58 protein-coding genes (1 of these 58 running past the window's edge) are annotated in these 57,671 nt (G+C 44.6%); 11 read left to right on the forward strand and 47 right to left on the reverse strand.

The window, feature by feature from the left end; translation table 11 throughout:
- Positions 1 to 203: 203 nt before the first annotated feature.
- From OOJ59_RS24030 to OOJ59_RS24055, 6 genes are all read left to right on the forward strand, one after another.
- Positions 204 to 1,226 carry a ParM/StbA family protein gene (locus tag OOJ59_RS24030; protein ID WP_007372253.1) on the forward strand — a complete coding sequence of 341 codons (1,023 nt, stop codon included), beginning with the start codon at positions 204 to 206 and terminating at the stop codon, positions 1,224 to 1,226.
- Positions 1,227 to 1,240: 14 nt separating this feature from the next.
- Complete coding sequence (locus OOJ59_RS24035) at positions 1,241 to 1,771, forward strand: hypothetical protein (RefSeq protein ID WP_016241570.1); 531 nt, start codon at positions 1,241 to 1,243, stop codon at positions 1,769 to 1,771.
- Between the two features lie 29 nt (positions 1,772 to 1,800).
- The gene (locus tag OOJ59_RS24040; RefSeq protein ID WP_016241571.1) at positions 1,801 to 2,361 is read left to right on the forward strand and encodes a transglycosylase SLT domain-containing protein; all 561 of its coding nucleotides are present in this window, start codon (positions 1,801 to 1,803) and stop codon (positions 2,359 to 2,361) included.
- Positions 2,354 to 2,884 (forward strand): hypothetical protein, encoded by a 531-nt coding sequence (locus tag OOJ59_RS24045; protein WP_016241572.1) that lies wholly within the window; start codon positions 2,354 to 2,356, stop codon positions 2,882 to 2,884. Before OOJ59_RS24040 ends, OOJ59_RS24045 begins: the two co-directional genes overlap by 8 nt.
- Before the next feature lie 2 nt (positions 2,885 to 2,886).
- Positions 2,887 to 3,417 carry a FlhC family transcriptional regulator gene (locus OOJ59_RS24050; protein WP_007372252.1) on the forward strand — a complete coding sequence of 177 codons (531 nt, stop codon included), beginning with the start codon at positions 2,887 to 2,889 and terminating at the stop codon, positions 3,415 to 3,417.
- A 127-nt stretch (positions 3,418 to 3,544) separates the two neighbouring features.
- Positions 3,545 to 4,315, forward strand: coding sequence for a hypothetical protein (locus OOJ59_RS24055; RefSeq protein ID WP_007372251.1), 771 nt, complete (start codon positions 3,545 to 3,547; stop codon positions 4,313 to 4,315).
- A gap of 44 nt (positions 4,316 to 4,359) precedes the next feature.
- Here OOJ59_RS24055 and traN read toward each other — a convergent pair whose 3' ends face one another.
- From traN to OOJ59_RS24160, 21 genes are all read right to left on the reverse strand, one after another.
- A complete protein-coding gene (gene traN, locus OOJ59_RS24060) occupies positions 4,360 to 7,017 on the reverse strand; it encodes a conjugal transfer mating pair stabilization protein TraN (protein ID WP_007372250.1) in 2,658 nt (885 codons plus the stop codon).
- Between the two features lie 435 nt (positions 7,018 to 7,452).
- Complete coding sequence (locus OOJ59_RS24065) at positions 7,453 to 10,971, reverse strand: conjugal transfer protein TraG N-terminal domain-containing protein (RefSeq protein ID WP_007372249.1); 3,519 nt, start codon at positions 10,969 to 10,971, stop codon at positions 7,453 to 7,455.
- Positions 10,972 to 10,985: 14 nt separating this feature from the next.
- The gene (locus tag OOJ59_RS24070) at positions 10,986 to 12,428 is read right to left on the reverse strand and encodes a conjugal transfer protein TraH (RefSeq protein ID WP_009653894.1); all 1,443 of its coding nucleotides are present in this window, start codon (positions 12,426 to 12,428) and stop codon (positions 10,986 to 10,988) included.
- On the reverse strand, positions 12,425 to 13,525 hold the full coding sequence (gene traF / locus OOJ59_RS24075) for a conjugal transfer protein TraF (RefSeq protein WP_007372246.1): 1,101 nt from the start codon (positions 13,523 to 13,525) through the stop codon (positions 12,425 to 12,427). Before traF ends, OOJ59_RS24070 begins: the two co-directional genes overlap by 4 nt.
- Positions 13,503 to 13,841 (reverse strand): hypothetical protein, encoded by a 339-nt coding sequence (locus OOJ59_RS24080; RefSeq protein ID WP_024196083.1) that lies wholly within the window; start codon positions 13,839 to 13,841, stop codon positions 13,503 to 13,505. The genes traF and OOJ59_RS24080 overlap by 23 nt, the downstream gene beginning before the upstream one ends.
- Positions 13,842 to 14,057: 216 nt before the next feature.
- Positions 14,058 to 14,579: a hypothetical protein gene (locus tag OOJ59_RS24085; RefSeq protein ID WP_007372245.1), complete on the reverse strand. Its 522-nt coding sequence runs from the start codon at positions 14,577 to 14,579 to the stop codon at positions 14,058 to 14,060.
- 21 nt (positions 14,580 to 14,600) lie between these two features.
- Positions 14,601 to 14,990 carry a hypothetical protein gene (locus tag OOJ59_RS24090; protein WP_016241575.1) on the reverse strand — a complete coding sequence of 130 codons (390 nt, stop codon included), beginning with the start codon at positions 14,988 to 14,990 and terminating at the stop codon, positions 14,601 to 14,603.
- 24 nt (positions 14,991 to 15,014) lie between these two features.
- Positions 15,015 to 15,275 (reverse strand): hypothetical protein, encoded by a 261-nt coding sequence (locus OOJ59_RS24095; protein ID WP_016241576.1) that lies wholly within the window; start codon positions 15,273 to 15,275, stop codon positions 15,015 to 15,017.
- A gap of 27 nt (positions 15,276 to 15,302) precedes the next feature.
- On the reverse strand, positions 15,303 to 15,524 hold the full coding sequence (locus OOJ59_RS24100; protein WP_007372244.1) for a hypothetical protein: 222 nt from the start codon (positions 15,522 to 15,524) through the stop codon (positions 15,303 to 15,305).
- 33 nt (positions 15,525 to 15,557) lie between these two features.
- A complete protein-coding gene (locus tag OOJ59_RS24105) occupies positions 15,558 to 15,785 on the reverse strand; it encodes a hypothetical protein (RefSeq protein ID WP_016241577.1) in 228 nt (75 codons plus the stop codon).
- 10 nt (positions 15,786 to 15,795) lie between these two features.
- Entirely contained in the window at positions 15,796 to 16,104 is a 309-nt protein-coding gene (locus tag OOJ59_RS24110; RefSeq protein ID WP_016241578.1) for a hypothetical protein, read from the reverse strand.
- A 55-nt stretch (positions 16,105 to 16,159) separates the two neighbouring features.
- Positions 16,160 to 16,660: a hypothetical protein gene (locus OOJ59_RS24115; protein ID WP_016241579.1), complete on the reverse strand. Its 501-nt coding sequence runs from the start codon at positions 16,658 to 16,660 to the stop codon at positions 16,160 to 16,162.
- 63 nt (positions 16,661 to 16,723) lie between these two features.
- The gene (locus OOJ59_RS24120) at positions 16,724 to 18,637 is read right to left on the reverse strand and encodes a VWA domain-containing protein (RefSeq protein ID WP_048242086.1); all 1,914 of its coding nucleotides are present in this window, start codon (positions 18,635 to 18,637) and stop codon (positions 16,724 to 16,726) included.
- A gap of 64 nt (positions 18,638 to 18,701) precedes the next feature.
- Entirely contained in the window at positions 18,702 to 20,057 is a 1,356-nt protein-coding gene (locus OOJ59_RS24125) for a DUF3150 domain-containing protein (RefSeq protein WP_016241580.1), read from the reverse strand.
- A 59-nt stretch (positions 20,058 to 20,116) separates the two neighbouring features.
- Positions 20,117 to 21,196, reverse strand: coding sequence for an AAA family ATPase (locus OOJ59_RS24130; protein WP_007372241.1), 1,080 nt, complete (start codon positions 21,194 to 21,196; stop codon positions 20,117 to 20,119).
- Between the two features lie 59 nt (positions 21,197 to 21,255).
- Positions 21,256 to 21,633: a hypothetical protein gene (locus OOJ59_RS24135; RefSeq protein WP_007372240.1), complete on the reverse strand. Its 378-nt coding sequence runs from the start codon at positions 21,631 to 21,633 to the stop codon at positions 21,256 to 21,258.
- Between the two features lie 371 nt (positions 21,634 to 22,004).
- A complete protein-coding gene (locus OOJ59_RS24140; protein WP_007372239.1) occupies positions 22,005 to 23,114 on the reverse strand; it encodes a lambda-exonuclease family protein in 1,110 nt (369 codons plus the stop codon).
- A gap of 57 nt (positions 23,115 to 23,171) precedes the next feature.
- Entirely contained in the window at positions 23,172 to 24,728 is a 1,557-nt protein-coding gene (locus OOJ59_RS24145; RefSeq protein WP_007372238.1) for a recombinase RecT, read from the reverse strand.
- A gap of 75 nt (positions 24,729 to 24,803) precedes the next feature.
- Positions 24,804 to 25,568, reverse strand: a complete 765-nt coding sequence (locus tag OOJ59_RS24150; RefSeq protein WP_141211306.1) for a single-stranded DNA-binding protein — start codon at positions 25,566 to 25,568, stop codon at positions 24,804 to 24,806.
- Positions 25,569 to 25,934: 366 nt separating this feature from the next.
- On the reverse strand, positions 25,935 to 26,435 hold the full coding sequence (locus OOJ59_RS24155; protein ID WP_016241582.1) for a hypothetical protein: 501 nt from the start codon (positions 26,433 to 26,435) through the stop codon (positions 25,935 to 25,937).
- Positions 26,436 to 26,497: 62 nt separating this feature from the next.
- Positions 26,498 to 27,109, reverse strand: coding sequence for a hypothetical protein (locus tag OOJ59_RS24160; protein ID WP_009653893.1), 612 nt, complete (start codon positions 27,107 to 27,109; stop codon positions 26,498 to 26,500).
- Between the two features lie 437 nt (positions 27,110 to 27,546).
- Between OOJ59_RS24160 and OOJ59_RS24165 the strand changes: the two genes are divergently transcribed.
- Complete coding sequence (locus OOJ59_RS24165) at positions 27,547 to 28,290, forward strand: AcaB family transcriptional regulator (RefSeq protein ID WP_048242087.1); 744 nt, start codon at positions 27,547 to 27,549, stop codon at positions 28,288 to 28,290.
- Positions 28,291 to 28,338: 48 nt separating this feature from the next.
- On the opposite strand, the gene OOJ59_RS24170 is transcribed toward OOJ59_RS24165, so the two are convergent.
- From OOJ59_RS24170 to mobH, 18 genes are all read right to left on the reverse strand, one after another.
- Positions 28,339 to 29,406 carry a TraU family protein gene (locus tag OOJ59_RS24170; RefSeq protein ID WP_007372234.1) on the reverse strand — a complete coding sequence of 356 codons (1,068 nt, stop codon included), beginning with the start codon at positions 29,404 to 29,406 and terminating at the stop codon, positions 28,339 to 28,341.
- A complete protein-coding gene (locus tag OOJ59_RS24175) occupies positions 29,403 to 30,716 on the reverse strand; it encodes a TrbC family F-type conjugative pilus assembly protein (RefSeq protein WP_268063528.1) in 1,314 nt (437 codons plus the stop codon). Before OOJ59_RS24175 ends, OOJ59_RS24170 begins: the two co-directional genes overlap by 4 nt.
- A complete protein-coding gene (gene lepB / locus OOJ59_RS24180; protein ID WP_007372232.1) occupies positions 30,710 to 31,234 on the reverse strand; it encodes a signal peptidase I in 525 nt (174 codons plus the stop codon). Before lepB (OOJ59_RS24180) ends, OOJ59_RS24175 begins: the two co-directional genes overlap by 7 nt.
- Before the next feature lie 10 nt (positions 31,235 to 31,244).
- The gene (locus OOJ59_RS24185; protein ID WP_007372231.1) at positions 31,245 to 31,517 is read right to left on the reverse strand and encodes a hypothetical protein; all 273 of its coding nucleotides are present in this window, start codon (positions 31,515 to 31,517) and stop codon (positions 31,245 to 31,247) included.
- Positions 31,514 to 34,000 carry a type IV secretion system protein TraC gene (gene traC, locus OOJ59_RS24190; protein WP_007372230.1) on the reverse strand — a complete coding sequence of 829 codons (2,487 nt, stop codon included), beginning with the start codon at positions 33,998 to 34,000 and terminating at the stop codon, positions 31,514 to 31,516. The genes OOJ59_RS24185 and traC overlap by 4 nt, the downstream gene beginning before the upstream one ends.
- 27 nt (positions 34,001 to 34,027) lie before the next feature.
- Positions 34,028 to 34,792: a DsbC family protein gene (locus OOJ59_RS24195; protein ID WP_007372229.1), complete on the reverse strand. Its 765-nt coding sequence runs from the start codon at positions 34,790 to 34,792 to the stop codon at positions 34,028 to 34,030.
- 180 nt (positions 34,793 to 34,972) lie between these two features.
- A complete protein-coding gene (locus tag OOJ59_RS24200; protein WP_007372228.1) occupies positions 34,973 to 36,571 on the reverse strand; it encodes a YadA-like family protein in 1,599 nt (532 codons plus the stop codon).
- Between the two features lie 93 nt (positions 36,572 to 36,664).
- Entirely contained in the window at positions 36,665 to 37,231 is a 567-nt protein-coding gene (traV, locus tag OOJ59_RS24205; protein ID WP_016241587.1) for a type IV conjugative transfer system lipoprotein TraV, read from the reverse strand.
- Entirely contained in the window at positions 37,228 to 38,625 is a 1,398-nt protein-coding gene (locus tag OOJ59_RS24210) for a TraB/VirB10 family protein (protein WP_007372227.1), read from the reverse strand. The genes traV and OOJ59_RS24210 overlap by 4 nt, the downstream gene beginning before the upstream one ends.
- Positions 38,626 to 38,629: 4 nt before the next feature.
- Positions 38,630 to 39,748, reverse strand: coding sequence for a TraK domain-containing protein (locus OOJ59_RS24215; protein ID WP_016241588.1), 1,119 nt, complete (start codon positions 39,746 to 39,748; stop codon positions 38,630 to 38,632).
- Between the two features lie 159 nt (positions 39,749 to 39,907).
- A complete protein-coding gene (locus tag OOJ59_RS24220) occupies positions 39,908 to 40,534 on the reverse strand; it encodes a TraE/TraK family type IV conjugative transfer system protein (RefSeq protein WP_007372225.1) in 627 nt (208 codons plus the stop codon).
- Positions 40,531 to 40,815 (reverse strand): type IV conjugative transfer system protein TraL, encoded by a 285-nt coding sequence (gene traL / locus OOJ59_RS24225; protein ID WP_007372224.1) that lies wholly within the window; start codon positions 40,813 to 40,815, stop codon positions 40,531 to 40,533. Before traL ends, OOJ59_RS24220 begins: the two co-directional genes overlap by 4 nt.
- A 49-nt stretch (positions 40,816 to 40,864) precedes the next feature.
- Positions 40,865 to 41,683 (reverse strand): DsbA family protein, encoded by an 819-nt coding sequence (locus OOJ59_RS24230; RefSeq protein ID WP_007372223.1) that lies wholly within the window; start codon positions 41,681 to 41,683, stop codon positions 40,865 to 40,867.
- Positions 41,680 to 41,973, reverse strand: a complete 294-nt coding sequence (locus tag OOJ59_RS24235; protein ID WP_007372222.1) for a hypothetical protein — start codon at positions 41,971 to 41,973, stop codon at positions 41,680 to 41,682. Before OOJ59_RS24235 ends, OOJ59_RS24230 begins: the two co-directional genes overlap by 4 nt.
- 84 nt (positions 41,974 to 42,057) lie before the next feature.
- On the reverse strand, positions 42,058 to 42,708 hold the full coding sequence (locus tag OOJ59_RS24240) for a DUF4400 domain-containing protein (RefSeq protein ID WP_007372221.1): 651 nt from the start codon (positions 42,706 to 42,708) through the stop codon (positions 42,058 to 42,060).
- Positions 42,693 to 43,079 (reverse strand): hypothetical protein, encoded by a 387-nt coding sequence (locus OOJ59_RS24245; protein ID WP_009654243.1) that lies wholly within the window; start codon positions 43,077 to 43,079, stop codon positions 42,693 to 42,695. The genes OOJ59_RS24240 and OOJ59_RS24245 overlap by 16 nt, the downstream gene beginning before the upstream one ends.
- 2 nt (positions 43,080 to 43,081) lie before the next feature.
- Complete coding sequence (gene traD, locus OOJ59_RS24250; RefSeq protein ID WP_048242093.1) at positions 43,082 to 45,058, reverse strand: conjugative transfer system coupling protein TraD; 1,977 nt, start codon at positions 45,056 to 45,058, stop codon at positions 43,082 to 43,084.
- Complete coding sequence (mobH, locus tag OOJ59_RS24255) at positions 45,051 to 47,753, reverse strand: MobH family relaxase (protein WP_007372219.1); 2,703 nt, start codon at positions 47,751 to 47,753, stop codon at positions 45,051 to 45,053. The genes traD and mobH overlap by 8 nt, the downstream gene beginning before the upstream one ends.
- 149 nt (positions 47,754 to 47,902) lie before the next feature.
- On the opposite strand from mobH, the gene OOJ59_RS24260 reads away from it, so the two are divergent.
- Both OOJ59_RS24260 and OOJ59_RS24265 read left to right on the forward strand, forming a co-directional pair.
- On the forward strand, positions 47,903 to 48,472 hold the full coding sequence (locus OOJ59_RS24260) for a hypothetical protein (RefSeq protein WP_016241589.1): 570 nt from the start codon (positions 47,903 to 47,905) through the stop codon (positions 48,470 to 48,472).
- 22 nt (positions 48,473 to 48,494) lie between these two features.
- Positions 48,495 to 49,394, forward strand: a complete 900-nt coding sequence (locus OOJ59_RS24265; RefSeq protein WP_016241590.1) for a DsbA family protein — start codon at positions 48,495 to 48,497, stop codon at positions 49,392 to 49,394.
- Between the two features lie 39 nt (positions 49,395 to 49,433).
- On the opposite strand, the gene OOJ59_RS24270 is transcribed toward OOJ59_RS24265, so the two are convergent.
- Positions 49,434 to 50,909, reverse strand: coding sequence for a UvrD-helicase domain-containing protein (locus tag OOJ59_RS24270; protein WP_007372217.1), 1,476 nt, complete (start codon positions 50,907 to 50,909; stop codon positions 49,434 to 49,436).
- A 175-nt stretch (positions 50,910 to 51,084) separates the two neighbouring features.
- Between OOJ59_RS24270 and OOJ59_RS24275 the strand changes: the two genes are divergently transcribed.
- Entirely contained in the window at positions 51,085 to 51,372 is a 288-nt protein-coding gene (locus OOJ59_RS24275; RefSeq protein WP_007372216.1) for a DUF1294 domain-containing protein, read from the forward strand.
- Positions 51,373 to 51,420: 48 nt separating this feature from the next.
- On the opposite strand, the gene traA is transcribed toward OOJ59_RS24275, so the two are convergent.
- On the reverse strand, positions 51,421 to 51,756 hold the full coding sequence (gene traA / locus OOJ59_RS24280; protein WP_007372215.1) for a TraA family conjugative transfer protein: 336 nt from the start codon (positions 51,754 to 51,756) through the stop codon (positions 51,421 to 51,423).
- 261 nt (positions 51,757 to 52,017) lie between these two features.
- Between traA and OOJ59_RS24285 the strand changes: the two genes are divergently transcribed.
- On the forward strand, positions 52,018 to 52,590 hold the full coding sequence (locus OOJ59_RS24285; RefSeq protein WP_016241591.1) for a phospholipase D family nuclease: 573 nt from the start codon (positions 52,018 to 52,020) through the stop codon (positions 52,588 to 52,590).
- Positions 52,591 to 52,625: 35 nt separating this feature from the next.
- Here OOJ59_RS24285 and OOJ59_RS24290 read toward each other — a convergent pair whose 3' ends face one another.
- From OOJ59_RS24290 to lepB (OOJ59_RS24315), 6 genes are all read right to left on the reverse strand, one after another.
- Complete coding sequence (locus OOJ59_RS24290; protein ID WP_016241592.1) at positions 52,626 to 53,318, reverse strand: hypothetical protein; 693 nt, start codon at positions 53,316 to 53,318, stop codon at positions 52,626 to 52,628.
- A gap of 58 nt (positions 53,319 to 53,376) precedes the next feature.
- Positions 53,377 to 54,705, reverse strand: coding sequence for a hypothetical protein (locus tag OOJ59_RS24295; protein ID WP_007372213.1), 1,329 nt, complete (start codon positions 54,703 to 54,705; stop codon positions 53,377 to 53,379).
- A gap of 232 nt (positions 54,706 to 54,937) precedes the next feature.
- The gene (locus OOJ59_RS24300; RefSeq protein ID WP_016241593.1) at positions 54,938 to 56,032 is read right to left on the reverse strand and encodes a restriction endonuclease; all 1,095 of its coding nucleotides are present in this window, start codon (positions 56,030 to 56,032) and stop codon (positions 54,938 to 54,940) included.
- Positions 56,033 to 56,476: 444 nt separating this feature from the next.
- Positions 56,477 to 56,785, reverse strand: a complete 309-nt coding sequence (locus OOJ59_RS24305) for a hypothetical protein (protein WP_016241595.1) — start codon at positions 56,783 to 56,785, stop codon at positions 56,477 to 56,479.
- A complete protein-coding gene (locus OOJ59_RS24310; protein WP_016241596.1) occupies positions 56,782 to 57,417 on the reverse strand; it encodes a hypothetical protein in 636 nt (211 codons plus the stop codon). Before OOJ59_RS24310 ends, OOJ59_RS24305 begins: the two co-directional genes overlap by 4 nt.
- Positions 57,418 to 57,423: 6 nt before the next feature.
- Positions 57,424 to 57,671 carry the end of a signal peptidase I gene (gene lepB, locus OOJ59_RS24315; protein WP_007372211.1) on the reverse strand. Its footprint extends 481 nt past the window's final position, so the window shows 248 of its 729 coding nt (coding positions 482-729); its start codon lies off the right edge, out of view; the stop codon is at positions 57,424 to 57,426.

The following is a 57,671-nucleotide window of genomic DNA, read 5'->3' on the forward strand; positions in this document are numbered from 1 at the left end:
CGGGTCTGACGGCGCTTAGTGCTGAATTCACTATCGGCGAAGGTGAGTTGATGGCTCATGATGTCCCTCTGGGATGCGCTCCGGATGAATATGATGATCTCATATCAGGAACTTGTTCGCACCTTCCTTAGTGCGAACCCCTTTTTGGCGCTCAAATGTTATCGGAGTGGCAGTAATTCATTTTTAACTTGCAGGGTTAACGAATGAGCAATGACAAATTGGTTGTCTGCGGAATTGATATTGGATACAGCAATGTAAAAATTGCTGTAGGGGATTCAGCGGATGACAAACCCACAGTCAGTATTTATCCGGCCTACGCTACGAATGAGCCAGTAGATGATGTGCGGCTGGTAAAGCGTAGCTGCGAACATGAAGTGTTGGTGTACCCAGGAGGTAAAGAATGGCGGGCTTTTACCGAACGCCCCGATGCGCGTGAGCTGCATGACCGTTACCACATGACAGAAATGTACCTGGCACTATATCTGGCCTCACTGGATAAAATCACTGCTAAAGCAGGCAATGAAATCGACCTGGTAGTAACTGGTTTACCTGTCCGTCTTGCTAATGAAAGTGAACGCGCGAAACTGACTGCGAGGCTCACCGGTACGTTTACTATTGCGCCAGGAAAAACAGTGACTGTTAAAAAATGCCTCGTTCTTCAGCAGGGCGTTGGTGTCATCAATGACATCGTTAACAGACCGGGCCTTATCAGTCAGGAAGAATTAGAGAAGTCGACCATTCTCGTGGTTGACCCTGGCTTCTTCTCGATGGACTACATCGCCTTTAAGAGCGGAAGCAGGGTATCAGGCTCTTCAGGTTCATCATTAAAAGCAACCAGTGCAATTATCGAAAGCATTGTGAACCGCCTTAATGCCGATAACCCGGAAGAGCGAATTGATGATCTACCAGAAATTATTGAAATCGCTCTCCGTAACAATGAGCAGTCTTTCTTTAATGGGTTCCGCCACATTTCCCTACGTCCTCTGCTTGAAGAAGCTATTCCCTCCATCGCCAGTGATGTAGTCAAAGAGTTGCGAAAATCGACAAGGGTTCTCGGGCCAGTCCATATCATTGCAGCTGCCGGTGGTGGGACAAGGTTCTACGAACAGACCATACGAGAAGAATTCCCCCGAGCCAGGATCGTATCGAGCCCGTTGCCTGTTGCCAGTAATGCCATTGGTTTCTGGAACTATGGCGTTGACTTGATGCTTTACGGCGATGATTGAGCAAAGGGGGTTTCATGCAAGTTCGAGTGACGATTAATCCAATACTGTTTCCAGAGCTGATTAATTATCTGGAATCAAAACAGTCTGGCCAGCGCAGCAGTTCACTATTGGCGCTGGCAAACCGAGCATTGCTAGCAGGTGACAGTTTTATACCCGGTATCGTCCGTGAGACTTCAAAAAAACGTAAATCAGAACAGAAGAAATCAGTCCGTGGGCCGAATACAGAAAATGAGACTGGTCTGATGACTAGTCAGAGAGACGGCCACTTACCCAAAGTAAATGAGGACACTGAACCAAAATTTCGTCACGTGGTTAGCAACGATATAGTCAATACAGGCCCGCCATTTTGTGTGGGCAGTGATATTCAAGAGTTCGAAGTTAAAGATGACCAGTTATCGACGGCGAACCTTACCAGTAAGCCTGAGATTGCTGGAAAAATACCGGATCCCAATCCTGGAGATAAATCGGGCGTTGGGGAGACAGGCGACAATCAAGATAGCGGCGTTAATGAAAAGGTTACACCAAGGCGTGTTCGCATAAGTTGATGCCGTTGTAGGGTTTGTGGGGAGGGGAAATGCAGATAGCAACGAAGAGTTTGGTGCTCGCTTTACTATGTGCTGCTTACTGCACGAGTACGAACGCCAGGCTTGTAGATCTTCGTGGCACTTCTTGGGAAAAGCATTCCCAGAAAGAGTGTGGCCTCGATCCGTACCTTCTCTACGCGGTGGCACTCACCGAGAGTAAAAATAATGCAGGAACCAAGGGGTATGTTGTTCCCAGCCCCTGGGCATTGAACAACTATGTTTATGGGTCGTATTACCCGACAAGTTATGAAGATGCAAAGAGAGCGCTAGCCCGCTATCTCTCAGCCACTCCGGTAACAGATATTGGAATCGTTCAAATTAATTTTCGTTGGAACGGACAGTATGTTAACCATCCTGAAGAACTCCTGGATGTCGATACAAACATCCGAATCGGGGCAAAGACTTTGTGTGCAGCCATCAAAGCTAACCCTGGCGATATAGAACTGGCGATAGGTGGATACAACACTCAAAACCCTAAGTTGGAAGGCAAGGCTCGTGAATATGGTCAGCGCGTATTACGCGTATGGAAGAGGCTTATCGAAAATGATTAATCAAAATTTGTATTTTCTACAGACTGCCATCTCAATTATTACCCGTGCGCAATCGTTGTATAAAAGCCCTTTTGAGTTAGCAGAAGGAGACCGGGAATTTTTGATAGAGAAATCTAATCAGGCCAAGCTCGCTTTATCGATGGAGAAGTATGACTTGCCCATCTTTAATATCTGTCATGATCCCGAGCGCAAGATATCTACTGAGGTAGAAAAATTCGTTCGTCATGACTCATACATCCTACGGCTTGCCCTGCTGGTATTCAGTGTTCGTGTTTTCATTAATACGGGGACTGTTGCCCAAACGTTCTACTGGTTTGATAATGAAAAAACCGTACAGCTTGTCGAACGTATGGATGATGCACAAACAATCGATGCAATCATAACCGGCAAAATATATTTTAAACCTATTCGTCCATTTGCCGATTTAGTAGATTGTGACTTCAGTACAGTTATTGGAGCCCCCAACCCAACCTTAGAATTAACAGGTTACTTACAGTCGCGCTATTCTCATTGGAGTAATTGATTATGAAGGCTGCTCTTGTCCGGGATGAAGATAAATTTGCTTTAACACAGAAAATGGTAAAATTAGGATTTCGTAGAAAGATCATTGTGCATTCGCTTAATGCAAGTGACCGTGTTATTGATTTTTTGCGAAAAGAGTTCCATCTGAGTGATGTATCAATCGGACGACTTAAACATTCAGAGACGCTGCTCAATACGACACATAAAAAGGTTGAGGCAACCAATTTTATGAGCATCTATCTGCGTCGTTCGAAAGACCCAAACAACAGTGACAACATCGTTGATGTGGTGAGTGCGTTCGAAATCTACCGGGAACTAAACCTTAAATTCCGCCCGGAAGAAGCCTCGAAAATGATGATTGATGCCAACGAGGCCTGGACTCTTGCTCGTGATTTTCGAGCTGAAGAAATACGTATGGTAAGGTGTTACCGTTGCGATCTTTCATTTATTTCACCGCAGAGTTGTGACCGTCCACGGAAAAAACATATTTGTCCGTTCTGCTCTGATACAGAAGCTGAAAATGAAAGCTCGTAAGTGACTAAGTTAAATTTCATAAAAAAGCCCGTTTTAACGGGCTTTTTTATTGCCTGGATACTTCGTCACGTGAATGAGTCGGGTTAGTATTGAATAACAAACCTACTGGTGTCCCAAGGAAAATAAAATGAAGAAAATCTCTGGTCTTGCTTTGGTATCGCTGATGTTAGTTGGTTGCGCGGCTTCTCAACCACCAGCTATGCCGGTTGACAGCAATCCATCTGATGCTTTGAAATTTGCCCGAGCGATGGATTTACGTCAGATCACCGATGCTGGCGATCAATACCTTATCTATAACGGTTTCGCGTCCAATGGGCAGCTTGTCCCTCTCAAAACCCCGGTTAAGGCTGGTGAAAAAGGTGTAACCAACCTGGGAGGTAATGGAGTGGCCGATGTGGCTGCGGGCTTCGCGACACACACATCTTTCATCCCTGTGCTGTCTGTTTTAACGGCCCAACAGCCTACTGCTATTGTTGATGGCGTGGTGCGTGTCGCGTCATGGAACGGTAAATCTCAGGAAGATAATGAGCGTGAGGTCAATGCGATTTTCTGGAAAACACTAACCCGGATGGATGGATACAAAGTTGGTGGGATGTGTGAGGGGAAAGGCGGTGCTGTTGAAAATGCAGTTCGTCGGAAAGCGACGAACGGTGATTGGGTATCGTATGCTGATATAGCTCCAACGTTGCCGAAACCACCTATCAGCACCAGCGGTCAGGTGACATTCATTATCGGTAATGACTGCTTCAACCTCTATGCAACACGAGCCTCTAACGTAGGTCTGGTTAAAGAAATGAGTAAAGAACTGGGTGCTCAGCGGGCTCTGTTCTTACCAGGCTCTCCTGAACATGAACCAATGGTATTCAGTGACGGTAAGCAATACCTGTTCAGAAAGTAAAAAAAAAGCCCCGACATAAAGTCGGGGCTTCTTATCCTGCAAAGCTATTGAGTTTTCAAAACAGCCTCTGTGCTAGATTTCGCCGCATCAACATCGATACTGTCAACACCGCTCTGGAATCGCTCCAGGGAGTTCTGGCGAGATCCATCTATATTCAATACGTTTCCTTTACCGGTTATCTTATCCAGATTTATTTCCGACGCTTTAGGTAAAAGTTTCGCCTCGTAAAGTGAACCAATCCACTCTGACAAATCGAGTTTGTTAAAATCAATCCGTCCAAATTCTTCTAACGTCAGTGGTCGACAATCCGGGTTCTTTTTATCCCCCCAGCCGATACCTAACATTGGTCTCCCTTGTTCCTGAATGATGCGACCAATCTGAGAATCAAACGTGCAATAACTTGACCGTTTCTCGATACAGACACCCAGAAACTTTGTTTCACACCAGCTGGATATATGCACGGCCAATTTTGTTTCTTTCTTAACGGCAAGCTTAAATTCATCAGGAGTACAAGCCCAGATGATGTTGACCAGTATATTAGCAATCTGGTACGCCATGTAAGCATATCCAACCACGGATATTGCCGAAACAATAGTTGACGACAATTGAACAGATGTAGCCAGGCCAGACGATGTTACGGCTGCGCCACCGCCAGAGGCCGCACTTTCAAATATCAGATTCGTCGCAGCAGGGCCGAAGGTATCAAGAGTCCATTGAGCAACTTGTTTCGTCAGCGCTCCTATAGCCTGATTCATCAAACCGGACAAACCTGCTTCTGTAGCTTGCTGAGCCGCTTCAGTACCTGCCGACCCAACCAGACTGTTGAAAGCGGAAATAGCTGGTCGAGTTATTGTATCGATGGCATTAGTCATAAGTTCGGAACCCATGTCAAAAATACCTTTTCCCTGTTCGAACATACCGGCTTTTACAGAGACAGCATCAGCAATTTTTAGAGTGTAGTAGGACAACTGCAAATACTGAATCCAGCTGACATCTACGGGCTGATCACAACAATCCACCCATCCCCCCATCGCCGATTTACATTGTGCAGACTCACCTTTAAAAAGAGTGCAGGAACGGTTGGTTTCGTCAGTATCATCGCCACACTTCATTTCATTCAATGCGTAAGTTGCGGCCTGAAGAGTTGCAACTGCTTTGTTGAAATCGCCGCTTGGTTCAGCAGAAGGCTGTAGGCAAGACCCATTAAGGCATTGCACAGCGCCAGGACAAGTATAGGTATCGGTGGAGGAGGTATTGGGTACAACGACATCCGTTCCGCAATCCCATACCTCGGTTGCCTGCCAGCACCCATTTTTGTCACCCTCCGCACCTGTTATGCAAGTGGACTTAATGAATTTACATGCAGTGTTTGCATCGTACTGCTTGCAAGTATTGTTAACGCCACCGTCGGTTCCGCAGTTGGAAACTACCGTTGCAGACTTACAGAAAGGTGAGAGACCTCCGATCGGCGGCTTAGCAAGCTGGTTTTCGCAGATACGTGCGCCATTTATGGTTGCGCACCCATTTGCATCAGGAATGACTGTCTCGCGGCAGGTTACCGTGTAATTCTGGCAATACCCGGCGTTGATGGCCTTCAGCAACGTATCGAATTGTTCAGGTTTATCAACAGTCCAGGCGTTATCCGAGATAATTTTGTTTGGGTCAAAGTAAATATAAATGAGAGCATAACCTTCGCCGCTGCCAGTCACTGACACACGGTTTTTGAAATTAAGAACGCCATTTTGGGGGGTATTTCGGATTTGTGCTGTTACATCTACATTAATCGACTGATCCCAGCTTGTTTTTAATTCACAGGCTCCTGATGTCTCTGGCGGGAAGACGTTTAAACCTTTTGGCCCTGCCCAAACCAAACTACCCCTATCTGTACCACCGACATAAATCTGCATGTAATCATCCCATTTAGCCCTGATGATCTTGGCGCTGGTAACTGCCTGGGGATTGTAGACAGTGACGGCCATTGCCTGTTCAAATATTGTGCAGTTGCCGTCCCAGTAGTTATCACCGACAGTCCCGAGCCAGAGTTCGATGCAGTTAGTGCCGCAAGAACCGATGTTCGCCGCGCCACTATAATGCGAGAGCATACCGGCAACGTAAGGATGGTAGAGGGTGAATGTGCCGCTGACACTTGTGGTACGGGTACATTCGCGATAATCAGGGATATGGTTGACGGTGTCCTTATTCGTCATGGTCTTGGTCATAGAACAATCACCAAGATCTTGCATGTACTTATCCTGATTCTCCAGGAAGTCTTTATGGCCATCAAAGATGGAATCATCAGGTTTAATGTTTGCTGTAGTTTTCGTTGAGCCCACCAGCGTTCGGTAAGCTTCGCCGCGCAGTGAATTTTCGGTTTTCAGATTGGCGTTGGTTGTATTGCCCAGTTTTAGCGTGTTGCTGTCATCTCCGTAGGTTCCTTTCAGGCTATCCAGTGAAGTTGATGAACCTTGATTTGGATAAGCAGAGTTCAAATCAACGGCCTGGCCTTTTCCATACTGAACCGTACCATTTGACGTAGCTGAAACTTGCGGCAGTGTTTTATAGAAATTAGTGGCAGATGTAACGTTTTCCTGGGTCGTTGCTGAAAAGGCATACGGCACGTAGGATACAACACCAAGGTGACATAACATCGTTATTGTGCAGAGTGGTCTGTAAAACCATTTTTTGCGGAAAAGGTTTTTCATTCTATGATCACCTTTGTCGTGGTTACTGATTATGAAATCAGAGATCTCGGTAACTAAATTTCGTCAGCCAGCATTTCTATGCGAAGCTACTAAAATGAAGGATTAAGCAGGCAGCGTATTAAACAGACTGGTTTCAGACAATAAAGAAGGACGGCAAAACGAGGGTGTTTTCAGCGTCTTGAATATTACCGACTGGAGGTACTTATGGACATGTTTGGTATTACTGGCCTTATCCCATTATCGGGGCCAAGCGATTCAGATTATGGTGGTGGAAATGGTAAGAGGGGACGTGGAAAAAATGGCAGAACGTTCAAGAGCAAATGTGAGCGTATGTGGGAGTTTTATATTCTGCTCTATTCTTTACTGAGCCTTCCTGTCGTATACATGTTCGTGACCACATAAGAGCCCTGCAAGATTGCAGGGCTTTATTGCGAATCACTTACTCGATGAAATTATCATGTCGTCATTTCCACCACTATGACCTCCATTGTTCTCTTTATTACGTGGATGCACAGGTACATACTCCTGATGCGACTGGGTTGCACGTGCAGGTGGCGGATCACTGAACATTGTACCTCCGTTATTTGAATCACTATGACCACCAGCGCCTTGGGTATTAATGTTTGTTGTCTCAGACCCACCATAGTTTGAGTTCTGGTTTAAACCATTATGACCTTCAGCACCTTGGGCATTAACGGTCATTGTCTCAGCCTCGCCGTATCCCTGGTTGTGGGTTCCCATCGCGTAAGGGACGCCATCACCCACAGCAGAACCTCCATTTGATGCCTGATGCATCCCTCCAAGGTTGTTGGCCATGCCACCGGTGTTGTATTCGTGGGTTTGGCGATCGGTATTCAGTGCAGTAGTAGCCTGTTGAATAATGGAGCCATCATTGGCTGAACGGTCTAAACCGGCATTATCAATACGGGCTGCAATACCACGGGCAAGAGCAGTATTTCCGCCCATAACCGTTCCATTGTCATTTTCACCACCCGTCGCGAGTTGAATACGTGCCATCATGTCACTGCGGGCCTGGGAAAGTTGTTGCTCAGACGCTCCAGCTTTAGTCATGGCGTAGTAGTTCACAATAGAATCTCGCGCCGCTTCGCGGTTTGCATCTCCACCAAGCGGAATTTCCCCAGCGATGGTTCTGGCCTGATCATGTACCTGTTCATATACCGGGCTTTCTTTGAACGCATTACTGACATGAGAAACGAGTTTATTAAAATCGCCAGTAATACCGCCAAGATTATAGTGGTTGTTTTCGAAATCATTTGCGGCGGTGTTACCCGCTTTCGTCATGACTTCACCCTCATTTCCCTTGTGAATTTGCTCAACTGCACCGCTATTCTGTCCCCCGACAGTATTAACCTGGCCTTGCCCATAACCATCAGACGATGACGCATGTGCTTCACCAAGCGCTCCGTAAGATCGGCCTGTTACTGCATTAACGGAGTTGCCAACGTCCGCTGCACCAGCAACTGCGCGGCCACCAGCGCTTTCAGCTCCACCACTCACGCCACGGTATTGCTCAGATGCAGTTGTCGTCAGTACTGGGCTGGAATCAGCGTTAATGAACCCGGCTTTGGCAGCTACTGCACCGGCAACACCAAGTTCACTGGCTGCTTTGAATTGAGCAAAGGTATGCGCGTCTTCGTGAGTCATACCTAAAGAGGTCAGGCTCGCTGCATCACCGGCGATTTTGCTGGACAGTTCCGGGTGCGCCGCGAGGGTTTGAGTCAATGTTGCTTGTGCATCATGATTACGACCAATGGCTGTAGCAAGTTGCGCAGCATTCATTGTCTGGCCCATTGAGGTACTTGAAACGAAGGAGTTTGCTTCCTGGAAGTTCTTTTGTGCGGACTGCATTCTTTGATTTGCCTCAGCAAAAGAACGAGTCGATTGAGAACTCTCACCTTCTTGCGATAAGGACTGGTACATCGCACTTGCTGCGGTATTGACGATGCGTGACTGGGTCGCACTGTCTATTTTGTGCGACGAGGCGCTGTCTGTAGAACCGTACTTAGCACTGTTGTCATTACTCAGGCCACTGCTTTCTGCCTCTGAACGTGACATTCCACCTTTAACACCAACACCAGCACTTGAACTTCCCGCACCGCCACCGACACTCACATCACCTTTGGCGATAGAGACAAGCGCCTGCATATCAGAAATACCTTGTTCTTTAGCCACAGAACTGACAAGGGCACGATCTGAGCTGCTCAGGCTGGCAAATGCTGCATTGGAAGCGTCACTATAAACTTGCGAATGTCCACCAGAATTCATGTTACTGGCCACCTGGCTAATCATTGCTCCAGATTGGGCAGTCAAGGAACTGGATGCTGAATCTAGTTCTTGCTTAGCGCTGGACAGGTTGTGAGTAGCGACCTTTTTCATGTCAATGGCAGGGAGAGTGCCAGAAGACCCACCCATGATAGTTCCTTGTGTTGGGTTAAATTCAACATCGGAACCACGACTGTTTATCGCAGGAGCGTTGGTGACATCAGGTGCGAGAGTTTTAGTATCGGCAGCTGAAGGTGCTGCTGCTGAGCTTGCAAGAGAGTTAAAGGCAACAGAACTGCCCCAGACAATGAATCCACCCAGGGCCGGGATCATCGCGTATAAATTACCAGCAAGACCTATACTTTTTTGAGTCTCAAACAGGAGCTGATAAAGCTGAGCAAAGCTAAGTCCGCCAGAACCCGAACTGACAAGAATTTGGCTTGACGTATCACGGATACTGTTTAACACATACATGTTGACGACCGCTGCGAGGGGAAGCCAAGTCCATGTCCAGATGATAACGAGGAAGTACTTCATCACCAGTCGCAAACCCATAATACCCAGACCGAAAAGGAAGGCCATAAATGGTGCGAGTGCGTATATTATTCCCTGGAAAATCGGCATAAATGAACCCATCCAGCTCAAGAATGATGAACCAGAAGAAGACCATTGGAATGCCTGTTGAGTCATGGTTTGGGCGCGAGTTACAGCAGCAGTACCACGAAATGAGCTTTCGAGTCCGTACATTGGCAGTTCCCTGAAATGAGGGTACATGACCAACATCAATTGGAAATCACGAATATCAGTGCCACTTATGTTGAAGAAATTCAGTACTTCCTGGGCTTTTCCTGAACCTGAGCATGGCGCACCACCGCAAGTGCGCCCGGATGCGGTATAAGAGCTGGCAAAAGCTGAGTCCAGGCTAGAAGCGTTCTGGGTAGCGAGTCCTTTAAGTTTCGTGTACGCGTCAGAACAGGTATAAAGTGAGCCCCCATTTGAAGATTCTTCAGTACTGGTAGACCAGCCGCTACGTACATTGTCGTAAATAACAACCCGCTGGAAGGAATCGTTCGAGGCTAGCCCTGATACACCTTGATTAGAGCGATACATTGAAGCAAAGGTTTTAGACCCACGAATAATATCGTTGCCTACGCAGTTCTTCACATAGTTTGAAACGCTTGCGTCCAGATCACCGTAAGCACCAGTTTGACCCGTCCAGCGCATTGGCGTTTTCAATGTGTCGTATAAAGTGGCCAGAGTGAAAAGGGGATCCAGAGACCCATACTCAGTCATGCTTGGGACAGAAAATGCCTGCTCCATCTTCTCGGTAGTTGCATACCCAACAGTAGACAGTACAGATGCGGCAACGGCTAATCCCGCTGGTACATTATCAACAGCACGAAACTTACCCGTTGTAACATCTTCAATGTTGGTGCGCATCGATACACTGAAAAACAGGTAATACATCACGACGGCCACACACATATGAGAAAGGGATAATGATTTCCCGGCTGATATAGCAGCAGCAAGCACGACACAAATTACACCAATGAGTGCTGAAATCCTAAACAAGGATCCGTAAGTGCCATCATTCAATAACATGGCAACGGAATTGAATATATTATAAATAAATTCAATGTTGCCAACAGTATATACGTTCCATTCACTCATATTAAGTTACCTTGTTAGAGCGAGCCATCAAGAGAACCTTCAGATTCATAATGAACCTGCGGAAGCGTTGTCATATAGTTGCTGAATGATTCAGGTATACGGGCCTCGCCACCATAACGGGATATCATGGCGTTATAGGAGACATACAGATTTTGCCTTGCCTTTTCGATTAGCTCTCCAGCATCCTTATAATAAACTGACGCCGATTTATCATTTTCCTGCTGGAGCCGTGCGCCGGTCGCAGCAGCCGTAAGCATTTCGCTGAGGTAGTTATAAGCAGCTGAATAGGCTATGACAGGAGATAGTTCACGTATATAGGAATAAGATGCGGCTAAATCATGACGTGCAATTTGAGTCGCTTTACTGGTAGCACCAGCTACGTTGTAGTAGTTTGCTTGCCGTAATTTAGCATCCCCAGGGTTTGAACCAGTTCTGGCCGAGCTCAAATATCCGTTATCGATAAAGAAGAGTGTGATATTGGCAGCGAGACCTTTAATTATTTTGGTCTGTTTTTTGGGATTCTCACAAGTACTAGTCTGACCTGAACAAGACCAGAAATCGAAACTATCATCACCATTTATAAAAGAATCCAGGACATTTGAAGTTGCGAGTGGAGCAATCCTAACCACACTCTTTTTAGCTGACCCATCTTTATCTGTACCCAACTGGCTACCGACGATGATGGTGCCGGTCATAGACATAATAAGTTCTTTTTGCTCATCTTCGGAGCCGATGAATTGATTACTAAAGCTACCATTCTGGAGCAAACACCACACAATGTTACCGTAATCGTCACATGCCTTTCTTTTCCCTGCCTCTTGTTTTTGTACGTCGGGTGCTTTACCACCACCCATATTGCCCCACATGGCTTTAAATTGGTCTGAGAGGCCATCAGAGGACAGCTGAGAAGATACAGCAGCCTTTGCACTGTCACCAAATGCAGAGGCAGTGTCGACTAACAACCCCTTCGCTAACTGACACGAATTTGCGGTCAGATCGTTCATCTGCTGGATGATTGCCTGCATTTTCGAAATAGCATTATCCAGAACGGCATCCATAGCGTTCAGGGCCAACTGGAAAGCTAGACCGGCAGCATTAGAAGCAATATTACGTAGCATCTGGACGAACTGATCAGCGTTGATGAACGAGAATGACCCGCCGAAAAGGTCTATCCCTCCACATCCTCCCGACGCAGAAGGGAGACTAATACTAATAGGTGTCAATGTACGGAGCTTATTACGTAGAACAAATCCGCCACCGGTATATCCATCACGTGTAACGCTCTGATAATCACCGGGAGCTGTAACATTCGACATAGAGCCGAACATACTGTCTAGCTGAGTACTAATGCTGGTGGCCTCGCATTGAAAAGCTGTCAACCCGGAGAGGCAGATAGAAATTGCAAGAATGTTTCTACGGAATACATTCTTTATATTATAGTTGCGCGAAATCTTCATTTTTCCCCCGGGTTATTAGCATTTGGGTTAGGTGTCGAACCGTAGCCAGCTTTAGCTTGTATATATTTGATAAACTCATCAGGTTGTTGAGTTAGGTCTTTAGGCATGTCATTCAGAATGTTTGAGTCGATATAGCCGGTATCGTTATATGGCAAGGTGCTCTTATATTGCTGGTCAGAAATGATCCCTGCATCGTGGGCAATAAGGACTGTTCTTGAAATTAACTGGTCTGCACTGATAGGCCCAAATGAGACAATGCGTGTTGTAGATGGCGGGATTGCCAGAGCTATCGCAGGTGCGTTTGATATTTGGAGCTTTGATGCCTGGCCAGAATCAGGCCTCCAGTCCGGGTAAATATTCCCTGGAAGAGGTTTACCATCAAGTGAAATTGGGATGACCTTCATGTCTGTCATGAAACTAAACGTATTCATAACAGAAGCTTGCTTTACGCATATGGAGCAGTTTTCCCCACGGAAGAAGAAAAACAATCCTGCTTTTGTCGCTACGTCTTTTATGACCGTTCTCGAATTGTTTTCAGCTTCATTCGATTGATCCATTGCCCCAAATGTTGAGGTTGAGCGGCGGCTATTCTCATCTATGAGGGGGTCGGTAGAAGTAACCAACCTAGCCATATCAGTAAAGCGGCTGGCTTTATCCAGCATAATGCGTTGGGCCAGAAAATATGCCCTAACGTTTTCTTGGGTAGGATTGTCGATGGCCTGGTTGCGTAGTTTCTGAATGTTTTCATTAAACCAGGCTACGGTGAACGGAGCCGGGCCGGGCTTTTCAGTTGCGGCAGGTTCTGGAGTCGACTCCATAGGTGTTTGAGCAACCTGTTTAGGCGTTTCTTGAGGCGGTAAAGTCGGCGGAGGAGGTAACTTCACTGGCTTTTTCTTCACTGGCTCAGGTGGCGATTTACGCCAGAACCAACCTTCCTCTTTTCCATTCAGAAATGCCTGACCACCAGCGAGGTCGTCACTGGTGGTCTGAGGGGATTGAGACGTTGGGGTGTTACCCTCATCCGCAAGAACTGAGGTAGAAAAAGCAAATCCCACTAGCAGGGGAATAATGATTTTAGTTAAAAATTGATATTTCATCGGAATTACCCTCGGAAATTATTCTTGCGATAGACTCCGTCCAGAAAAAGCTATTTTTTCCACTAAAGACCCTTGCACTTTCAAGTTGGCGAGTTAATGCATAATGCCTATATCTGACCTGTCCTATACGTTTGGCTACACTATCCGACTTAACACCAATTTCGGAGCAAGCCTCATCGAGAGTCATGCGTGTTCCATATTTACGCAACAGCTCATCAGTAACTATGTTCTTAGGGTCGTCGTTAACTAATACCGCAGGGATTTTGTGTGCTGGCATAAGCATTGCCCTGTTATGAGAACATTTAAGTGTCTTCATAAAACTCCCTTATCAGAAATACGGACGGCATTACGATTAGTTTGCCATATGGGTTAAAATAACAAGTTCAAAAATGGCAACGTTTTGACTGTAAAAATCAAAAGTAATTTTCATGTGCATCCGTTTTGTTTACATGATTTGAAATCAGCAAATACAAAAAAACCCAGTCCGAAGACTGGGTTTTTCTGTGTTAGCTAATTAAAAGAATTAGATGCTTTAAAGACCAAAGTTATCTTTAAAATGGCCTTGGTTCTTCCAGGATGAATTCTCCATCACACAGCATTCAAATACTGTATTCAGGCCGTCATCTGGAAATTTAAGGGCATCGTTGCCTATACGAATGATGTTACCGATGAGTTCACGGGCTAACTGAGAATTACGCAAGAAACGCGTAAAGAACTCATTGCTGATATGTTTGCCCAGGTTATAAGCAAATTCAAGCAACGTTGCATCGTTAGCAGTCAGCACCGCACCAGATTCAGATGCGTAATAAAAAACATTCTCTTGGCAACCGAGGTTTTTCATTGCGCGGAGAAACAACATTTCTCCTTCCATATCCATAAGGCGAAAAATTATATCAATATCAGATTCATCGTTTACGACAGCACCGACAGCATCATAAAGTACGGCAGCGGGAGCTTGTTCAAACTCATCACGTTCGTAATTCATCAACATACGGTTTTGTGCGTTATTAAAGCTATCAATATGATCTGATTTAGCAGTAGTTGAAGTATACATGAGTGACTCCTTAGAAATTTTCTACCAGACAGTTTGTTCTTTCATGAAGTCAGCCTCATTCGCTATAAAGCGTTTTGCTTCATTCATCGCCGCATCGAAATGTTTATTACCCAACTTACGTCCTAGATCAGTTATCTGTTCAACAAGAAGAGCACATTCAGGGTGAGTAAATCGTCCACCACCTTGGCAGTAAGTTAAACGAGTAACCAGCATTAATGCCTTCGACTCATTTTGTGTTACATGAAAGATGGTTTTCTGAGTTCCTATCCCTCGTTCGTTCAGAATATTAATGGTATCCATATCGGCGAGTAGTAACCTTAAGTCCTGCAAATCTCTATCGATTGAATGAGGTCGCAATGACATATCGCCAGACACAAAACCATAGATATCCTCGGTTTCAGAATGAAACATATATACCTCGATAAATTAAATGAATTAGAAGATACCCGGCTTACACCGCAATAGAGCATTAAATATCTGCTCACGAGCCTCAGAAGGATTTACTTGTTTTGCAATTCCTTCAATCCACTCATCAACCGGCAATCGGGTAAAATGATGGTCTGTATTGCGAATCCTGATTGCAATGACAGCCCAGTGAGCGAGAGCATACTGAATATAATGCTTATCGCCTTGTGCAACTTCACCGCGTATTCTGGCGGTGCGGTTGTTATACTCTATCAACGCGCAGCCACTCATACAGACTCCAGTTATTAATCTATATAGTTAAAAGACAATTCCATCATCAATCGCCGTCAGGCTTTCGATCTTTGAAATGTCGATGAAGTTAAATCGTCGTACATTGTTTGCAGTAATAATCCGACCGTCATTAAGCTGAATGATCTCACTTTCTTTATCAGAACGTGATGGCCATGAAGCGATAACAGAGTCTTCAGTAATTACATAATGCCGACTATTTGATATAAACAAAATGCATGGGATATCCATTAAATGAGACTCCAGACATTCAGTCTTTAAAGATTAAAATTCTGTAGTACCAATCCATACATCATTAATATATGCATCGGCCCCAAACTCAACACCACAAGGCTGTACTTTATCCAGGGTTTCGAACGTCCATCCTTCTTCAGGAGGCCATTGGAAAAGCAATGGCGCTCCATCCAAATATTTTATGGCGAGAACCCCATGACGAAGAGGTGCGAGGATATCTGTTTCACCGGGTCTCACTTTAACCCAATAATGAATCATGATGTCACCTTTATTGATTTACCCGAGGAATGAATTGGGTTTGGGTGGTTATATCAGACATGAGTTCATAAATCTTGTATGGCCACCAATTTGAATCCATATCACGGAAGAAATGAACCTCAGTGATATCGGGACACATCGGATGCCATAGGTTAAAAACCATAAGTTCAGATGCCTCAACCTCAATGAACTGATTGATTGAGGTTTTCCTGAACTCATTCGTGGAAATAAACCCTATTAGATCCTCCAATTGATTAAGCAATAAACCCGCTTGTAGCAGTTCAGAGGAACTATCGAAGTCATGTTTTAAAATATTCATGTTAGTCTCCAGCGTGGCACGAAAAAAACGCTGACCGAAGTCAGCGTTTGTATTATTACAGAGGTTTATTCTTAAGCGGCTTCGCAGCCTCTTTAGGATAAGTGTGATAAAACGCTTTTCTGTATTTTTCGTATCCAATACGTTGGGATGCAACATGTTCCATATTAGTGGGAGCAGTAAAGTGATGACACGCAATCAGTCTTGCTTGTTTTGCCAATTCACTTGACCACTCGTGCAGGATTTCCATCCGGGTTTCGAATGGATCAAGACCCGCTATTTTGCAGCAACTCGTAAATGAACATAAGTCTTCCTGATTTTCTTCCGAACAAATCCAGAGGATTTCATCCACACGCTGCTCACCAGTACTACGGTATGCAGTCATGATATATATACTATCCCGAATTATTTCGTAAGCCATCTTTGATGAAAAACGAAGTTCATAATTATGTTCTGAATCGGCTGATATCAGATCATATTCACTTTCAGTGGCATCGAAAATACTCATGAATGAGAGTTGATTTTCGTGAACCACTTTAGATTTTGCGGTTGCAGACATAATGATCACCTTTAAAATAAATTAAATTAATTTAGAAAGCTAAAACGGAAATTAAAATACAGATTAAGACATGAGAGCTTTACGGGTTACTTCAAAGAGTTTGCTACGTAAGGCAGAAACAGAACCGACAGAAACACCGGTATCACCAAAAAGACTTTTCATCATGCGGTCACTGGCATCACCGAAACCGATGCCAATAACGATGATGTCATCATCTTTAGCGCTTTGTATCATCGCTCGCGCAGAAGCCATATCATCAGGCTGGCCATCAGTTGCTATAACCAATACATGGCGATCCGCTTTAGCTGACGTCAGGTCTGCAAGTGCAGGCCATAACGATTCGCAAAGAGGAGTACAGCCTTGCGTACCAATACCAAACTGATGAGTTCCTATAGCTGTCCGTAAAGTTTGCTCCCGTCCTTTTAACAGACCTACGCTATTATGTGCGGCGTGTGGGAAATGGTATGCCGAGGTAGTTACCCCCTGAATACCATCGAGCGCATACAACATTGATACAACAGCGGCTTCAGCCTCTTTAACCGACCGGCTCATTGACCCGCTAGAGTCCAGCAGGATAGTAAAAGCAGAACTGACATCTACTGCCTTGGACTTATGTTTAAAAAGACGCGTATTGCCCAGCATGGCACTGGTAACCAGTCGAGAATCAAGCTTACGACCAGTTTCACGATGTGTTCTTCTCACCGCTCTTACACCCTGTAACAACCCATGAAGTGATTGGCGTAACCCGGTAGCCATCTGCACCCCTAAACTTACGGATGCATTACCGGTATCGTGCCGCTTCGCAGGTGCTACTGAATATGGAGTAGGTGAAACGATACGTTGATGCGGGGGTACTTTGTCTTTGATTAACTGATTGAGCTTATCTGAAGTGTTCTGTCCAGTACGGCCAAGGTCATTCGATGTGGTTCCTTCGAAAGGGTCTTTACCGCCCTGGGACATGTTAACGACAGAAGCTTCACCCGAAGCATTTGAGCCCGGTTGGGAAGCTCCGGCTTTGTTGTCACCAGAGTCGGAAGCAGGAGTATTACGATTAGCTGACGTTGACGATGAGTTATCGTTTTCATCATCGCTATCGTTTTGCCCATGTTCTTTATCTGGTGCGCCACCGGTATTACCATCAGGATCTGAAGAAGGCCCATTCTGACCGGCTGACGATGACGGCGAGCCGCCATTACCGCCTGAACTTACAGTCTGGACATCCCCATTTTTGTCAGAACTGTCGGATGACTGGCCCGGCTCTGACGAACTGTCATCGCCTTTGCTGTCACCATAATCAGCGCCCTGATTATCATCCTGCGGAGGTTCTTCTTGCTCATTAGTTTCGTTAAATGCATCTACTGCGAGGTCATATAACCGACATGCAACTTCAAACACCTTTTTAATCGAGGTTGCTTGTACTGCTTCAGCCATAACCGTCATAGCTTTGTCGTACAGCTCCAGCCCGAAGATGCGTTCAAAGTCTTCACGCACTTGCTTTGTTGGGATAGTTAAACCGTTGAAGCGGTTCAAACCACAAGTAAGCAGGGTATCCAGAAATACCGATGAAGCTTTATCACAGGATTCCGCTTCTTCACTGAACAAAAAATGATTCAGTGAATTGAGATACTTCAATGTACCTGGATAGCGACAACTCATCGCACGTTCAATGCGCAAATCTTCGCAAAGATTGACCAGGTGTCTAAGTACCTCAACGTTGTATTTATCCGACTCCATATGCTCTTGAATGAATATCTTAAGATCACCAAAATCAGTGAAACGGATATGTGCTGCTTCATGTACGGCATACCCTAATAACGGATTTGCCAACATTTCAGCGTCCTTGAAGAATGGAAGGTTAATAAGAAAACCAGCACCAGTCTCCGTAGCATATGCTTCATTGCCGCCAACAGAAACATTAAGACCAATCTGAGAGCTTAATGCACGTGCGACAATAGGAAGGGAATTATAAATACCCATATATACCTCACAATAAATTTAAATAGATTAATTAGAAAAAAGGCCCGGAGTGGGCCTTTTATTTTTAAAACACCATTATTGTTTCGTCATCATCGAGTGAAGACGAAATTACAATTTCAGGCTCTTTTCCATCAATGACTTTTTCAGAATCCAAACCCGAAATAAGAGCTGAGTCTGGCAGAGAGCGGGGTACAATCGAATCACCGCCCAAAAATGAATCATCATCGACTATAACCGCACTAAACGCCGGTATTACAGCGTCATTAACAATTCCATGCTCCTGGGTATCGGACAAGTCGTTAACGTCAGTATCAGCCGACGTATTAACCGGTTCGATTGCCAAAGACGTATCAGCTGAACCATTGATTTCTACCAGAACAGATGGGGCTTCAGCGAGTGAATCAACGCTTTGCAATCCGATCGGATCTTCTACTACCACAGCAGATGCAAACGCATCTGTATGCGGAGGAGGAAGCGTTTCTACCTGAACCTGAGTTGCCGAAATGGCCGCTAAAGTCATGGCATCATCATCTCCAATAAGGTTCATTGAAAGTGATGGGTCAATCGCATCGTTACCATCTGTAGTACTGGCTGATGACAGCAGTTCTACAAACTGTTTTGCATGAATTGGGTCGCGTAGGTTATTGAGGAGAGAGAGAATGTCGTTATAAGGTTTGCCCGTCACTTTGCCGGTTAGCGGAATGTCTTTCATTACCTGATTAACATAGTCGCTAAGAGACTGGACGCTTGGTGCGATGAAAGCTAGGGAAGCGAGTTTATCGCCGCAGCGGCGTAAAGGATTTAGTGTGTGCTGAGAAAACGCATCGGGGTTCCTGTTTTTAAGGAAACCTTCAACAACATCAGCCACATCCTCATAAACTTCATCCGCTAAACTTTTAACTTGCCCAGTTAAACCATCCTGAATGACACTGTTACCATAAGGTGTGATATGAATCGCAGTAAAGCCAAATTGTATCTGGCTATCCATATAAGACAAATCGATCGCAGCATCACGCAAAAGTATAGAGCGATACTTTTCTTCAAAAGAATTAATCCAGCTATTAAAATCAGCTTTCATAAATTCCTTTTTGTAATCGTAAAACTCGCCCTTAAGTACATTCAGTTTACCAATTAAATCATTAACCTTGTCGGCTGGAATTGCATAGCCTCCCATAAATTTAATACCCGCTTCAAGACATAAAGCGTGAGCTGAATTCTTCTTGCGGGTAAATGGATTGATGAGTTGTGGGTCAATGATTTTCTTGCTACCTAATGAAACAAGTACATCAGGTGGCAAATCAGCACTGTTACCAAGATCTTCTCTTTTCAGCTTACGACGACCACTAATACTGGTGATATCAGAAAGAGAAACGAGAATAAGTTGTTCCAGAACCTGAGTGGCATTGGATTTGATAGTCATGACATACCTCATTAATTTAAAATTGATTTAAAAAGAATTAAAAAACCCCAAGCGGGGTTTTATTTAAGTGCTTCAGAACCGAATACAGCTTCAACGATGAGATGCAAAGATTTTTTATCATCTGCTGATGCACGATTACCAATCTGATAATCGAAAGCTGTTAATAATGCACGTGGCATCTTTGCAGCTTTCATCATTGAGTAGCGGTCAAGCCAGGCCACCAGCGAACGAGTTGAACACGTTACTGATAAACGAGTGTCGGGAAGAACACCGTCCGGGAGTTTTGCACTGTTAGTATTGACACTAGTGTCAATTTCACCGGTGATATTCTTGCCTACAAAAAGACCGCGAATCATATTCGCAACGTCAACAAATTTCTCCGCGACTTTGGTGTCGGGGATATATTTGGTAATCAATTTAGTCTCGGTTTCTTTTGGCATATAGTCAGCAGTGATAAACATATAGCGGTCAAGGTTGGCCACATTTAATGTTTTCACACCGCCATAAACGCCAGTAAAATCGCCCTGACCAATTGAGTTAGCCGTTGCAACAAATCTGAAGTTCGGGTGCTGTTTAATTACCTCGTTGGTTTCAGGAATAACTAAATTCCCTCCTTCGAGGATGGCGTTAAAGGCATTGGCACAGGATGGGTCTAATTGATCGTACTCATCGAGTAGGAAAATCAGTCCATACTTGTACGCCAGCGTCAGTGGGCCATGAACAAAAACAGTCTTGGTATCACCGGTCAGTTCATTACACTGAAGCCGGAGACCGCCAATGAGATTGTTAATATCCAGGTCTTGTGAAGCTGTAGTTTTCATGACAGGCCAGTTAAGTCTTGCTGCTACTTGTTCGACAACACTGGTTTTGCCACAACCTGTTGGGCCAGAGATCCACAGAGACTGATTTTGTGGATAGTTAATCCACATCAGTACAGATGAACGCAAATACGCTTCAAAAACATAGTCGTCATTCTGTTTAGGCACGAATGCACTAAATGGATTGGCTGAGTCAAATCCCTGGAACGGTTTAACTTTATCCATCTGATGATCTGGAACAACAATACCAAATACAGAAGGGTGGACAGGTGTAGAGCGCGCCATGATTTCAACAGACAGGTTTGCGAAATTAGTAGTCATGATATACCTCATTAAATTAGATAGATTTAAAAATTAAAAATTAATTAAGAAGAATGATGTTATGCAGCAATATCAGCACGTACTAAATCGACATGCTTATAATTGCGGCTAACACTGCCACTGTTATCAACACTGGTAACCTTTGGTGCATACGTTACATAAGAAACGATGCCTCTGGCTCTCAATGCAGAGACCAGAACAGGCATAAAATAGGTTTTGGCATAAACAAGTACACCATCAGCCTTATATTTATTACAGAGTGATGTAGCGATTTCAGCAAATTCTTTAGCTTTATCGGTCATAACATCTTCTGAAGGACAGGTATTAAAGGTCAACAGTTCACGTAATGCGTGTGATACTTGCTGATCGACATCAATAACGCCCATTTCCCGTTGTTCTGGGGATGCAAGATATGCAGTCATATTTACAAGAAACATGATCAGACTCCTCATTTAAAAAGATTAGTGAATTAGATGAATTAGGCCTTGCATGAAGGCTGAAGTTAGGTACTAGTTTCAGTTTGGGAGTGACTGAGGCACTTGTTGTTGTCTACGTGACAACAAAACACCTTTTTCGACGGACAAAAAAGCCTGCCGCTTATGAGAGCCGCAGGCTATCGAATTTGTTTAGGCGAAAGAAATCCTTGTGAATACCAGGAGGTATTCAGGAGTGGCTTGAGCGCCGAATTTAGAAGGTGTTTAAAGGCAGTTGCCTGAAGTTAAGCGGACTAAGCCGCTATTTAAAGATAATAAAGGATGTGTAATTGGTCAAGCAAAAAAAAAGCCCAGTTTTAAACTGGGCTCAATAATTAAAAAACAACGTATTGTTGGGCTGAGTCTGTCTCTTCTGCACCAGGAGATACCAGTACGGAAGTGTCATCCAAAGGAATGTAGACAGTATCAGTCAGAGTTGATTTATATTCATAGGTACTTAACGAATTTCGTACCGATGACTGACCGTAACATTCTGGATGATGTTTGGGGTCAATAGATAATTTATCGCAGATTCGTTTGTAGCTCGGTTTTTCCGGTACGCGAGACTGAAGAAAACGAAAGCCAAAGCCATCGATTCTAACCAGCTCGTTATAGGAAAAGCCAATAGAAGCACCTAGACCCTGGATCAATAAATTGACCGCGTTCTGGTATTCTTCGAACTGCTTTTTCTTTAAAGCCAACTCTTTCTCCATCTGCTGCAATGTTCCAACTTGTCTGGCTATGTCTACCACACGAGCTTCGAGGTCGTCTGGAAGCTTAAAGCCTTGTGTCTGAGACATGATTTCAGGGTCAGAGATAAGCAAAATATCTTTTTCCTTATCAAACGGTAGAGCTGTTTTTGTCTGAACCTTATTCCAGAAGTATTCGCAGGCAACCTGGACTCGATAAAACGCTTTCTTCGAAGGCATAATTTTAAAGACCTTGGTCTGGTCAGTGGCCGACCAAAACACAAGATACGCCTGGGGTGCGCCTGTTGTCAGCAGCTGGTGCTGAACTTGCCAGTAGTAATAACGGAATTCTGGCGATTTGGTTTCAAGCTGAAGAATAGAAAGATGTTTGCTCTCGCAAAGATTCTTTATCTCAAGGATTGAACCATCGTCGAACTGCCCATCCAGCGAAGCAATCATGTAAGGATACTTTTTGTTCCTTACACAGAAAGGCAGGGCGATTTGTCCAATCTCTTTTTCGCAGTAACTTCTGGCAAGTGCTTCAAGCTTTTTACCAGCATCAACCTGTTTAATGACAGAAAGGTCTTCTGCCTTAATCAGGCCAGCGTATTGCAAATAGAGTTCGTAGGGCGTTTTAGTTGCACCAGCCTCCTCTAACAGAATAGGGGAGCATGTTGCTGTCACACCAGTTTTACGCCATTCGAGCCATTCCTTTGAGCCCTGCACAACATCAACGACTTCATAAATGTCAGACATAATGATCACCTTAAGATAAATTTAGAAAGTTAAACCGGCAGTTTCCTGCCGGATAAGTTAAGCGGCCAGAAGATCTTCAATAAGACCTTCTACCATTTCTTTTAGAGGGGGAAATGTCACATTGTTGAGAGCGGCATTGAGCCTCACAAAATCAGATGTATTAACAGCCTCAAGATATAACTTGTGTATTTCCATTGATTCGGCTTGGACTTCACCGACCCATTTGGCCGCGTCGGTTTTAAACTCACCCTTACCCATTTTTTCGATGAAGTTAAGTACTTGAGTAAAATCGAAGCTACCTACTGCGTTAGTTAAATGATTTTTGAGAAGTGACCGACGGGATTTTTCTAAAGATAAGCGAGCGAATGCCAGCTCACTTTCATTCAGATCGAAACTGCTTTTTGCATCGTTTAAAATAGTTTCGTATCCAAGCGTCTTTTCTGCCCGGCTTACTAACTTTTTAATTCTGCGTTCAGCCCATTTTCTGACCCCGGGATGCTCAGACATTTCTTCATTGGACTGCCCATTGGTTTCTCCGGGTGGAGGGAGAATATCATCAGCCGAACCATTTACGTCAGCTGGAGGTGTATTTCCCTCAGCCGTATCGTAAACATCGGTTGGTGTATTGCTCTTGATGTCCTGCTGCTCGGTTGAATCAGGTTCTTCAGGGAGCTTATTAAACTCACCTTCAATAACTTTATCATCAGACTTTGCAGTTCGGATTGTAGTATCCGTATTACCAGCCGTCCTGGCTTCTTGTCTAACCTCCATTTCAGCTTCAGCAGCTGCGACGGGTATTGTTGCTGTACGGAAACCTTCACCACCAGCAGTGTTCAGATATTCAATCATTGAACTCAGGCGAGTACGGTTACCAGGAATTAAGTGTATGGTCTGCTTAATAGCTGACTTGAGCACCATCTTCCAAGGGAACTGAGTCCACGGTGAATACTGCCGTTTCTCCACTTTTGCCCAAGATTCGGATTTCGCCCGAGATTGAGCTAAATCCTGAAGGTCAATGAAAAATACCAGATGACGTCCATCCTTCATTAAATAGTCGACATAAGCCCCCCTGAACATGCCTCGATCTCCTAAAGCACCCTGATCGGTGTTTGTGAGAACGAGTCCCCCTTTATAAGCAAAGGGGTCAAATTCGTGGTCTGGGCTGGAACGACGACCATTGGTTTTAAATGAGTCCTTTTCAAAAACTAATTCAGCCACAATGTCTTCGCATAAACCTTCATCGGTGGCCATCCTGCTGAGCCCAATATAGGACACGTCAAGAATGACACGACCATCGCGTGGAACCAGGTAAGCCTGCTTCTGCGCCGGGTCAAGAGTAAGGCCGCTACTTGCAAGCTGAAGGAATGCTGTTTCGAAGGACTTTGGATTATTAACTGCTATGTCAGCCAAGTAGTTATTATTGTTGACAATATGTTTTGCAAAAACGCATTCACGTTCGAATGAGATGTGAGGTGAACTGGAACCTGCGGATGCAAACATCTTTTCGAGCGACAACATATGTCGAGCAATGCTGTCTATCTTAACGACAATATCGGTGTTCCCTTTATTGTTGTTTGAGAATGAACCAGAACTACGTGATTTATTTGAGTACATATATACCTCATTAAATTAAATAAATTATAAGATTAAAAAAGAAGAAGGTTGCTGAGGAATCAGCAACCAGTCATATCAACCGCGAACTGATGAATATGCGTTAGTTAAAGTTACTTGCCCGGAGGAGCTTAATTTTTCATTAAGTTTCATACGAGCTACAATAACGGCTGCTGTCGAATTATCGGCTGGCAGATTTGTCCAGGCTTGCATGTTGACAGGGTGCTTAGAGGTTGCGGCTTGCGGACGTGATGTCTGCACGGCTCTATTCTTAGCATCCAGCTTCGGCGAAGCTTCTGGTATCTTCTCTACTGAATTTTTATTGTTGTCTGGTGATACAGACTCTTTTCCAGGGTGCAGCTGCTTTTGCTCGGCATATACTGTTCTCCATTTTTCAGAAGCAGTTCTTACCTCTTCATCAGACATTTTCTGCCACTTCATATCGTCCTTAAGTTTTTGCGCTACTTGAGGGGATAGCGAAGTGACGGTTGATGTAGATGGTGGCTTTACAGTTTCATTTGCACGGGTATCTATTGATTGACCAGTCTGAATGATTCGAGCCATGAAAACATGAAACTCAGTCCTCATTTGGTCAATACCATGTTTTGTATAACGGAATGATCGAGCTAATGCTTCGATATACAGTTCGGTATTCATTTGAATATTATCGCATAGAAAATCCGCGACTTTACCAAATGCTTTTATCGAATAGAACTCGGTCTGAGACTTGCCGCTAATGGACATGTCACAGCGCAAACGGAAATAAATATATGAATCTGCATTGTTAGATGCAGGCACATATTTAGGTTCTATCGCAACAATACCCTTTGCTCTGGATTGCATAGTTTATACCTCATAAATTTTTAAATTAAAAAAGTTAAAATGATTTAGTGCTATAGGCACAAAAATTAGAAAGATTTGTGAAGCATCCAGTTAGAGTGCTGGACTCACTGTATCCTCAACAAGAGGAAAAACACCTTTTTCGACGGCGCAGAAAACACGATGCATGATGCACCGTGTGTCGAATTCTATGGGCGTAGGGAAGCCGTGCGAATGAACTTATTCATTCAGGGATGGCGCGTTGCCGAAATAAAGAGTGTTAAAAGAAGTTAAGCGGGATGCCCGCGATATAAGATTATGATACGACGTTTGGTTGGTCAATCCAGAAAAGAAAAAAACCCAGCTTTCGCTGGGTTTTTATAGGGAGGTTTAGCATAACAAGCGTTCCAGACGCTTCCATGTTTGGATTGCCATGTCGGTTGAAGCATCTGATATCTCTTTATAGAGATCAGTATTTCGCCGTTCATAGTAACCTGGAAAGGTGAGCCTATGCAGGCAATCATCTAACTTTGAAAGATCTCCAAAGTCGTGAGCGCCTACATTGATTTTTGCTCTGATTGCCAGTATATCTCCCTCTATTTTCATGAGCTCAATGAGCTCATGCATTTCGAAGAAAATATTAGACTGATAACGACCAGCATGTTCTTCGCATTCGATGCTATCGCATACGTCACATACTTCAGCGTTACAGGAATGATAACCGCAGTGATTACACGTATAAGAGAATCTCTGGTTTATTGCCCCTGCAACACAGTCTTCATAAATCCGATGTCGGCAGTCTTTCCCACAATTTTCACACTCTGCAATCATTGTGTAATCATCCAGTTCCATACCACCCGGCTCAATGCTACTACCATAGACAATTGTCATAATATACCTCATATATTTAAAAGATTAAAAAGTTAAGGCTTATAGCCTGAATTAAGAATATTTTAGCTTTCGGCGAGTACTTGCATAACCCAAATGCCGCGACGTTTTTCGTTAAGGAGAGTACGATACCCTGTAACCTTACCGCTTTCGTCAAACACTTGTGCTTTGTCGGTTCTTACTTCAGACTCTTTCCAGACTGAAACAATATCACCAACTTGTGCTCCACAAGTCTCAACAGCATTTTTGAGCCCAACAGCCCAAATTTCATGGTCTTTCCCACCACTACGTATTGTGACTAAATACGATTTATCGTTATTAGGATCGTGTTTCCAGTTTTCGAGACCGTGGTAAACAAGCTTTCCTTCAAAACGATGGTTTGCATATTTGGCTTTGTCATTATTTGACCCAGCCCGAGAAACACCTTCAACCATGTTTCCATTAGTTGCTTCATTAGATTTTTTCCCAGACTTGGTAAAGAATGAATTATAAATAACGAGTAAAGCAACAACTACACATACAGTCGCGGTAACAAAACCGAGACCAGTGAACAGTAAACCGCGTTCCGTTATAAAAATTGCCAGCCAGATTGGGCCAAGGAATCTGATATATTCGGCACGGTAATACACAGCACCAAAAAATACGATACCTGCCATTAATGAGATTGGGTCAGACATAGATCACCTATAAATTTAGAATGCGAAAATTTAGCTACCTAAAAGGTAAACTAAACGGATGTACACAAAACTGCACATCTGTTGATTCGCTGGAGTTAAAAGGATTAACAATTTTTTTTGTTTGGGATTGAGAACCAAAATACCCGTTTGGGTAAGCAAAGAGACATGTCAGGTTTAACCTAAACACATCAGAGATGCTCGGGCCTGTAGAAGGCGTAGTTAACCCGGGAGGAGGTCATCCGGTGGGCGCTGGTTGAGCGCGAAATTAACTAGGAAGTTGTGCTGATGTCCGTCAGCTCGGTTCTTATTCATTTAAGCATATTGGTTTAATTTTTCAAGTCGGTTTTTCATGGTCATATTGCAGCCATTTTTCAATGACAACTATCCTGAGTTTTGGCCTAATCAATTGGCATACAAATTAACTCCGAGGTTCTGTTATGGCTAAAGCACCGGTACAAACCGTAAAACAAGCTAAAAAGAGTGGGGCTCAGGATAACCGAACCCCTAACTCTCGTGTCGAATATTCCAATCCTGAAGCTGTCGTGAAATTTACTCTTCACACCCAGGAAGGTATTCGGGTACAGTCCCGTAATTTTAACATTATCTCCCAGGCTCTCTTCAATCTGACCAATAACAGCCGAGCCCTTGAACGGCTTGGCACTAAATACAGTGGTGCGATTGAACGTACACTGAAGGCGGTTAACGAAGTAATCGACATGCCTGAGAAAGAACTGGAAAATAACATTGCTATTCTGAACCGTGCGGTAAAAGAAGAAGAACGCAGCAGCCTCAATGAAGTCGGGTATACCCATCCAAAAGAACATGAGGTTCGCATCAGAACGCCGCAAGCGCTGCGGGTTATCCGCATTATTCAGAACTTTGATAAATTGCACCAGATCATCGATACCCTCTGGTTAAATAACTGTTTTAATCAGGATGAGGTCGAGGAGTTTAAGTCTCGTCTTCATAATCTCATTCGTGATCTGGCAGCATCACTCAAACGTCACGCGCAGGCATCTGCTGATGAGCTTAATCAGGCCAATGGCCGGGCCGCTGAAAAAGAATTGGCTGGAAGCACTGAGACAGAACCTACCCAGGTAGACCAGGAAACAAAGGTGTTGCAGGATGCCAGTAATGAAGCGAATGATGATCAGAATGAGGCCATTAAACGGCAGGCTTAATTCAACGAAAAACAGAAATTAAAAACCCTGCATTGCAGGGTTTTTTTATTACATTGTGCGGCAACAATCTACCCACTGGAAAATCATGTAGGTGCTGTCCTGGCCTTTACCGGTTGGATAACGGAAAGGCCCACCTTGCCATTGGTATGGGGACTCACCGACCTCATGACTGTTTTTTGTCTCCGGGGTAGGGTAGAACATATTCAATTTGTACTGTTGCTTTGGCAACGTTGGGTAAATCTTGGAGCGACAAACAGTATCGTTTCCCATCGAACGGTAGGCCAGTCCACGACGATGTTCTGCGGCCAGCATACGGATCCCGACCAGGCTGGTTGTTCTGGGGGCATCCATACTCCGTACCGATCCAGTTAAAGGATACTGCCCACCCCAGGAACCGGCACACCACCAAAGTGAGTCTATTGGCTGTTTACCTGCAAATTGTGCCGCTGCTTCACCGGCGCAAGCCTGCATTGCTATCACGTTAGCCACAGCTGCTGATTCCGGGTTCTGGAAGAATGCCAGCATCGTATTATTCCAGGTCGGGTCAATCTCCGTGAAATTAATGATATCAAAATCGCTGTATGGGTCGGCATTACATTGACCGGGTAGATACATATCCAACATTCTTAATAACGGCATAGCATACATATGTGCGTTGTAGAAACTTATTGAGAAACGCTCCCGCTGTTCCTCGGCTGCTCCATCGGTCTGCGGGCCAAACTGCAAATCATTACCAAGGTCGAGTGTTACCCCTCCTAGGGATGACATGCACCCGGGTGTTCTCGTTAACTCGATGAGCTTTCTCGGTTCCCACATCGCGGTCAATACACCCGGGTGATAGACGTTCAATCCATCCTTACAGGCACATACTGTCCCTGATGCTGCATTGTCAGGTGCAGTACCTGTCATCGACAGATTAATACCGGCAAGCTTTATCGGGAAAATACAGTTCCAGCAAACATCCGTAATGAGTTTCGCTGATAAGACTTGGTTATCATGACAGACCTTGTTCTGTACGGGTGATGAAACGTCAGCCGCAAAAACCGGCATAGTAAAAGCCAGACATGCGAGCACCAGGGTCTTGGGTGATTTCAGAACTGAGAGAATTTTTTTCATTTCAGCTCCTCAAAATCTTTGCGTGAATATTCATCATTAATGAATCGCTTACTGTCGGCTGTCACAACGCTGGGCACGTTTATCAAACCATAATGTTCGGCCATGCCTGGCTGAATCATGTATAGCCTTGCGAAGCCACCGTATTCTTTCTTGGTGTCACGGAAGGTCTGCCAGCCATCACCATACACGTTTGTCGTGACCAGTATTGGCGTGAGGGAGGCTGGTGTATGTTCAAACTGATACCTGGCGAACTGGCGTTGCCATTCTTCACGTGCATCGAAAAAGATTAGCTTGATGGTAAATGGCATCACAGTTAGCGGGTTAAATCGCCCCCGTTTTGCAACGATATCGCCGTTAGGTGAAGTAATGTTTTGAGGGATAATGACCGTCGGATCGATGGTTCTGGTAGCTCGCTTTGTCGCTTCCGGGAATTCCTGGAAAACCTGGCGGGGCCAGTAGTTATCAATGGCCTTTTTCTTCATGCCATCAAAATCGAGTTTAGCGACACTCTCCTGTAGTTCATCAATAAGGTTCTTCTCTACGACCCCAACAGCGGGCCCGGCCACACCAAGGTCGCCGGTCTTGTCTTTCAGGTACGCGATGTCATAGATGCCTGTCACCCTGGCCACCAGCTCACCATCTTTTTCATGGATAATGGTCGGTACAGAACTAACGTTGTAGTTTTTGAATACAGTTGGATCGAGGTTTACGGCCAGAGAAGACTTGGAGTCGAAGGAAAGTTTCTGCCAGTGGGTAAGTTCATCAAGCAGGTTCTTTTTATCTTTTGCCCCCTGGACAACCAGAGCGATATCCGTGCGTCCATCGTATAACTTGAGAATGTCGGTGATTTCAGCATCGCTGAGAGACGCGGAGACGAGAATATAAATAAAATCACCGGCTGGCTTATTTTGTTTCTCGTTAGTCATATCAGACTTTGCTAACGCTCCTCTTACCGCATCATCGACTAGTTCATCTGTATTTTTATACTCGGGCATTTCACCCATCATTTTTCGATTATCTTTAACCGTGTCAGTAGCGCGGTCGGCAGTGGCATTTTGATTATCACGAGCCGCTTTTATGAGACTGTCAATATCTTTCATTTCAGTTGCAGATAATTGACGCTTAGCTTTTTGAATGTCAGTGACTGAGTAGTTATTAGCCGGTCTTGTCGGAATATTATCTAAGTTGGATACCGGTCTTGACGGCAGATCACTTAAATAGATACCAGTGTTTTCGGCCCAGACTGGAGTGAAAACAACAGCGGTTACAAATGCCAATATCGAAAGTCGAAAAGGTGTTTTTTTTACCATAATGGATACGCTCGGCCTATAATTTGTGACTCGTCTAATGATCCCCAGTACCTGGAATCAAAACTGTATCTGGTGCGCCCCATCATCCACAGGCGACCATTCGGTACGACACCACTACGCGTTAGCTCCTGTTCGGTATGGCCAGATTCTGCTGCTAATGCCAGTCCCTCACCGACCATAGAGCCGTTAATTGCAGTCTCTTCGGGATCAACGGAGACTGTGTCTCCCGCAATGCCATCAACAATTTTCAGCCCTTTGCCATATGGTTGCATTAGCTCAGAATGAAAGGCGTAAATTTTCCCTTTGACGATTGATTTGTCCATTTTATCGACGAGATATATTCGGTACGGAGGAAGACATTGGTTATTTTGTGGATCGATACCAATCTCATACCGGTTAAGCACGTATAGCGTCAGCGGTGCGGTTAAGAAAATAACAACGATGCTGAAAACAATATGTTGCCTCCAGCTTCGCTTTTTACGAAATATTAAGCTCCATACTGATTTGGGTGTATTCATTCGCCCACCGCTATTGCTGAGTGTTGATGGTCTGGGGGATCTTGAGCCCCGTAGGGTAGCTATAAAGGGCTGAGGCATTGAGCACAAGATACCCCGCCTCTGACAGTTTCTCAGCGCGGGCTAATACCAGCCTTGACTGGGCTTCACCTAACGGTTGACCTTTATCGTCCATAAAGTTGATGACTGCAACATAGTCATAGGGCGAGGCTGGTGGGAATAACCGCCCAAAAAGGGCGGCTCCGATGAAACCAAAAAGCAGCGCAATTGCAGCGGTTTTAATCATGCGGCTAACCCCCGCTCAACCAGAATTTCGTTGATAGCCTCTTCGGTATTGATCCCCCGGGACTTTCTGTCTTTGATCGCGGCAACGTCTTTCGGGTCAGTCGAATAGAGAAGTAAGCTGAATGGGTCAACCACAAGTCTGCAAATACCCTGGCCCGCTTTAGAAATGACAAAGATTTCTGAGTAGACACCTTTCGTGGAACGAACGGTTTTAAGGAACCGGTAACCAGCCTCGTCCAGCGCCAGACGTTTATTTGCTTCAGCTTCGTTCACTGCGGATTCACTTTGCCCCAGCAAGAGCATAAAGGCTGAGTTATCTGCGATCGATTTCCCGATACTATCTTTGTAAATATCGTTGATAGACTGGGTGATGGTAATTGCAGCTCCGTTATATTTACGGAACCGGCGATAACCTTTCTCGATGAACGCCCCGATATTTCCTGATAACAATGCCCAGGCCTCATCGATAATGACCAGCTTCATCTGGCTACGGTCGCCCATGAACATGTCCTGCTGGATTTGATAAATCAGCTGAAGGAGGACAACCTGTTTAAGGTGTTCTGAACTTTCCAGTCGGGAAAGTTCAAGTACAGTGAACGGATTTTTGAAGTCGATATTGTTCTTACCAACAAAGTACTTCCCGTACTGGCCCGCACTCGTGAACGGATAGAGCTGATGGCCAATACGTTTAATGTCTTTATCTTCATCTTTCAGCAGTGAATCAGCAACCATATCAACGGTGGTCAGCTTCTTGTGTACACGGACAAGATCAGCTACATGTTGTTTAAGTCGAGACTCTTCGAATGAATTCAGACCTTCTTTAGGAGCTGCCATCACCGATAACAATCCGATGATCAGATCTTCTTCACCGCCACTGGAGTCATCATCTTCAGACTCACCGAAATAGTCTTCGATCAGTTCGAAGAAGTTAAGACATGGCCTGGTTTTGGGATTGAAGTCGAGATAATCGCCCTGGTAGGTCTCACAGATATTTTTGTACGAGTCACCTACATCAATACACCAGACTTTAGCCCCGAGGCTTCTGTAGGCGGTGATAATGTAGTTTGTCAGGAATGACTTACCCGACCCCGACTCAGCTGCGATACAGGCGTTATAGTTAGTATCAGAATCAAACAAGTCCAGTGATTGGATCTGGCCAGAGCGCGATGTCAGCATTAAGGCGGGTTTGTCTGTACCTTGCCAATCTGCATAGAGAGGTGAAAGTACCATCGCTTCACTGAGTGCCATTGTTCGATATCGGCCAATGGACTTTTCTGCTGATGCTTCGTTAAACATTGGCAGAGCTGACAGGAAAATTGGCGCAACATAGTAGGTATCTGGGATCATCTTAAACTGATAGGTGTTCAGATAACTTGCAGCTTCCTGAGCAGCGCGTAACACGCCATCTTTTGAGTTAGAGAAGATTGATACCGTAAATTTGGCTTTGCAAATTGGGTCGTTGTTATCAACTTTTTCGCTAAGAAGATCGAAGCCCTCACGCAAGTTTATGAGTGATGGAACCCACTTAATTAATGGGCCACTGGTTTGCTGAACAACCCAGTTACGTTTCGAGGTGAATTTAGTTTTTTCACTTTGCTGATCAAAGAAAATCAGGCTCATTGAGATGATGCAGGATGATTTAATTCCAGTAACACCACTCATCATATCGCCGAGAAAGTATTGCGCTTGCCCGGGAAAGAATCTTTTCGGGAATTTTCGCGCACTCAATGTTTTCACAAACGTTGTCGGTGTAGGTGCTTCTCCACGAAGCTCGGAATCTGTCGGATCACCAAAACCGCAATAGTCTTTCTTAATGAAAAACATGCGATCGTGGTCGACTAACTGTTCTGAAATGTACTTGTCTTCTTGTGGCTGTACCGGCGTCCGGTCTCTCCAGGAGGCGCTTTCACCCTGGTTGCAAATGGAGCTCAGAACATCGATGTAACTTTCACGCGTCAATGCACCGGGACACAAACCAGTGATGCTCAGCGTCGTTTCGAACACATTCCGCAGCTCGTTAACGTGATTGAATTCTTCTTCACGCATTTCATAGTTATATTTGATCGGAATTTTTACTGTAATGAGAAGCACACAATTTCGGACGCGAGTCCCGGTTCGCTTCATCGGCGTTTCGGTGCTTTTCAAAAGGAATTTAGAGCGGTTATAAATTGCGTTACGCAGGATTGCGTCCCGGCAATCCATACGCAATACGTCCATCCGGTTAATTTTCTGTACGATGTTTGGGCTTGCAACCAGGTCAAACTGAACGATAGTTTTGGCGGGGAAGTTGGAAGACAGCAACGTTTGAAGGTTAGTCATCTCCTTGCCGGTTGTCCCGCTTAAGGGACGACAAACAAATCCGAAACCAACATATTTGTTGTCGCACATAAACAAATGATTGGATTCGTCATATGCACGTACAGGACACAAGTCAGAAAAACGCTTCAGGTTTTTGAGTCGCTGAAAAATTAAAGATTCACTCATAATGCCTCCAGGATTCCCAAGAAAGTGTTACTTGTTCTCGATAAAGTTTTTGAGGCCTTGTTTTGGTGAGCCGAGTACGTAGGAGCCGTCATCACGCACAATGAAAGGGATCATGCTGACACCTAGTATCTGAGCCGTAACTTCACGTCGAGCCAGAGCCTGCATATCGCAGTTCTTTACCTGGTCGAATTTCTGAGTGGAATTTCCGCTGATAATTGCGCGGTCTGCGCGGTAGCGGTCGGATGCACAATACAATTCAATATTTCGCTGCTGGCTTGCCGGGCCCAGAGCTCCGAGCGACAGAACGCTAACGGTGAATTCTTTCGGGTCGAGGTCAGCAAGTGCTGAAAGTGGGGCTGCACAGGCTTCACAACCAGGTGCGGTAAATATCATGACCTTTTTAGGCCCATCGCCCCATACGGCTGGGCGCAAGTCCGCGATATTTAGGTTCAGCTCTTTCATCGGAATGATGCTGGCGTTCTTGGTTATTTCGCTCATGGTGGTCAGAGGCTTTTTAGCCCATGTGTCATAGAGCGTTCCCTGTATAACGAAGCGGCCATTAGAAGACAGCAAATTAACTTTCCCATCAATCTCTAGTGCGATGATGCCGTTAGTAGGGACGACAAAACGTTTTACTTCCTGCGAATTCTGAGGAATGTTCTTGAACGCTTTTTCATTGAAAATCGTATCGATATTCCCGGTGTTTGTTTTTACTGTATCGGCGAATACAGAAGCTGATGCAGAAAGTGCCACCAAAAGTGCCGCAGTCGCGACATGTTTGATAAAGTTCATAGTAACCGCTCCAAATGAGAGAGGTTTCATTTTCACATATTGATTTATTTTGCCGCAGGGAAAAGGGCTGCAAACTGTCCCCAAAAAAAGGAAGTGATGAAATGTTAATATCGGTTTTAATTACTCAATTAGTCCAAATAAAAAGCCACAAAAAAGTGGCTTTTTATTTATGCTTTATTATTACTGGAAGCCAACCGCAAATCCTGCACCAGCTCCAACACCACCGGCTGTATCAGCCGACATGCTAAAGCGGACGTTTACTTTTTCATTGATAGCGTAATTCGCTCCTCCCGAAATTGCCCCCTGGTCTCGGTACGCGCCCATCGCCATGCCAAAACCCGACACGTTATTGAGGAAGGGAATTGAAGCGATAGCAATTGCGCTTGCTGAGCCTGCTTTTGCTCTTTTATCATTACGGTCAACCGTCTTTTTAAGGTCAGAGAACTTCTGGTTTGTGTAGCTATTAGCTGAAGCCAAGGTCTGTCGGTCACCATCAATCCGTGACTGGCGCTCAGTATCGACAAGGAAATCAGTCCTTGAGTTGATGACAGATTCACGGGCATCCGTATGACTGTTTGCACTTACAAGAGTTTGAGCATCGCCAGCAACTCGGGATGCGCTTTCAGTTGCAATTAGACTGTCGGTACGAGCGTTGATCGACACTTCACGCTCGTCGGTATAAGTATTAGTATCCGTGGCAGTCTGGCTATTGTCGTTACTGCTACCAGACCCTGTACCACTTCCTGTCCCGCTGCCGTCCGTACCGTTATTGTTATTTCCGCCTGTAGTAGGTGGCGTTGTGTTAGAGCCAGAGCCAATGGATGAAAGGTACGAACTGATGGCACTATCAGTGTACGCCTGAAGTGAACTAACGGAATTCATGAGCTGACCATAGTTCACCGCATCATACCGGCTGGAACCATCAGCAACATTAGTCAGTGTTCTTTGTACCGTAGCTGAACCAAACGATACGGTATCAGCACTATTGGAGAATGAACCGTTCCCAATGGAAATACCTCCATTTGAAGCAGAAGCATAATTACCAATAACAATTGCGTTATCATCGGATACAGTATTGTAGTTGCCAAGCACGATCGATTCGTCGGAATCAATGGTATTAATTGTGCCGATTGTGATGTTGCCAAATTTAAAAACAGCAGAGGGGTCATTAATCGGTGCAGCTGTAATATTGTTTAAGGAACCGATAGTCAAAGCGTAGGAACCACCACTCACCGTATTGAATGTACCCATTATAGAACCAGCGTAATTAGTAGCAGTGTTTCTGGAACCAAGAATTGCTCCCATACCTACCATATCCAGTTCGTTATAAGAGCCTATTACTTGCAATGCACTTCCTGAAACGTTATTGCTATAACCCATAACGGCAAGGTTTTGTCCTAGAACTTTATTGTCACTCCCAACCAGATTCAAATCAAAAAGACCAGTGCCAGTATTATTATTCCCGTAAACATTGAAACTATTGGCGTAGTCATTCCAGAATTGGCTTGGGTCGTAACTAAATGATAAGTCATTATTGCTTCCGGTAATAATATAGTTTGTTAACGAAGTAATTGTGTTGTTATTCCCTGAAACACTTGAGTTGCCGAGTGGTGATTTACAGTTTGATGGGGTTGCACAGGGTGTTAGCCCTGAAATGTTATTGCCATCACCATTTACAGTAACTTCGTCAATTTGGGTGCTATCGATTGAGTTATCTGCCACGGCTACAGCACAATGAAGTGCCAGAACAATAGCAATATATAATGACTTTTGTTTCATGTGCTTACCTTTTCAGTGATGGGTATTAAAAAGACGACCAAGGAATACAGCACATGAAAAAAGTAGTACCGGTATACCGGTACTACTGGACAATTATTTAATGTAACTCCCTTTCTGAGGAGGTTGTGATGTCTCACCCTGGGATTGTGCTGGAGCAGCGGCAACCGGTGCAGACATTGGTCTGATAACAGCAGTTGATGTGGCACTATTTCTTGCACCGACTTCCCAACGACGCGGCTCAATCTCGGTATAGACGTAGCCAGGGACGTTAAGGTCTCCATCTGCGGTCTCATAGGGGTCAACCAGCACCCGCATGACGATAGATTGCGTTCGGATGGGTTGAGGATCAGCAGCAGTAGCAGGCACAGGGACGTATCGACCACCATCGGCAGTATTCCGTCCACCGTTCCCGGCTGTAGTGCGCAGCCGCTTAACCTCCACAGGCTTTCCCGAAAGTTGGTTTTCAGATGCGGTGTCAATCTGCTCCTGGTAATCATCTCCATCGGTCAGGGCATACACATCTCGGACATTCATACATGTGACCGAATTGGGCATTCCCTTGCATCCATATTCATCGTTCTGGCCCAGTAGTGAGCAACCCGACATCGCAAAACCGGCACTAACTAAAAACAATGCCGATACAATTTTCTTCGTCATCATTTCTTGCCCCCAACGGTTTGAGTTTTTGAAGTAACACGTGTGAATTTCAGCATGACCCCTTTTTGCACAATAAAATCAACACTACGGCCTGGATCAATTTCAATTACAGGGAAAAGGTCACCGGCCATTTGCATATAGAAATCGGCAAGACGATTCAATGCGCCACCTACGCCAGAAACTGCTGCGCCCTGGAGTGCGTCAGAGCTCATAACCTGCTGGTAAGGAGTAGCGTCACTACTATCTCCATCGCGTTTAATACTGATTGTCGGAATACTCTGTACGTTAAAGAGCTGAGATGCAGCCTGTAGGAAGCCAGCGGTCAGGGCTCGTGCCAGGTATTGCCCTTGTTTGGTAACCAGTCGACCACGAACACCTGATTTACCATCTTCACCAACAGCGTAGGCTACGAGTGGGGCTTCAAAAACTGCACCGTCATCCCGAATGCACGTTATGACTTCCGATCTGAAATAAGCTCTTTCGGAGGACAAATCACCGAACCCAGCTGCAAGCATTCCGCATTCACGTATATCTGCACGGAAACGGTTTGGGAGAATTGCATCCTTTTTCACCCTGGCCAGCGCCGGATAAGGGTCTTTTCGTGCATCACGAGATGTTGGTGCATCCATCCCCGCAATCAAAACAGTACTTATGATCGACGTTGCAGGAAGGTAGGTCTGGTTCTCGGGGTTATCATCTTCGTCAGCAACGGGTGCGGCTTCAATATCTTCCTGTACAGTGATGATTTCAGGAGTTGCCTGGCTTGGTACTGCTTTGCCATCCTTCCCTTTCTGCTGACGCTGGTTTGCTGCGGGTTCCGGTACGACAGGGGGGGCCGCATCTTCGTATACGCGCTGTAATGTTTTCCCGTTATTGAAACTTCCTGAGTTTCTTGGCGCAACTGAAGGGGCAGATATCTCTTCAGGTTTATACAGAGTAGGGACGTTACGTTGGCCGTTTCCAGCCAGTGGTGTCGCTCCGCGAGACTGTTGTGAGTAAGGCACAGGGTTAGAGACGGTATCAACGCGTTTCTTAATAGCTGCAACCTCAGCGCCTGATTTTTTCTGGTTGTTCTCCAGATTGCTAAGACGCTGAGCTGTCTGATCAGCACCATATTTCTCGGTTAACGTTTTAATCAGTTGACCTTGCTCTTTAATGGTCTTGTCGAGTGCGCGAATTCGCGCCGCAATAGCATTCTGGCTAACTCCATTGGTATCACCATCGGTAAGGACGCTGGCAATCACTTTTTCTTGTGGCGCTCGATTTCGGGGGCCAGCTGAGTCGGGTATAACCAAGAGCAAAAAAAGAACGGCGAAAGTAAATACGCCAGCCCATAAAACCCATTTTTTATGCTTTGCTGAAATTGAGGCCCATTTCTCTTTTAAGGGGATAAGCATGATTTTACTCCGCGAGTTTAGGGCGCATGGAATCGTTAGCTTGTTCGTTTGGCTGGATGTTGCGGATAACGAAGTAAGCTTCAGTTCGCTGGCCAGGCTGGAGAGTGTTGCGACTCCATAGTGCTCTTGCTGCAAGCTGAGGATGGGTGCAGAGTGATTCATCAACCATTACTGTTGATGAACCAGTGTTTTGTGCAACGCCGATGATGACACTGAATTGACTACCCTGAAGATACTGGCCATTTGCAAAGGAGTAGCGAATCTGATCCTGGTCAGTACCCGTGCGGAAATTACAGTTCGGGATACCAACTCCTGAAGAGAGATTTCCCAGAGAGTATCCGGGTGGAATGTCCCCAAGCGCGATGGTTCGCATTATGTTGCGAATCGTCTCGATGTAATTATCTTTCTGTTCCCATCGCCTGGCTTTGACTTCGCTTCCACCATAGTTGTTATATGCCGCAGGCATAACACCAGAAGTACTCGTGTTGTTCAGCTTTCGTGAAAGCATGAGAGTGGCTTGCACCGGTGCAATTTTCTGAGGTACTAACGACACGGAGATCGCTACACTTTCGTCACCTTTCTCACTGATATAGAGACTTGCCGGGTTACTGTCTGAGGTGGAAACGTAGAGAGCGTTATCTTTTACATTTACAGTTACACCCTCCTGTTTAACTTTCTGCACTACAGGGTGTTCAAACGGTGTAACAAGCCGGTTGATCTGGTTAATCGAAATCGGTACGAGGGTGTTCACGCCAGGCGCAACGATATATTCCAGCCGAGAAGGAATGACTTCTTTTGTGAGTGGAACGGGACTGGCAATTGCAGCAGGTACTGGTTGAATATTACGGCCATCAATAGCTGGTTCACTCCCGCCATTGATAGAGTTACTTGCTGGTGGTGTATAGTTGTCAGGATATGGGCGTGTTTCTGTGCTGAGCATTGCCTGAGTTGAGGATGCTGGTCGAGAGGCGAGTTTTGCAGTGACTTTGGGTTGCGACTGCGCATCAGGCTGCTCAAATACCATGCCTTGATCAACAGACATTTCGCCCGCCGTTACGCTATGGGTCGCTAATGTGGACGACGCGGTAAGCAACAGGATAATTATGCGTTTACTATTCAACATTTAGCCCCCCGATAAGTGGCAACACTACGTTCATTTTTAAATTGGCTATTACCAATCAGAAAATTCATTTCGGCACATCCGTTTTGTTTACTGATTGCTGATTTATTAATCTCTCGCTTAAAGATTTATATCTCGGTTAAATCAACTAACGAAATTCTGTCAGGAAGTTCGAGCTGCCGAAGATTTCTGCCTTTGACCTTTGTGTTTATCTTCTTCACTTGGCAGCAACGGTTTGCCACTCTTTATCTCAATGAACGTAATAATGGGCCGGTAGCCTTTTACGTTAACAGTAATCTCGTAATAGACTGGCGTGGTCGATGGTTTGCCGGTGATACCTTCGAGAGTTTGGTTACCGGTGACATAAAAAGTACCAACTGCTAACGGGTCGGTGATAACCCCGACCGGATTAAAAGAAAGCGAGATTCGGTCGCGCTTAATTTGGTCAATCTGGTCGTCCATTGCTTTCATAACTTTTGTGTAAATTGAAGCGTCAAGAAACGGGCCGATAGAATTCTTGAGTAGATCTAAAGTGGCTGGGTTAGCATTTCCAAAACTGTCGGCTATATATAACGCCCATGCCTTCATATAAGAGCTGCTGGCGGCTTTTTCATCCAGCCAGGCTGTTTCTGTAAGGTTTGGCGGAATAATAGTGATGGGTTGTGTTTTGGCTAACAGAGCATAACCAAGTACAAGGTTTGCCAGAATCATTGAGGCAGAGATTAACTTGAAACTTTTGTTTTCTAACTGAAGTCCAACTAACCCTTTTTTGAAATTATGGATATTCATACAATAAACTCCCGGTCGAAGGATTCAGGTACAAAAGTGCCACCACCGAATGTGACTCCGAATTTCCAGTAACAGAGGTGCATAAAATATTTCTCAGAAGCTCGCGCCAGAAAACCGCCATAAACACGTGAAACTACAACACCCAGAATTATCATCGGTAATAATCGTCCAGTGATAATCCCAACCGCGAGAGCAACGAAAAATGGCATGGCTTCATCAATCGACCAAAAAAATAACTTTGGTGGTTCGTCAATCGAGTGAGAAATATAAACAGGTTCCATGATGACCTCTCATATGAATTTTTTCAGATTTATTGACGACAAAATGCGCCTATTTCTGACCAGAGCCTGCAAGCTGAGCCATCATTTGCATAAGGCCTGCTCCATCTACTGCGCCCTGAACAATGGCTGACTTATCACCGTAGACAACAATGTTTGTAGGGGTCTTTTGGATACCAAGCTGACCTGCTTCACGAACGTCGTCGGCTATCTTGCTGGACGGCCTGGCCGCATTGATACATTCAAGTAAGCGGTTCGGGTCTAAACCAGTTTCGCGGGCGATTTGGTCTAGCGGTGCGCTAAGACCGTGCCCGTCAGATTGGCTGTAGCGGAATAACGCTTTAGATAACTGGAAGAAAGATGGATTTCCTCCCTGCTCAACAGCACACTCCGCTGCTAAAGCTTCAGTACGGGAAGCCTGCCCGTGAACAGGAACATGTTTGAAAACCATCGCAATATTCCCTTGTGATGAATCCACGAGATCCATAACGATTGGGAAATGTTGTTTGCAGTACTGACATTCAAAATCGGAATACTCAATGATATAGAACTGAGCATCCGGGTTCCCATAAATACGTTCGTTGTCCGTAGAAGGCGCATAGGCGGTATCGGGTTTGTTTCCAGTCCGGTAACCGACATTGGATTGTTTCTGCGATTCAGGTTTTAGGCCCGCTGCATTAATGTATTTTGCAAATGCGTCCAGTAGTTCGCTTTTGTTGTTTACTACGGGCTTGTGAGTCTCAGCAACGATCGCTAGGTCATTAAGAAGTTGGGACTGTCTATCGATTTGGTAAGTAAAAAATGCAGCCGTGCTTACCATAACCATGAGCGGAATTCCAAATATAAGAGAGTTCAAAATGTTCTTTTTCATTTGTAGCCTCTTGATTGCTGCAATTGTTCCGGCGTATAGATTTCGTTTGGCTTTTGGACTTTGACCTGAGACGCCTCAGCAGCTTTTTGCTTTTTAAGATAGGGCAGTATGATTTCAGCCATGTCTTTGTTCAGGACATCCCGTGACTGAGGGTAAGTTGATGCCGTGATCTTCTGATTGAGGATACGGATTTTTTCTGGGACATCAGAAATTAGCAAATAGCTAATCATCCCTACGGTAAACGTCAGGCAGAGCAGGGCAGAAAGAATAAATGGTTTCGAATTAGTCATGCATCACCTCGCACAGCTAATTTAACAAACATGAAATATTGAGGAAAAAGAAAAGCACCGCAAATTGAGGTGCTTTTCTTAAGGTTAAATACGTTTTGGTAGGTTTGAAATAAGTAGAGATGAACCAATAGGAATCATTACTATCATTATGAGTGCCCCGATCATTGGAGGCACAGGTAACGGTATAAAAAGCGACAGGAGAACGCTATATACACCCCAGCCAATCAATACCATGCTACGACGGTTAAGAAACGGACTGGCATATCCAAAGTTATATCTTTTTGCCATCCACCGCATTACCCCTGCAAACAGAGACGGGATGATGACCACGGCCATGTACGGTAACCAATACATATCAAGTGTTAAACGATACATAATCATGTAGAGCCAATAATTCAGGTTCTCGGCAATGTTCTGGAAAAGCCCAACAAAGTATTTCAGTGGCCCGCCGTGGTTGGCCATGTCGCTGGGAGGAAGCTGGTAAAAATCCTTTAACGCCTTATCAATCCCCGTATTTACAAATGCTTCAGTATAATTGTCGCGAGCCTTTTGCAATACCATGACGAAATCTTTTTCGCCTATCATTTTATGACCCCATGCGATTTCTTTCAGAGCATTAGACTTAAAATACTCAACCGGAAAGAAGACAGAGATAAAAAGGAGAATCGTCGAACTCCAGATGATCAGTGTCTTTATCGTCTTAGGCCACTTTTCCTCATTCAACTTATCAGACATTCGATATCCCCAATCTTCGCCTTCCTCCCAGCCTGGATAATCAGTTCGTTGGTTAGCTTTCTCGGGAGATTTATCCGTGAAGTAATTTCACAGAAATTCAACGTGTGTTGAAGTTCCCGGCAAACGAACAAGCCAAGCTCAATGATATAGATCGCAAGCCGCTCCCAGTCATTCAGCTCCTGCTCGTTGTCCTGATGATAAGCTTTGATAGCGGAGCTCACTGCTGCACCAACGCGTTCATCAGGAGTAAGGGTTTTCAGTAGAGCTAACATTTGCCCAGTGATGCCATCAACACATGGCCAGATCATGGTCAAACCGTCATATGAGGCTTGATCATCTTTACGCTTTAATAGAGTTTTGGTTTTAATCATATTTACCCCTCGGCGCTGATACGTGATTTTTCACCACGAACCTTTTGTTGACGTTCGTAGATTGAAAGGTACTTTTTAGCGATAGTTCGGACATCGCTTAACTCGGACTCATTCCTCGGCATTAATATGACGGGGACTTTACCTTTTACTATTTTATTAGCCTGATTTATGGCCATGCATTCGAGGTTGGGTAACCAACCTAGCAGTTGAGATTGAAATAACTCGCCTTCTTCCTCCATCAATCGTTCCCCGACACTGCCGGTGATTTGTTCAGGATCTGCACCTGCGCTGGAGCCATGACCACGCATAATATATTTGAACTTTGTCGGTGGTACTCGTTTCATGACTGCTTCCTGGGCATCAGGATCTGGTGTGCGTAGCGCCGTAAAGTGGTTCGTATTGGTTATAACCTGCTTCATTTTGGCTTCTGAACCGAGACGGGCTTCGAAGTCGGAAGTCGATTGCGACGAAATAAATAAGCGGAACCCAGCACCACGGGTTTTATTCAACATTTTAATAACTTGGTCATTAATAACTTCAGCTGCTTCATCGATTAACACCATTACAGAAGCCAAGTCCTGACCACCAGGTTTTAAAAAATTGTACACAGTCGAGCTAACAGATGTTATATCAGACAGGAAAATAGAACCGACCGCAGATCCAGTCTCAGCATCTGCAAGGGAATTTAACCCCAAATACAACATTCCCCCGGTAGTGATGATATCCTGAATATTCGAAATTGGACGAGTATCATTCAGTTCATCTTCATCAGCACTGTCAGGGGATAACAACTCTGACATAAACCCTTGAGTTAGTTGACTAAGAATTGGCATCACGTTCAGAATCATTTTCTGGAAGTGTTCGCGCTGATGACCGAACATATCAATACCGGCTTCAATTGAAGTATCGCCTTTCCCTTTATTACCTTTAATGTCATTTCGGTAAATGTCTGCACATATTTCTGCTATTTCTTTTGGGCCTTTAATTTTAGACGAGTAACGGTCAATTTTCGCCTGTAAAATAATGTCGAAATCGGACTCTCCTAAAGTCTTGTGGCCGAATTTAGTGATGGCCATAATCAATAGAGATGCTAATGAAGAGATGTCAGCACTCAGTTGTGATTTAATATTGCGTAAAGTCGGTTTGATTTCACAGATTTTCATCAGCTCAACAACCGTAGTTAATGACATAATACCAAATGAAACAAACGGATTGCTCGTACTATCAGCACGTTGAATAACCGATGTAATTCTGTTAGCTACCTCGCCAGCCTGAGTGTAGTTAGTAATTGGAGATATTCGAGCTGATTTTTCAGGATGCGCCAATGAAACGTAATTATATTTCGTTGAGCGATCCACCAATTCCAGACAGAACTTCATCCATTCAGCCAGTTCTTCATCATTTTTGGGGTCAATGAGGATTAGTGGTTGTTTTTTTAGTGCGGCTTGAAGAATAAGTAGTTTAAAATATGTTGTTTTGCCTGAGCCGGTTGTGCCAGTTATAAGCGTATGCAACGATAAAAGTTCTTCAGAAATTCCGATCCATTCGTTTTTTTTACCTAGCGCATGAATCCAGCCGAGGCCCATAAAATTTTTGGATGGTTTGGCTACAAATTTCTTTATGTCACGCTTTATCAACTCAGATGCCAGTTGACCCTCATTCTGGCCCCACTCAAAGCCTCTGCAAATAAGATAGCTGTCAGGCTCACGAATCATCTGTTCGATAAATGATTTCATGTCCATTACGAGTGGTTTTGGTTTTCGCTTCAGGCGGCGTTTGTGCGTATAAATATCCCATGCTGCCGGGAGACTACGAATACCATAAGCAGCCTGGACTGCAACTGAGAGGTAACAGGGTAGAGATGGCATGTTAAACAGTGTATTAACCCCGATAGTTGCGGCTATACCTGCTGTCCAACCAAGAGTCTCAAGGCCTTCAAAATTTGTGCGCCAACGTAAGTTATATTTCCACTCACTCATCTTTATCCACCATTTGATTATGCATTCGTTCACTATTAGGAAGAATGTAGTCAACACCGGTCTTTGAATAGAAATCAAAGTGCATCAGCATAATCTTCTGCAATTGAGTAATATCAATGCCGAGTTCATCCGCAATACGTCGCTTTAAGGCAACGCTTACGGCAATGACAGGCTCTCCAGAATAGGTTCGCTTCAGCATACCTTTTGAAATCATTTCATTGCATAAATCTGTAATGTTGTAATCTTTATCAGAAACATCAGTTAAAGCAGAGTAAAGCAGATCGTTAAACTTCCCATCCATCAGCAAGTCGATATCATTATTAAGTTCTTTTCTGAGATATAAGCACTTCTGAGTACGATGGAAATAATACTGGGCTGGGGCTTCCATAAACCTTTGCCATAACCAGTTGGAGTCCTGAAGCAGAGCATAATTACGCTCATCAAAATCTTTATCAATAGCAATGATTAAGTGGCCTGATTCAATGAAAAGATCGTCTGAGTGGTCGGTAACATATTTAACGAGAAATTCTTTGGCCGCTTCAAGACCAGATACGTATAGCTGACTAAATTTATCGTAAAATTTTACGTTAGCCGGTATGTTGGCCGAAGTATCCGCATGAGCCGAGTAACCAAAATCGTTATCAGCTTTCACGTCATCCTGCCACATGGAATCATAATCTTCGTAAATTGAATAATCATCAATTACCTCACCAGACTGAATGCCGGTATCGACAGCATCCTGGTGCAGCTGAATTTCCTTTAATGCCTGACGGGTAGGTGAGGGCTGGGTCTGATCCAATGCATCGCTTGAAGTTGGTTCGTTGCTATTATACGAGTTGATGATTGAATGAAACTCAAGGGTTTCGTTCAGAGTTTTATGGTTTGGTTCTTTTATAAGTGAACTGGGTACAGAGAACTCAATCTCTGTTTGTGCCGATGCCAGGGTTTCTTTGAGGGAAAGACGGCGCTTGGGTTCATTATTCTCCGACACTGGCTTTGGTTGATTATCTTTGAGCCCTTTTGATTCCCCGCTGCCCGCCAGCTCAGTTGTTGGTGAATTAGTGTCATCCAGACAATCTTTTTGATTTTTGGTACTGGTATTTCTTTCCTTTACACGATTGTAGTCCTCATCAGAAAGCAGATTGAGCTTATGCAGCAGTTCGTGGGCGTTTTCCGGCGTAACCTGTCGGTTTCCAAAAATACTCTCCAGTGGAGATTCCTGTTCATCAGCAATGATTGTTCCGCCCTGTAAAACTGAGCGGTCGACCTCATTCGGTATTCCGGTTGACGGAACCGGCTTCTGACCAATGTAGGGTTCGCTTTCGACGAGTTTTGGCTGGTTTGGCCTCCCGGTCAGGTATTCCACCCATTTACCTTCAATACGGATGCGGCTGCTGCATGGTAGAGGGTCAACAGTATCGACAAATAGTACTTCTGGAGATATCAGAAGGATGCAGCTCAACGCAACTTTAGGGTCTTTGCTTTCTCTTGAACTTTTATCATTCAAGATATGAGGGGCAATACGCCAGTATGCAGTGTCATCGTCCTGGTGAACGTTTGGTCGACAGAGATGATAACTTAGCATCAGGTCAGCCAGACTATTCTGGGTTTGTGGAATAACAGCGCCGGAGTTCCTAACGGTCTCAATAATATCCTTGACCGCAACACCCCAGACGATGAATACGCCATAGGTAGTCACCCATACAGGGCTTCCTGGCTTGTTGGGAATCCAATCTCCTTTTTTCAATCTATGGCGCATGGCATCAACTACACGCTGAACCGCAGGTACACCTGACTGGCTTGCACGAATCGCATCACCGGCGTATTGCCGCATATCATAGTTAACGGATGCTGAGTCGGCGGCCTTAATGGTAGTGAGGATCTTGTTTTTGACGTCCTGACCACTGATTTTTTCTGCATTGAGCTGCGCACTGGCATTCAGTGCCCGGGTCAATTCATTGAAAATATCATTCCCGCCGTTAAGAAGGTAAACATGCATTTCTTTTGGCATGATCATCAACAACATATTGCTCGTGCTGGAGGTATGCTGGCGGTGACGGCCTGGTTTCCATACAAGATAGTATCTTTTTACATTGTTCTCTTTTGCCCAGACATGGATTGGTTCATGGCCTGGAGGCCAGTGAATTTTCCCGTCTTCGTTCCATACTTCAAAATCGGTAAATGGTTTCCCGAGGTCATGAAGTAGCCCACCAGCTGCGACTGCAAGTCGCCATGCTAATGCACGATTTGATTTATGTACGGGAACCGCCATTGAATCAAACTCGATGTTTTTAGAACGCCGGATACACTGGAAACACACTTCCAATGAATGACGCAACAATCCGGTTGCAGCACGGTGATGATGGTTTTCGGATGCCGGGAAGAGGTGAACAAAGTTAGCGAAATTTATCAGCATAGGAAGAATAAGCTGATTAAACTCAGAGTCCCTAATATCCAGTTCTCGTTTAATCGCCATCACAAGTGGTTTCTGGTAATGACGTAATACGTACTCACCCGGTACTTGAGCCGGGAATCCGATTTCGCTTGCCGGATAGCGCATATTATCTCGTGATGAAATGAGTTTCCCGATTTCTTCATCTACTGACATATCGATTTCGTCACCGAATAGATCAGTGGTAGCCTTTTTGTTATCAGGCAAAAAAGTATTCAGAATATTTTTAATGTGTCTCAGCATTAAAAGATTTCTCCGGTTAAGTACCTTGTAAGTTAACCGATTGAGAAAAAAATCGTGCTGGAAAATGACGACGTTTTGTCTTCATAAAACATAACGTCAAGGGTGAGAAATTAAGATAATGACGTTGCTATCCAATTGGAGACTAAGCAATGAAATTGGCGAATAAAATTGTTTTGCCCCTGCTGGTGGTTATTACCGGCGTAATCACCAGCGGTTGCAGTGGGACAGGTAAGCCACAACGTACTTACCTCGACGAAACGCGCAATCTCCCCGCCAGGGCCGAGTACCCCTACCAGTATCAGTACTCCGAATCCTGGCGTGGTACAGAACGCGGTGGCGCGGCTATACGTTACCCTGGGTATGAGCATACGCTCGTGAGTCCGTATGCCATCAATGATCCATCCGGGAAGCGATATGTGGCACATGACAATTACACCCAGGTCTTGCTCACTTCAGTGGCAAACACAAAGTATGCCAATGGGCCGCGTGGCACGTTCACACAGACCCCAGCATTTTGCGGGGAAAATACCTTTCTCCTTCCTAATAACACACAGAACGCCAGTAGGGCTGAATACCTCCGTATCAAAGATAAATACTGCTCAACACCTGGCTATCGGTTAAGTGCCCACGAATTAAATGTGCTTTCCAGTGGTGAACCGGAAGAGCTGCGGAAATATCGAATTCAGATGCAGATCGATAACCAACAACCTAAGTCCTAATCCATCAAAATGCGAGGGTACAATGGATAAGCAAAGAAATGAAAAGTGCAGTTCTGGAAATAAAACAATTTTTGCCTGGGCCGGGGGAATCGTTGTTGTAATCGGAATGGTTTGGTTGATGGTAATTAGTTTTATCTCGTACAAAACCCAGGTGATGACCAATCAACTGCTGGATAAAATTAGTACATCGCTGGCCAAGAACCCCGCAGTTCAACAGGGAGTGAACGGAAATATTCAGGACGAAGTAAAGGGTGCTCTTAAGTCTATCGCCGACCAAAAGCTCGCGGAAGAACGAAAGGCACTCTATAAAGGCTGGGACAAAGCAAATAAAAATACTGATGGCCGTTATATCTATGGCGAGCCTGGCGCTCGGTTTTCGTTGATCAACTATGAAGATCTGGAGTGTCCATTCTGCAAACGCTTCAAAGAAACGCCGAAGTATATCGTTGATACCGCGACAGCCGGGGCTGTTAACTGGGAATGGCGTCATTACCCTATGTCATTCCATGAGCCGGTCGCATCGAAGGGCGCAGCTGTTGCTGAGTGTATTGCGGAGCAGAAAGGGCCGAGTGCTTTCTGGGCCGTTACTGATTATTGGTTTAACCATACTGAAACAAACGGTAAAGGTTTTAAGGATGCGGACAGCATCCCAGCACTGTTTGAGGTAGACCAGGCGAAATTTGATACCTGTATGGGCAGTACTGAAGTGATTAAGCGCATTAAGCAGGATATGGAGGCCGGTTCAGCTGCCGGTGTTGATGGTACACCAACCACGATTGTGCGTGATAATGTCACCGGTAAAGAAGTCTCTGTTGTAGGCGCACAGCCCTTCTCAAAATTCGTTGAAGTGATCCAGTCTATGGTTGTCGATTCTCAGAGAGACACATCAGGCGAAGCCTCACCAGCTCAACAAGATAAATAGAAATAAAAAAGAGCCCTGAATTAACCAGGGCTTTTTTTGTCAGATTATCACTACTGAAACATTTCGCTCAATACGACTTCGGTATTCTTCTAATAGCTCCATTAACGAAGTATTGATGTTTACAGATTTCTTGGTTCTGGTAATAGTTACGTACAGCAGATTAAGTTCGTCAATAATTACTTCCCGTGGCTTCTTCATCACAACGGCTTCTATAATGGATGGGAAGTCGTCATTGATGATGACATGGTCAAATTCCTTTCCCTTCGAGGTATGGGCTGTGGTAACAATTAAATCAGCTTCCTTTTCTGTTCTGGCTTCATTCATCCTCATGGTCTCAACCATCCCGGGGATATCAGCATAGACTTCCATTAACTTAATCGCCCGCACCATGTCCACGTCCTTGGTGGTTTCTGCGATCTCTAAAAAATTTGCCCAGTTCCCGTATTCCGTAGTGATACGGTTATTTTTAATAGCAGCAATGTTACCTGTTTTTAGCGCATGTAAATCAAGGAGCTCGTCGAGACGGTATTTTGAAATACCTCCATTCCACATCACCCGTTTGCCCCACATAATCGACTCGTAGGCAGATTGTATGACTCCCATGTAGGTGCGGCTGATGATGGCGTAAAAGTTTTGATCCTGTATCGCCGATGGCTCAACGATAGCATCAAGACTACCCAGGCCTACCAAGGGGAACGTTTCACCCTTCATTGACAGCACAACGTTGGCCAGTGCTGCAACAAGAGGCCCAAACCGGAATGACTTAGTCAGGCGCATAACCTGAGCCCCGTGGTCTTCAACAATCTCAAGGGCGTTTTCCGCACCGCGCCAGCGGTTTATCACTTGGTGCTGGTCGCCGACAAAAACTTTGCAGCAGTTGTTTCTAAGAACGATATCGATCGTTACCGGATTTGCGTCCTGCGATTCGTCGAAGAGAATGACATTGTAGAACTGGTCTAGGGCTGGGTTCGATAACTGGAACAACTTGAGGATGGTATTCGGTGAGCAATAGGCATCGTTGAGTGGGTCAGATTGCATTTGCCATGTACGTTTTGCTGCACGTAGCGCTTGATCCAACCTGCTTTGAGATATTTTATCGGTTTTACTTAAGTCTTTAAGTACGTGTTCAGTAGTAATTTCGTGTTCATCTGAATTCATGAAATGGGTAAGCCCATTTATTGCAAGCTTAACCACTCTCCAGTCATCTTCACCCATCATTGCGCGGTATTCGCTCACGGATATAAACTGTCTGTATTTATGAGCAAAGTGTTTGTACCGGGTCACGGCCAAACCATGAGATGTTTTACACTCGACGTTTTTTGGGAATTTCTTTTTTGCATCATCTTTAATAGCTTTATTAAAAACGATATAGAGAATTTTGAGTGAGGGGTTTGCATCCGCGAATTCTTTTAGTGTAAAGGTCTTACCAGACCCCGCGTATGCCTGTACTGAAACAATACTGCCAGGTGTAGGTTTGAAACCTATGATCACGTTCTGTTCATCAGTTACCGGCATCAGAATTACCTTTATGTTAGATATCGTTTCATAGTACCTTTTGACACGGCGCGAATGATTTAAAAATGGGGGCAAATTGTACCCATTTTTAAGAATACAAATTTATCTGTTCATGAGTAATACAATAAGATAGTACCATCAAACTATTACTGCGGCCCTCAACAGGAGGTAATCTATGTTTTATTTATCGTCCTTTGTCTGGATGTCAATCTGGAGTCTGATTTCGATTTACATCTATTACAAAGATAAAAAGGCCGCGACTGCTGGCGAGTACCGTGTGGATGAACTGACGCTGGATGCGCTCATTGTGCTGGGCGGGTGGCCAGGTTGTTTCATTGCTCAACGAATGTTTAAACACAAAACACGCAGTGCTTACCAACGTCGGTTCCGGGTTATCGTTGCGGTCTGGATAGTTCTTTACATCGGATTATGGAATTTTCTATGGGCGGGAAATAAAATATGAAGATGTAAAAAAACCGGCCAGAGCCGGTTTTTTTTACATCCATGATGGTTACATGAATGCCGGTAAAGTGGTTTGCACTGCGTGGGATGCGGCCATCATGCCATTGATAATGTCCGGTGAGTAGTACAGGGAGATCGCACCACCAACAGCAACCGCCAGTGACATCAGACTCTGACGTACAACAGCAGCTGCGAGACCAACCAGAACGATAAGACCGATCAGCACCTTACCCAGAGAACCCTGCATGTAATCAGAGATTTTGAGCCATACATCGTCAAAACCTGCCTGGGTTGAACCAGAAGCGTGAGCGGTAACAATGGCAAGAATCAGAATGCCGGTGATCACCAGCGGGGTTTTAAACTTCTCAAATTTGATAGCGTTCATTTAAACATCCTTAATAACGAGTTTTAATAATTTCGATCTTTGGATGTTCTCCAGCTATTTAACGAGTTTGAGCCGGGAACTTTATTAATATAAAATTTGTTTTGTTTGATTTCATTGTTAAAGCAGGGCGTTATACAATAGCAATGTGTGATATAAGGTGACATTTATCCGTGTCTATTAACATATATGAAAATCTGGATGAAAACTTCTTTTTGAGTATGAAAGCCAACTTTACTAGTGTCACATTTAAACGAGGTGGATATGTTGAAATCAGAGGTGTTGGTCAGTACGTTGACATCGTTGGGATTATTATTTTTTTCTACTTTTGCACAGGCTGATAATCCAACAGAAGTAATGCTACCGGCTGGTGGCGTTAGAGTCGTTGTCGGATTTTCACCTGAAGGGTCTGCACAGAAAGCAATACTGGATCTGATCAATTCAGCTCAGCAGGAAATCCGTATGGCGGCATACTCTTTTACGTCACCCGTAATTGCGAAAGCATTAATTAATGCTCACCGAAGGGGAGTAGATGTCAGGATCGTAGTTGACAAAGGGCAAAATAATAACCGATATGCAGTCTCGACTATGAATACAGTAGTTAACGCGGGCATTCCGTTACGGACGAATGATCAATTTCTTCTGCACCATGATAAGTATTTGTGTGTTGATAGGATATCTGTTGAAACCGGTAGTTATAATTACTCAAGTTCGGCTTTCAATAAAAATAGTGAAAATAGCCTTGTACTTTATAACGCACCAGATGTTACAGCGCTGTATCTGGCCCACTGGGAATCTCGTTGGACTGGTGGTGTGGATTACATACCTAATTATTGAATTTTAATCAGGGTTCGGGATGAACCCTGATTTTATCATTTAAGAAACGCTTCAAGTTCGTCCATATCCAGGTCGTTATAAAATGAACGCCAACCTTTACGGGCTAAATTCGGATGCAGCATTTTGATGTTGCTTAATGGCATAATGCTGCTTAGTCCCATTTTAATAAAGTATTCATATACCAGGCGGCTGTACCGGTCAAAATCGGTAAGCGGTCTCGACAGAAGGTATGCTGCCTCTGACATAGTCAATCCCTGTATATGCAACCTGTAACCCAGCAGACGGCTGCATGTATCGCGCATAACACCGCGTGTTAGCGGGAATAACTCATCACTTACAAGATGTTCAGGTAAGTGAGTTCTCGGGCACTGAACAGGATTTATACCCCTGATATAGCACTCATCATTCTCAAGGATACAAAACTGGGGTTCCGGGCCGGAAAAAGAGTTACCAAGAAAGCCGCAGGGATCGATCACGCCACCACCCTTAAGTGCTATCCATCCGTACTGAGTTTCAGTGACTTGGTATAACCCACGATCTCCTGGATTGATGCGTTCTTTGACCTTTTTTCGACGTGTTCCTATAGTAGCAGTTCCGGCAATTACTCCCTGATCTACCAGTGCTCGGCATACGATGTAGGATCTCGCCTCTGACCATTCAATCCAGGGTAAACCAATGTGGTAACTGGTCGAAACCAGCCTTAAGCCGTCGATGCATGAATCTGTCATGTAACTTCTCCCGAAAAAAAAGCGCACCAAAGATGCGCTCGTATTTTCAATTCAACAGTCAGGCTTTGGATTTTTTGGCCAACTTGTCCGTTTGCTTAGAAAGTTCCTTTTTTGTGAATTTGAGGGAATCGGTTCGTTTATCAGGATCGCCAACAGCCTGAAGAATCAACGAGTAGGAGTTTTCGCCATTGAGTACAAAGAGGTCGGTTGCCTGCGACCATGCCCCCTTGTTTTCAGAACGCTGTACCCGCAGGATATTTCCTGGGAGGAGTGAGACTGACCAACCTTTTTCATCAGAAAGGTATACGTTGACCTTACCTTTCGATGGTAACAAGAATACTTTTGATGAAAAGGTTGAATAAACGAATACCGTATTTTGTCCCTGCGAATTGTATTCAACAGTTTTAAAGTGCCCACTATAGTCCAGGTCAGCGCCAGTAAGCGCATTCTTCTCCTGAACAACAAACTGTTGGGCTGTATAGCCTTCTGATGCTGCTTTATAGTCTGACGTAGCAGTAGTTTTAGTGGGTTCCGTATAACCGAACTCAGCTGGGTCAATTTGATGGCCAGAGGTATCTTTAGTGATGTTTTCAACACCTGCAATATCACGTGTGGTAGGTGATGGCGGTGTTTGAACCGGGTTGGTCTGCGCCGCAGCGTGTTGATTTGGTTCTGCTGTAACTGGAGCTGAAGCCGGGGCTTCACTAGTGGCCCCAGATAGTGCTTTTTTAGCGATTTCCTGTGCAGGAGTTATCTCAACCGTTCCAGGTTGCTCTGCGTTTTGTGAAACCTCGCTACCGTCAGTAAACCCAGGTTCAGCCTTAATTGAGTCAACCAATGACTGCGTAGCAGGATCTGACTTAGATACAACTGGTGAATTTGCATCCGGGTTAGCTGGTGGCGTGGTTGTGGCCATTTTTAGCATCTGATCGCCAAGATTATCAGACGATGCAGGGGAAACACCGGCGCTATCTTGCTTTGTGACAGTAGGTTCACTTTTATCATCATCAGGGGGCGCTGATGCGGGTTCCTGTTCATTATTTGTGATAGGAAGTGTCAGTGTTGGCTGAGGCCCAGCCTCATCGGTATCAAGGTCATCGTCATCCACATCGATACCATGTTGTTTTGCAATATCCGGGTTAACGCTGATCCCACTCTTTGCAACTTCGACGATAGATAGGTTCGGTTCTTTGTCTGGTTTACCATTCATTAAAATAAATGCGCCTAATGTGCTTACCGCAAAGATACCGGCAACCAGGATACTCAAGGTTTTTTTAGAAAATCGCGCCTTAACACTGGGGGTTTCATCTCCAGCATTCTGCGCTGCGCGTTCGCGTAATTTCTCCTGGCCGTATTCAGCACTTGTGCCACGTTTTTCACTCGTCATTGAAAACCTCGTTGATCACTATTCGTTCTGGCCGAAGCCCCAACTCACGGTGTATATGAAAGTGAGCATGATATGGAAAGCCCCATAATCGCGTGAGATGGTTGCCCCGGAATTGATTAGGAAAATATGCTCTCGCGATAATAAACGGATTATATCTTGAGGGAGGTAGCTCTCGAAATTTTGCGGCCTGAAAACGACCGCAAAATGAGATGGTTTTCTTGAAAATAGATTTCTAGAGGTTACGGGTTCCTTTACAAATTGGGTAAGCCGAGCAACCATAGAAATAATTTCCATTCGACATTCTTCTAACCATTTTGCTATGGCAACGGGGACAGCTAGGTATGACATTAAGATCGTATATTTGATTCTCACCTGGACCAACATTTATTATCTCAGTGGCAGGCGGGGGGATTTCTTTATCCTTGATTATTTTCAGAAGTCTGGAACCATCGATAAGCGATAATGTTCCTTTAACATTTGCGCTAAGAGCGAATTCCCATGCATCCTGAGTAAAGAACCCAGAGGTGATGATATAACCCCGCTCATATGCATTGGCTTGCACTACACCGTAAATTTCGCGGACTACCGAGACTCCTACTTTGCTGGTTTTCCATAATTTGCACTGTACCATTTCGCGGCGACCATCTTTTTGCAGCAGAATGTCGACTCCGCCGTCAGCTCCTGTATTAGTCAGAGTTGCTTTGTAGCCATTGAGTTCGAAATGCAGTCTTATAATCTTTTCGAATTGCTCCCATGTCATATTCGAGAGAATTTTCTGGGAATCATTTCCATCCTGAATGGAGGAGTAAATTCGACGTACTTCAGCAAGTTGTACATTTTTTAGCAATGTTGCGACAAACATCATCATCGAAAGGGTTAGAGATGCGCCTCGAAGGATTTCAGGGAGTATGTTACTCACGCCTACAGCAAAACGATTCATTACGAGTGCTAGGTCATCAGTACTGCTTGCAATAAACTGATAATACAAATCGCCTGGAACGTACACATAATTAGTAAGAGAAAGAATATATAGCAAGCAGGAAATCGGGAAGCCGATATACCACCGGAAAAAATAGGTTTGCTGGCTAGCACCACTGTTTCTCCATGACTGGATATTAAAAATAACGCCGAAGACTTCCTTTCCTGTACGGGTCATCGACATCTGGAGAGACAATTGTGTAATAAAGAGGCCCGCAATGACCAACGGGCCATCATGTAGAAAGAATAAAGCTAATGACGCTAGCAGGAAAAAGCACCACTGGAATTTGGCGCATCGGGACATTCCTTTTGCTGCCAATTTTCTAAAAACCATATGGTCACCATTCATTCAGAATTAATTCTAAGAAAGGTGCGCCTCAGTATCCCATTACAGTTATCAATGAATACATCGTAAAACATGACTGATAAACAAATCAGGGCAAATGTATAAACGATGATTTCTTCAACATATGGAAAATCAGGGTAAATCGCACCTAAATAAATTGCTGACAGTACAAGATACCCACCCCACAATTGGAACAACCGTGGTCTTACTAACAACCATGTGAGTAACGCCAGTACCACTAAGTTTGCAATGCCTATGGCGTTGATCGTCTTTATGGAAGTGAGCGGCACAAAGTACAGAACGCAATAAACGCTACATATCAGAATCACAATGGCGTAAATCACAACACGCTGGAGTAGAGAGTTCATGGTTTCCTCATACACTTTACAGGCCTGTATAACAGAATACCACCGTGTAGCGATTGACGAAGCATATCAGTGTATCTAGTTAATCATTCTCATCTCCCTCACAAGCAATTTGGCTCGGCATCCAATAAGGATGATTTGAAGTCTTGACGTAACTGAACACCATTCTGCATGGAACGCTCGTTAAGTTCGCAACTATCATACTTCTGTCACTGTTTTCAAGGAATTCAGCGCCAGAAAGTTCATTTTCATTCCAGAGACCAGCATTAGAAAGGGTTGCCATCGCATCTGGAAGCGCGTTTATTGCCTTGGTTGCGGGAATTGGTAATTTATCCCGACTTCCACAACCCAGGATAAGGAAGCATAAAAGAACAGTCGTGATAGATTTCATTCTCTCTTCCTCATTTTGGTGTTGTGGGTATTAAAGAGGTCGATGGCTTCAGTTCCCGTGATGGGTATCCAGTAAGGAGGGATGGCTGGAGCCTCATAAAATGGAATTCTCCCGCAGCCTGCTACGGGTAGAGAACAAACAAACAGGATTTCGTCGAACTGGTTTTCAAGTGCCCACAACTGGCTGTACCCAACTAATCCATTTAATTTTGCTTCATGGTGAATTTTCAGAATCGAAAATACAGCCTTCGCAAAACCAAATGGTGGGTTACCAAAGCGTATTGGATCGATACCCAGCGATGTCAGTGCAGACTTCGATATATCATTAAACCTATTGAATAGCGCAGAGCCATGTTCATGGTCTGTTCTTAGGGCAAAAGGAATAGTATTGTCGGGGCTAATTAAGCATTGCTCTTTGAATTGACGGAAACCAGACACACGTTGGATATGGCATTCGACTGATCGCAGAAACAAATCAGGCACACAAAAATCATGAGCAGTAAAACCTTCGAATCCTTCATCGTTACAGAGCTGGTTTGTTAACCTGAACCACAATTGGTAGGCAGATAGTACCTCCTCGTAAGTGCTTCTGACCTCCACATTATTGGTTTTGTAAAAGGTTTCGATCATCATGACTGATTACCTTTGATGCGGCTGCTGTCGTTGTTTAATGGAACGGTCACCTGAATCCCCACGCGCCAGAAAGCCTAAATTGACGATCCTGAAATTTACTCGCCCTACGAGACTATCATGGGGAATGAGACCTCTGAGGTTCCTAGGTGTGCCAGGGGGATTGTCCCAGTAACGGGAATCAAGCGAATGGTCTCGGTTATCACCGGCCATAAAGTAGTATCCTTCGGGAATGATCCATTTCTTACCCGTTTTCA

This window comes from Citrobacter sp. W9, from assembly GCF_026719375.1.
Lineage (GTDB): Bacteria > Pseudomonadota > Gammaproteobacteria > Enterobacterales > Enterobacteriaceae > Citrobacter > Citrobacter werkmanii.

Coding starts and splice junctions, on each gene's coding strand:
- OOJ59_RS24030 (WP_007372253.1), top strand. CDS start 204: ATGAGCAATGACAAATTGGTTGTCTGCGGAATTGATATTGGATACAGC.
- OOJ59_RS24035 (WP_016241570.1), top strand. CDS start 1,241: ATGCAAGTTCGAGTGACGATTAATCCAATACTGTTTCCAGAGCTGATT.
- OOJ59_RS24040 (WP_016241571.1), top strand. CDS start 1,801: ATGCAGATAGCAACGAAGAGTTTGGTGCTCGCTTTACTATGTGCTGCT.
- OOJ59_RS24045 (WP_016241572.1), top strand. CDS start 2,354: ATGATTAATCAAAATTTGTATTTTCTACAGACTGCCATCTCAATTATT.
- OOJ59_RS24050 (WP_007372252.1), top strand. CDS start 2,887: ATGAAGGCTGCTCTTGTCCGGGATGAAGATAAATTTGCTTTAACACAG.
- OOJ59_RS24055 (WP_007372251.1), top strand. CDS start 3,545: ATGAAGAAAATCTCTGGTCTTGCTTTGGTATCGCTGATGTTAGTTGGT.
- traN (WP_007372250.1), bottom strand. CDS start 7,017: ATGAAAAACCTTTTCCGCAAAAAATGGTTTTACAGACCACTCTGCACA.
- OOJ59_RS24065 (WP_007372249.1), bottom strand. CDS start 10,971: ATGAGTGAATGGAACGTATATACTGTTGGCAACATTGAATTTATTTAT.
- OOJ59_RS24070 (WP_009653894.1), bottom strand. CDS start 12,428: ATGAAGATTTCGCGCAACTATAATATAAAGAATGTATTCCGTAGAAAC.
- traF (WP_007372246.1), bottom strand. CDS start 13,525: ATGAAATATCAATTTTTAACTAAAATCATTATTCCCCTGCTAGTGGGA.
- OOJ59_RS24080 (WP_024196083.1), bottom strand. CDS start 13,841: ATGAAGACACTTAAATGTTCTCATAACAGGGCAATGCTTATGCCAGCA.
- OOJ59_RS24085 (WP_007372245.1), bottom strand. CDS start 14,579: ATGTATACTTCAACTACTGCTAAATCAGATCATATTGATAGCTTTAAT.
- OOJ59_RS24090 (WP_016241575.1), bottom strand. CDS start 14,990: ATGTTTCATTCTGAAACCGAGGATATCTATGGTTTTGTGTCTGGCGAT.
- OOJ59_RS24095 (WP_016241576.1), bottom strand. CDS start 15,275: ATGAGTGGCTGCGCGTTGATAGAGTATAACAACCGCACCGCCAGAATA.
- OOJ59_RS24100 (WP_007372244.1), bottom strand. CDS start 15,524: ATGGATATCCCATGCATTTTGTTTATATCAAATAGTCGGCATTATGTA.
- OOJ59_RS24105 (WP_016241577.1), bottom strand. CDS start 15,785: ATGATTCATTATTGGGTTAAAGTGAGACCCGGTGAAACAGATATCCTC.
- OOJ59_RS24110 (WP_016241578.1), bottom strand. CDS start 16,104: ATGAATATTTTAAAACATGACTTCGATAGTTCCTCTGAACTGCTACAA.
- OOJ59_RS24115 (WP_016241579.1), bottom strand. CDS start 16,660: ATGTCTGCAACCGCAAAATCTAAAGTGGTTCACGAAAATCAACTCTCA.
- OOJ59_RS24120 (WP_048242086.1), bottom strand. CDS start 18,637: ATGGGTATTTATAATTCCCTTCCTATTGTCGCACGTGCATTAAGCTCT.
- OOJ59_RS24125 (WP_016241580.1), bottom strand. CDS start 20,057: ATGACTATCAAATCCAATGCCACTCAGGTTCTGGAACAACTTATTCTC.
- OOJ59_RS24130 (WP_007372241.1), bottom strand. CDS start 21,196: ATGACTACTAATTTCGCAAACCTGTCTGTTGAAATCATGGCGCGCTCT.
- OOJ59_RS24135 (WP_007372240.1), bottom strand. CDS start 21,633: ATGTTTCTTGTAAATATGACTGCATATCTTGCATCCCCAGAACAACGG.
- OOJ59_RS24140 (WP_007372239.1), bottom strand. CDS start 23,114: ATGTCTGACATTTATGAAGTCGTTGATGTTGTGCAGGGCTCAAAGGAA.
- OOJ59_RS24145 (WP_007372238.1), bottom strand. CDS start 24,728: ATGTACTCAAATAAATCACGTAGTTCTGGTTCATTCTCAAACAACAAT.
- OOJ59_RS24150 (WP_141211306.1), bottom strand. CDS start 25,568: ATGCAATCCAGAGCAAAGGGTATTGTTGCGATAGAACCTAAATATGTG.
- OOJ59_RS24155 (WP_016241582.1), bottom strand. CDS start 26,435: ATGACAATTGTCTATGGTAGTAGCATTGAGCCGGGTGGTATGGAACTG.
- OOJ59_RS24160 (WP_009653893.1), bottom strand. CDS start 27,109: ATGTCTGACCCAATCTCATTAATGGCAGGTATCGTATTTTTTGGTGCT.
- OOJ59_RS24165 (WP_048242087.1), top strand. CDS start 27,547: ATGGCTAAAGCACCGGTACAAACCGTAAAACAAGCTAAAAAGAGTGGG.
- OOJ59_RS24170 (WP_007372234.1), bottom strand. CDS start 29,406: ATGAAAAAAATTCTCTCAGTTCTGAAATCACCCAAGACCCTGGTGCTC.
- OOJ59_RS24175 (WP_268063528.1), bottom strand. CDS start 30,716: ATGGTAAAAAAAACACCTTTTCGACTTTCGATATTGGCATTTGTAACC.
- lepB (WP_007372232.1), bottom strand. CDS start 31,234: ATGAATACACCCAAATCAGTATGGAGCTTAATATTTCGTAAAAAGCGA.
- OOJ59_RS24185 (WP_007372231.1), bottom strand. CDS start 31,517: ATGATTAAAACCGCTGCAATTGCGCTGCTTTTTGGTTTCATCGGAGCC.
- traC (WP_007372230.1), bottom strand. CDS start 34,000: ATGAGTGAATCTTTAATTTTTCAGCGACTCAAAAACCTGAAGCGTTTT.
- OOJ59_RS24195 (WP_007372229.1), bottom strand. CDS start 34,792: ATGAACTTTATCAAACATGTCGCGACTGCGGCACTTTTGGTGGCACTT.
- OOJ59_RS24200 (WP_007372228.1), bottom strand. CDS start 36,571: ATGAAACAAAAGTCATTATATATTGCTATTGTTCTGGCACTTCATTGT.
- traV (WP_016241587.1), bottom strand. CDS start 37,231: ATGATGACGAAGAAAATTGTATCGGCATTGTTTTTAGTTAGTGCCGGT.
- OOJ59_RS24210 (WP_007372227.1), bottom strand. CDS start 38,625: ATGCTTATCCCCTTAAAAGAGAAATGGGCCTCAATTTCAGCAAAGCAT.
- OOJ59_RS24215 (WP_016241588.1), bottom strand. CDS start 39,748: ATGTTGAATAGTAAACGCATAATTATCCTGTTGCTTACCGCGTCGTCC.
- OOJ59_RS24220 (WP_007372225.1), bottom strand. CDS start 40,534: ATGAATATCCATAATTTCAAAAAAGGGTTAGTTGGACTTCAGTTAGAA.
- traL (WP_007372224.1), bottom strand. CDS start 40,815: ATGGAACCTGTTTATATTTCTCACTCGATTGACGAACCACCAAAGTTA.
- OOJ59_RS24230 (WP_007372223.1), bottom strand. CDS start 41,683: ATGAAAAAGAACATTTTGAACTCTCTTATATTTGGAATTCCGCTCATG.
- OOJ59_RS24235 (WP_007372222.1), bottom strand. CDS start 41,973: ATGACTAATTCGAAACCATTTATTCTTTCTGCCCTGCTCTGCCTGACG.
- OOJ59_RS24240 (WP_007372221.1), bottom strand. CDS start 42,708: ATGTCTGATAAGTTGAATGAGGAAAAGTGGCCTAAGACGATAAAGACA.
- OOJ59_RS24245 (WP_009654243.1), bottom strand. CDS start 43,079: ATGATTAAAACCAAAACTCTATTAAAGCGTAAAGATGATCAAGCCTCA.
- traD (WP_048242093.1), bottom strand. CDS start 45,058: ATGAGTGAGTGGAAATATAACTTACGTTGGCGCACAAATTTTGAAGGC.
- mobH (WP_007372219.1), bottom strand. CDS start 47,753: ATGCTGAGACACATTAAAAATATTCTGAATACTTTTTTGCCTGATAAC.
- OOJ59_RS24260 (WP_016241589.1), top strand. CDS start 47,903: ATGAAATTGGCGAATAAAATTGTTTTGCCCCTGCTGGTGGTTATTACC.
- OOJ59_RS24265 (WP_016241590.1), top strand. CDS start 48,495: ATGGATAAGCAAAGAAATGAAAAGTGCAGTTCTGGAAATAAAACAATT.
- OOJ59_RS24270 (WP_007372217.1), bottom strand. CDS start 50,909: ATGCCGGTAACTGATGAACAGAACGTGATCATAGGTTTCAAACCTACA.
- OOJ59_RS24275 (WP_007372216.1), top strand. CDS start 51,085: ATGTTTTATTTATCGTCCTTTGTCTGGATGTCAATCTGGAGTCTGATT.
- traA (WP_007372215.1), bottom strand. CDS start 51,756: ATGAACGCTATCAAATTTGAGAAGTTTAAAACCCCGCTGGTGATCACC.
- OOJ59_RS24285 (WP_016241591.1), top strand. CDS start 52,018: ATGTTGAAATCAGAGGTGTTGGTCAGTACGTTGACATCGTTGGGATTA.
- OOJ59_RS24290 (WP_016241592.1), bottom strand. CDS start 53,318: ATGACAGATTCATGCATCGACGGCTTAAGGCTGGTTTCGACCAGTTAC.
- OOJ59_RS24295 (WP_007372213.1), bottom strand. CDS start 54,705: ATGACGAGTGAAAAACGTGGCACAAGTGCTGAATACGGCCAGGAGAAA.
- OOJ59_RS24300 (WP_016241593.1), bottom strand. CDS start 56,032: ATGAATGGTGACCATATGGTTTTTAGAAAATTGGCAGCAAAAGGAATG.
- OOJ59_RS24305 (WP_016241595.1), bottom strand. CDS start 56,785: ATGAAATCTATCACGACTGTTCTTTTATGCTTCCTTATCCTGGGTTGT.
- OOJ59_RS24310 (WP_016241596.1), bottom strand. CDS start 57,417: ATGATGATCGAAACCTTTTACAAAACCAATAATGTGGAGGTCAGAAGC.